We start from the raw sequence: 54807 nt of genomic DNA on the forward strand, positions 1-54807 counted from the left end.
CTGCTCTACCTGCCGCAGACGGTGCTGGACGACGAGCCGAAGGTCCGCGGCTACCTGAGCCGGCTCGCCGGGGTCGACGGCTACCTCGAGGCCATGATCACCCGGCAGCGGGCCGCGCTCGCCGAGGGCCTGACGCCGCCGGAGTTCCTGGTGCGCATCGGCATCGGCTACGTCGACCGGTACCTCGCCGCCCCGGAGAGCGACCCGCTGCGGGTGACACCGCCGTACGCGCTCGAAGGCTTCGAGGCCGAACGCGACCGGCTGCTCGCGGAGGTCGTCCACCCGGCGTACCGGCGGTACCGCGCGTTCCTGGCCGACGAGGTCGTGCCGGTCGCGCGGCCGGAGACGTCCCCGGGCATCGGTGACCTGCCGGGCGGCCCGGAGCGGTACGCGGCGCTGATCCGCGCCGAAACGACCACCGAGCGCACGGCGCAAGACCTGCACGAGACCGGGCTGGCGCTGATCGAGAAGCTGGGGGAGGAGTACCGCGAGCTGGGCGAGAAGATCTTCGGCACGACCGAACTCGCCGAGATCTTCGACCGGATCCGCACCGACCCGGCGCTGCGCTGGCGTGACGGCGAGGAGCTGCTGGCCGGGGCCCGCGCCGCCATCACGCGCGCGGAAGCCGTGGCCCCGCAGTGGTTCTCGCGGGTCCCGGCGGAAAAGTGCCAGGTCGCGGCGGTACCCGAAGCGGAGGCGGCGAGCGGCACGATCGCGTACTACCTCCAGCCCTCGCTCGACGGGACGCGCCCGGGCACCTACTACGCGAACACCCACGAGGCCGAGAAGCGGCCGCGGTTCACCAGCGAGGCCGTGGCGTTCCACGAAGCCGTGCCGGGGCACCACTTCCAGCTGTGCCTCGCGCAGAACCTCACCGGCCTGCCGCTGCTGCGCCGGATCGCGCACGTGAACGCCTACGGCGAGGGCTGGGGCCTGTACGCCGAGCGGCTGGCCGACGAAATGGGGCTGTACTCCGACGACGTCGCGCGGCTGGGCATGCTGACGCAGGACTCGATGCGCGCCGGTCGCCTGGTCGTCGACACCGGGCTGCACGCGCTCGGCTGGAGCCGGCAGCAGGCGGTCGACTACCTCGTCGAGCACACGCCGATGGCGCGGCTGGAGATCGAGGCGGAGATCGACCGGTACGCCGCCAACCCGGGCCAGGCGCTCGGGTACATGGTGGGGCGCCTGGAGATCCAGCGCCTGCGGGCCGAAGCCGAGCAGGCGCTGGGCGAGCGGTTCGACATCCGCGAGTTCCACGACGTCGTCCTCGGCAGCGGGACACTCCCGCTGCCAGTGCTGGCCGGCGTAGTCGCCGACTGGGTGGCCGGGTACCGCGACACGCCCGACCGGCTCGCGGACGAGTGCCTGGAGCTGATGTTCGAGGCGCAGCCGCTGCTCCCGTCGCTGTACGGCCTGCCGAGCACGCACGACAAGCTCGCCGACCAGACCGCCGAGGCGGCCGGGCGGTACCGCGCCGGGCTGGCCGGGATCATCGAGCGGGCCGAAGCGCTCGACGCGTCGGTGCTGGACCAGGCCGAGCGCGTGACGCGGGACGTGGTGATCTGGCAGGCGCGCACCGAGATCGACCTGCTCGACTCCGGCCGGGCGGACATCGCGGTGAGCGACGGCCTGGCCGCCCCGGCCCTGCTGCTGCTGGTGGAGCTGCCGCAGACGGTGCTCGACGACGAGCCCAAGGCCCGCGGCTACCTGAGCCGGCTCGCGGCCATCGGCACGTACCTCGACCAGCTGATCGAGCGGCAGCGGGCGGCGCTCACCGAGGGGCTGACGCCGCCGGAGTTCCTGGCGCGCATCGGCATCGGGTACGTCGAGCGCTACCTCGGCGCCCCGGACGAAGACCCGCTGAAGGTCCCGGTCCACGGGCACGAGGCCGAGCGCGACCGGCTGCTCACCGAAGTCGTGCGGCCCGCTTACGAGCGGTACCGGGACTTCCTGGCCGGCGAGGTCGTCCCGGTCGCGCGCCCGGAGACGTCCCCGGGCTTCGGCGACCTGCCGGGCGGCCCGCAGCGGTACGCGGCCCTGATCCGCGCGGAGACGACGACCGAGCGCACGGCCCAAGAGCTGCACGACACCGGGCTGGCGATCATCGAGAAGCTGGCGGAGGAGTACCGCGAGCTGGGCGAAAAGGTGTTCGGCACGACCGAACTCACCGCGACCTTCGAGCGCATCCGCACCGACCCGGCGTTGCGCTGGCGCGACGGCGAGGAGCTGCTGGAATCGGCCCGGCAGACGATCGCCCGGGCGGAAGCGGTGGCGCCGCAATGGTTCCTGCGCGTCCCGGAGCAGCGCTGCGAGGTCGCGCCGGTCCCGCCGGCCGAGGCCGAAAGCGGCTCGATCGCGTACTACATCGACCCGTCACTGGACGGTTCGCGGCCGGGCACCTACTACGCCAACACGAACGAGGCCGACCAGCGGCAGCGGACGCTGAGCGAGTCGGTCGCGTTCCACGAAGCCGTGCCGGGGCACCACTTCCAGCTGACGCTGGCCCAGCAGCTGACGGGGTTGCCGCTGCTGCGCCGGATCTGCATCTTCAACGCCTACGTCGAAGGCTGGGGCCTGTACGCCGAGCGGCTGGCGGACGAGATGGGCCTGTATTCCGACGACGTCTCGCGCTTCGGCCTGCTGACCCAGGATTCGATGCGCGCGGCCCGCCTGGTGGTGGACACGGGCATGCACGCACTGGGCTGGAGCCGCCGGCGCGCGGCGGACTTCCTCCGGGACAACACCCCGATGGCCCCGATCGAGATCGAGGCGGAGATCGACCGCTACGCGGGCCACCCCGCCCAGGCGCTCAGCTACATGGTGGGCCGCCTGGAGATCATGCGCTTGCGCAAGGAAGCGGAGCAGGCACTGGGGGAGCGCTTCGACATCCGGGAGTTCCACGACACGGTCCTGGGCAGCGGCTCGCTACCCCTCCCGGTCCTGGCCACGGTGGTAGCCGACTGGGTGGCCGCCCGCTCCGCGGCAGGCAGCGAGTGACGACTGCGCCCCACCGGAACCCGGCAAGCCTTACCGGGGCCCGGCCGGCGCCTGCTCACCCAGCGGCCCGGACAGCACCGGCGTTCGGTGCTCGCCTGGGTGGCGTGGTCCGGCCGGAATCACCAGCGGTCGGCCATCGGGCGGCCCGGACCGTGGTGGTGTTCGCGAGCCGCCCGTCCCGCCTCGAACGACCAGTGTGCGGCCGTCCCGTCGTGCGGACCGTGGCGGCGTTCGGTGCTGGCCCGGGTGGCGGGTTCCGGCCGCAACGACCAGCGGCCGGCCATCGGGCGGTGCCGACCGTGGCGGTGTTCGCAAGCCACCCGGCCCGCCCCGGCGGCCGCCCGCAACGACCCACGCGCGGCCGTCCCGTCGTGCGGACCGCCCGGAACGAGGAGCGATCGTGACCTGGCTCGAACTCGCCGAAGACACGCCGTTCGGCTTGGCCAACCTGCCCTACGGCGTGTTCTCGGTGGCCGGCGCGCCCGAGCGGCGCATCGGTGTCCCCATCGGCGAGTACGTCCTCGACCTGACCGCCGCGGCCGCCGAGACCGCGGCCGCCTTCGCGCCCCTGCTCACCGCCGGGGTGCTCAACCCGCTGCTGGCCGCCGGGCCGGGAACCTGGCGCGAGGTCCGCGAGAGCGTCCGGGAGTGGCTGACCGAACCCCGGTACGCCGATGCCCTGCGCCCGCACCTGGTGCCGCTGACCGAGGTGACCACCCACCTCGCCTTCGACGTCGCCGACTACGTCGACTTCTACTCCAGCGAGCACCACGCCCTCAACGCCAGCCGGATCTTCCAGCCCGACGTCACCGAGCTGGCGCCGAACTGGAAGCACCTGCCGATCGCCTACCACGGCCGGGCCGGCACCGTCGTCGCTTCCGGCACGCCGGTCGTCCGGCCGCACGGGCAACGCAAGCCGCGCAACGCCGATGCGCCTTCGTTCGGGCCGTCGCAGCGGCTGGACATCGAGGCGGAGGTGGGGTTCGTCGTCGGCGTTCCGTCCACTCCGGGCACGCCGGTGTCCACCGCGGACTTCGCCGGCCACGTCTTCGGCGTCTGCCTGGTCAACGACTGGTCGGCGCGCGACATCCAGGCGTGGGAGATGCAGCCGCTGGGCCCGTTCCTCGGCAAGTCGTTCGCGACGTCGGTGTCGCCGTGGATCGTCCCGCTGGCCGCGCTCGACCACGCGCGCGTCGACGGGCCGCCGCAGGACCCGGAGCCGTTCGAGTACTTGCGGACCGGCGAGAAGTGGGGCCTGGACCTGGCGCTGGAGATCCGGCTCAACGGCCACCTGGTCTCGAGCCCGCCGTTCGCGACGCAGTACTGGACGGCGCCGCAGCAGCTGGCGCACCTGACCGTCAACGGCGCGAGCCTGCGCACCGGCGACCTCTACGCGTCGGGCACGGTGACCGGCCCGGAGCGCGATCAGCGCGGTTCGCTGCTGGAGCTGTCCTGGGGCGGGCGGGAACCGTTCGAGCTGCCCGGCGGTCAGACCCGCGCGTTCCTGGAGGACGGCGACGAAGTGGTGATCAGCGCGACCGCGCCCGGTCCCGGCGGCACGCGGATCGGGTTCGGCGACGTGCGGGGCACGGTGGTGCCCGGCTAGCGCGTGACGATCCGGCGCCCGCCGTGTCCGGACTGCGGAGGACACGTGCGGATGAGAGGGTCGGTGCGGTGCGAGAAGCGGTGAAGAGGGGGTTCCGGCGAGCCGGGGCGACGCTGGCCCGGTACCGGGAGCGCGACGGCGACCACTACGCCGCCGCGGTGACGTTCTTCAGCCTGCTCGCGCTCGTCCCGCTGATCATGGTCGCCGTCTCGGTGGCCGGCTTCGTGCTGGCCGGTGACCGGATCCTGGCCGCCGAGCTCGACCGCGTGATCGGCAGCTCGCTGCCGCCCGAACTCTCGGGCCAGGCGACGAACGTCGTGCACACGGTCGTCGGCGAGCGCGGCCGGATCGGGCTGCTGGCGCTGGCCGTCGCGGTCTACTCGGGGTGGAGCTGGATCAGCAACGTCCGCGACGCGGTCACGGCGATGCTCGGCCAGGAACGCACCCCGCGCCCGCTGCTGCGCGGCATCGTCACCGACGTCCTGGTGCTCATCGGCATCGGGCTGGCGATGGCGGTCTCGTTCGGCCTGGCCTCACTGACCGGCGCGGCCGGCGCAGGCCTGCTCCGCCTGACCGGCCTGGACGGCGGCTTCGCACACTTCGTGCTGGTCGCGGGCTCGCTGCTGCTCGGTCTGGCGGCGAACTGGCTGGTCATCGCCTGGTGCCTGGCCCGCCTGCCCCGCCGACCGCTCCCGCTGCGCTCGACCCTGCGCCCGGCCGGCGCGGCCGCGGTCGGCCTCGGCGCGATCCAGCAGGCCGGCGGCCTCTACCTGCACCTGCTGGGCCGTTCCCCGGCGGTCGCGGCCTTCGGCACCCTGGTCGGCCTCCTGCTGTTCGGCTACCTGATCGTCCGCTGGCTCCTGATGGTCACGGTCTGGCTGACGGTCCGCGACGAGCCGACGGGCACCCTCGCGGCCGACGTCCGCTACGCGGGCACGACGTTGGGCGCGGGCGCCTCGGCGGAGCTGGTGGTCCGCACCCTCTCCGGCCGCTGAGCTGCCAGGATTCACCCGGATCGGTGCCGTTCTGGCCTTGGCGATGTTCGTGTCCTAGGCACCGGCCGCCGGGCCGGCCGCCGCCTGTCCGGGTAAGGGAACGCGGTTCGTACTCCTGCTTCAGCCTCTGGGGAACCTGGGACGGGATCATCACCCGGGCGCAGCCCTCGACTGCTGGGGTGGTGGGTACCTCGGCACCCCGGGGCCAACCGGACCTGAGCCGTGACCGCCGAGTGGCGGGGCGCACATCGTCCACGCGGGGAGCGGGCCCTCACCGTAGGATCCGACTAAGCGCTTGCTCAGCAACGGAGGTGGACATGCGGATCGGGACCGCGATCAACTACGCCGGAGGCTTCGCCGACAGCGTCGCGGACATCGTCGAACTGGAGAAGGTGGGGCTCGACGTCGCCTTCGTGCCGGAGGCGTATTCGTTCGACGCCGTCAGTCAGCTCGGCTACCTCGCGGCGAAGACCGAACGCGTCCAGCTGGCGTCCGGGATCTTCCAGATCTACACGCGCACGCCGACGCTCACCGCGATGACCGCCGCCGGGCTCGACTTCGTTTCCGATGGGCGGTTCATCCTCGGGCTCGGGGCGTCCGGGCCGCAGGTCATCGAGGGCTTTCACGGCGTGAAGTACGACGCTCCGCTGGGGCGCACGCGGGAGATCGTCGAGGTGTGCCGGCAGGTGTGGCGCCGTGAGCGCGTCGTGCACGAGGGCAAGCACTACACGATCCCGCTGCCGGCGGAGCAGGGCACCGGGCTCGGGAAGCCGCTGAAGCTGATCAACCACCCCGTGCGCGAGCGCATCCCCGTGCTGCTGGCTTCGCTCGGCCCGAAGAACGTCGCGCTCACCGCGGAAATCGCCGAAGGCTGGCAGCCGATCTTCTTCCACCCGGAGAAGGCGGCCGACGCCTGGGGCGCCGCGCTGGCCGAGGGCAAGGCGAAGCGCGCTCCGGAGCTGGGTGAGCTGGACACCTTCGTGTCGGTGGCCCTGGCCATCGGCGACGACGTCGAGCCGCTGCTGGACCACCTGCGCCCGATCCTCGCGCTGTACATCGGCGGGATGGGCGCGCGGGGCAAGAACTTCTACAACGACCTCGCCCGCCGCTACGGCTACGAGGCCGAGGCGAAGCTGATCCAGGACCTCTACCTCGACGGCAAGAAGGAAGAAGCGGCGGCGGCCGTCCCGCTCGAACTGCTGCGCGCGATCTCCCTGGTCGGCCCGGCCGGCTACGTGAAGGAGCGGCTGGCGGCCTTCGAGGAAGCCGGCGCGACGACGCTGGTCGTGAACCCGATGCTCCCGGGCCGCGACGCCCGCGTGGCGGCGGTTTCCCAGCTGCGCGAGCTGATCGGCTAGCCGGCGTCAGGCGGGGGTCGCGTAGACCGCGACCCTCGCCCCGCTGAAGCCCGCGCCGTCGTAGACGCCGTCGCTGGTGATCAAGCGCAGCTGGGGTCCCGCGCCTTCGGGGGCGACCAGCGTGCTGTCCGGCTCGTTCGACGGGAACAGTGCCGTGCGCCGGACCGTGAAGCGGGTCTCGCGGCCGGTGTCGTCGCGGATCGTGATCGACGCGCCCGGCCGCAGCGTCGACAGCCGGGCGAACGCGCCCGCCGAGTAGCCGAACCCCGCGTGGCCGGACAGCACCGCGACGCCGGCCGCGCCCGGGGCCGGGCCGTCGGCGAACCAGCCCACCCCGAGTGCCGTGCCCGGCTGCTCGCGGCGGCCGCCGACGTGGCCCAACGGGATCACGCGGTCCAGCGCCAGGCCGAGCTCGGGGATCCCGACCGACGCCGGCGGGGCGCCGGCGAGCGGGAGTGAGGCCGCGGCTCCGGTGGGGACCGTCGTGGCCGGGGCGAGCACCGCCGTCACGCCCAGGAGCACGCAGCCGAGCCCGGCCACGACCGCGAGCACAGCCGCGGCCGGCCGGGCGAGCTCGGATCGCCGCTCGGGCCGTTCGGTCACTTTTCCCGCTCCACACCGGTGCTGATGTCCGGTAGATCGCAGCGCCGCCCTCGACGTTACCGAATCGTGTCCAATTCACTCGTTCGGGTTATCTCGCTGTGACCTTCGCGTCAGAAAAGCACCGCCAGAGGGTGCAATCCCGTGAAACGCCCGGCAGAACGCGGTGAGATCCGACATCATTGCTGGTTTCAACCACCCCCAGGGGGGATATTCACCAGCGGAAGTGAGGTGCGCCGAGTCGTGCGAAAAATCGCAGAGCCCGCGGTGGGCGTGCTGGACGTCGGTTCGTTCAGTGCCCGGCTCGTGGTGGTGCCCGTCACCGGGTCCCCGCGGGAGCCGGTGCTGAACCACCAGACCCGGCTGCGCCTGGACCGCGAACTCGACGTCCGCGGCCGGCTCTCCGACCGGGGCATCGCCGCGGTCACCGCCGCCGTCGCCGCGGGGATGAGCACGGCCTACCGGCACGGCGTCCACGGCGTGTACCCGCTGGCGACCTCCTCGATCCGCGACGCGGCCAACTCCGCCGACGTCGTCCGGCACGTGGCCGGCGAAACCGGGGTCGAGCTGCGGTTCCTGACCGGCCCGGCCGAAGCCGGGCTCGCCTACCTGGCCACCCGTCGCTGGTACGGGGCCGACGCCGGGCCGCTGCTGGTGCTCGACATCGGCGGCGGCACCGTCGAACTGGCCGCCGGCCGCGGCGAGCGGGCCGAGTTCGCGCGGTCGCTGCCGCTGGGCGCCCGGTCGATGACGCGGGACTGGCTGCCGTCCGAGCGCGTGTCGAACAAGCAGGTCAAGGCGCTGCGCACGCACGCGCTCGACGTCGTGAGCACCACCCTCGGCGCCGCCGATGTCGACGACCCGCGGGTCGTCGGCTGCTCGAAGGTGCTGCAGCAGCTGGCCCGGCTGTCCGGCGCCCGCCCCGGGAAGTGCCGGGAGCTGCGGCTCGACGACCTGCGCGCCTGGATCCCGCGGCTCGCCGCGCTCCCGCCGGCCAAGCGGGCGGAACTGCCGGGCATCTCGCGCAGCCGCGCCCACCAGGCGCTGGCCGGCGCGATCGTGGCCGAGGCGCTGCTGACGGTCGCCGGCGGCAAGGTCGCGATCTGCCCGTGGTCGACCCGCGACGGCCTGCTCCTCACCCTGCAGGACAAGGCGAAAGCCGCCGCCGCGGCGAACCGGGCCGCCTGAACCCCTGGCCGGGACCGGGAAAACCGGGTATTCCGGAAACCATGAGCGAACTGCAGCGCAGCCACGGCCGCGACGAGGAAGACGAAGAGCTTCCGAAGCTCCCGACGCCGGGGCAGCTGACCCACGACGTGCCGACCGCGCCCGACCCGGACGTGAACCCGGGCGGGACCGAAGACGTACCGGCCCCGCCCGGACGGGACGTCGTCAGCGACCTTCCGCAGTGATCGGGTTGGCCGGTTCCGCGTATTGACGCACCTTTTCCGAGTCGCGCCGCATCGGGGCGCGGCCCGGGGGCTGCTTCGGCGGGTCGCCCGCGTCGATCTTCGGGATCGGGAACCGCTGCGGCTCCGGGGTGAGCGTGATGCGCTCGCCGTGGTGCAGCACTTCCAGCGGCTCGCCGTCGAGCACGTGGTAGGTCACCTGGTCGGGGTCGATCTCGACCTGGAACCGCGTGCCGCGGAACATCAGCCGGAAGGTGATCCGCCCCAGGTGCTCCGGCAGCCGGGGCGAGAACGCCAGCGTCCCGCCGTGGTCGCGCAGCCCGCCGAACCCGGCCACCGCGCCCTGCCACGCCCCGGCCAGCGACGCCATGTGCAGGCCGTTGCGCACGTTGTTGTGCACGTCGTGCAGGTCGGTCAGCGCGGCTTCGGCGAGGTAGTCGTAGGCCAGCTGCAGGTGCCCGACCTCGGCCGCGACGACGGCCTGCGTCCCCGCCGACAGCGAGGAATCCCGCACTGTCCTCGCCTCGTAGTAGGCGAAGTTGCGGGCCTTCTCCTCCGGGCTGAACGAGTCGCCGCACAGGTGCAGCGCCAGCACCAGGTCCGCCTGCTTCACGACCTGCTTGCGGTACAGGTCGAAGTACGGGTAGTGCAGCAGCAGCGGGTAGTGCGCCGGATCGGTGTTCTGGTAGTCCCACTCGTCGTGCTCGAGGAACCCCTCCGACTGGGGGTGCACGCCGAGTTCCGCGTCGTAGGGCAGGTACATCGCCGCGGCGGCCGCGCGCCACGAGTCCAGTTCGACGGTGTCGACGCCGAAGTGCGCCGCCACGTCCCGCTGCCGTTCGCAGGATTCCGCCGCCGCCAGCAGGTTCCGGCGCGCCATCAGGTTGGTGTAGACGTTGTTGTCCGCCACCGCCGAGTATTCGTCCGGCCCGGTGACGCCGTCGATGCGGAACGTCCCGTGCCGGTCGTGGTGGCCCAGCGACGCCCACAGCCGCGCGGTTTCCAGCAGCAGCTCGGTGCCGTAGTCGCGCTCGAACTCATCGTCGCCGGTCGCGTTGAGGTAGCGCAGCACGGCGTCGGCGATGTCCGCGCTGACGTGGAACGCCGCCGTGCCGGCCGGCCAGTACGCCGAGCACTCGGCGCCGTTGATCGAGCGCCACGGGAAGGCCGCGCCGCGCAACCCCAGCTGGTGCGCGCGTTCCCGCGCTTTGTCCATTGTGGAGTGCCGCCAGCGCAGCGCGTCGCGGGCCGCGTCCGGGATGGTGTAGGTGAGCACCGGCAGGACGAACGATTCGGTGTCCCAGAAGGCGTGCCCGTCGTAGCCCGGCCCGGTCAGCCCCTTGCCCGCGATCGCACGGCTTTCGCCGCGGGCCCCGGCCTGCAGGAGGTGGAAGAGGGCGAAGCGGACGGCTTGCTGCAGCTCGGGATCGCCCTCGATCTCGATGTCGGAGGTGGCCCAGTAGTCGTCGAGGAACTCGCGCTGCTCGGCGACCAGGCCCTTCCAGCCGGTCTGGCGCGCGCCCGCCAGCGCCGCCTCCACCTGCGACCGCAGCGCGGGCACCGAGCGCTGCGCCGACCAGCCGTAGGCGAGGAACTTGGTGATGCGCAGCTTGCCGCCCTTGGGGACGTCGACGGCGACGGTGAGCCGCGCGAGGTCCTCCTCGGAGTGGATGCGGGCGCGGATGCCGTCGTCCACCTCGATCTTGTGGTCCATCGCCGCGGCCATCCGCAGCCCGGACCGGCGGGTCCGGTGCACCAGCACGGCGTTGTACTCGTTCGCCCGGTGGAATTCGCCGACCAGCGGGGAGTTCAGCGCGGCGGCCACCCGCGGGTCGCTGGTGTCGGACTCGATCGGCTCGTTGGCCAGCAGGTCGGACTGCACGACGAGCTGCAGGTCCTCGTCGAGCGGCTCGACCTCGTAGCGGATCGCCGCGATCGCGCGCTGGGTGAACGACACCAGCCGTTCGGTGCGCACGCGCACCCGCCGCCCGGTCGGCGACGACCACTCGGTGCTGCGGCAGAGCGTGCCCTTGCGGAAGTCGAGCACGCGGTCGTGCTTGGTGGCCGTGCCGTAGCGCATGTCCAGCGGCTCGTCCTCGACGAGCAGCCGGATGATCTTGCCGTCGGTCACGTTGACGACGGTCTGGCCCTCTTCGGGGTAGCCGTAGCCCGCTTCGGCGTAGGGGAGTTCGTGCTGTTCGTAGAACCCGTTGAGGTAGGTGCCGGGCAGCCCGCGCGGCTCGGCCTCCTCGAGGGTGCCGCGCAGTCCGATGTGGCCGTTGGACACCGCGAACGCCGATTCGGTGCGCTGCAGGGCGTCGACGTCCATACCGCGCCAGCGCAGCTCCCACGGGGAGCATTCGTAGCCGCGGGGTTCGTCGGTCATCGGTCCTCCAGCAGGTCGGCGAGGTCGTCGACGACGATGTCGGCCCCGTGGGCCTTCAGTTCGGCGGCCTGGTCGGCCCGGTTCACGCCCACGACGTAGCCGAAGCCGCCGGCTTTCCCGGCCTGGACGCCGGATTGGGCGTCCTCGAAGACGGCCGCGTGCGCGGGTTCGACGCCGAGCGCCTCGGCGCCGGCCAGGAAGGAGTCGGGCGCGGGCTTGCCCTTGAGGTTGCGCTCGCGGATGACGAGGCCGTCGATGCGGGCCTCGATGTACTTGCTCAGGTCACCGGCGTCGAGGACCTTGGCGCCGTTGGCCGACGACGTCACGACGGCGATCCGCAGCCCGGCGGCCTTGACCGCTTCGAGGTAGCGGATCGAGCCGGGGTAGGGGCTGACGCCGCGTTCGTCGATGATCTTCAGGACCAGGTCGTTCTTGCGGTTGCCGACGCCGTTCACGGTGGGCGCGTCCGGCGGGTCGTCGGGAGTGCCCTCGGGCAGCTCGATGTCGCGTGACCGCAGGAATTCCCGCACGCCGTCGGCGCGGGGGCGGCCGTCCACGAAGGCCGCGTAGTCGTGGTCGGTGAACTCGGCGAACCCGGCACCGTCACGGGCCCGGAGAAACTCGTCGAATGTCCGTTTCCACGCTTCGCGGTGGAGAATCGCCGTCCCGGTCAGCACTCCGTCGAGGTCGAACAGGCAGGCGGTGATGGCTTCCGGCAGTCCCGTCATGCCCGCACGCTACCGGTCCGGCTCGTCGGGCGCGGGGTGTGGCCGCACGTGGTGGATGAGTTCGTGCACGGTCGCGTCGGCGAGCCGGTAGCGCACGACGCGGCCGGTGCGCTGCGGGGTGACCAGACCGTGGGCGCGCAGCAGCCGCAGGGCCTGCGACACGGCGGTGTCGGTCATGCCGGTGGCCGCGGCGAGGTCGGTGACGCTGATTTCGCGGGCGTAGTGGATGGAGACCAGCAGGGCCAGCCGCGACGGGTCGGCGACCACGGAGAAGCGCCGGGCCCATTCGTCGATGACGGCGCGGTCGCCGAGCCCGTCGACCGCCGCCGAGACGCGTTCCGGGTCGATCAGCTTGCGCTCGGTGCTCACCCCCGGATGATTCCACCCGCGCCGCGGGCGGACCACCGGTGGCCTGGGTCACGCCGAGCTTGACGCCGCCCCGGCGCCGGGCGAAGCTGCGGTTAAGACACCTGTCATAGTCGAGGAGCCCGAGATGACCGACGTGGCCGCCGAAGCGGAAACCCGCTCGAAGACCATCACCTGGCAGGACCCGCTGCCGACCGCCCGGCTCGGCGCCACGATGTCCGGCCTGGAGTACCTGACGGCCATCAAGGACGGCCGCATCCCGGGCCCGCCGATCGCCGCGCACTTCGGGCTCCGCTGGGAGCGCATCGAGCACGGCGAGGTCGAGGCGGTCGCCGAGCCGGACGAGTCGCTGTACAACCCGATCGGCATGGTCCACGGCGGCGTCGCGGCCACGATGCTGGACTCGGTGGTCGGCTGCGCGGTGCACACGACGCTGCCGGCGGGCGTCGGCTATTCGTCGGTGGAGCTGAAGGTGAGCTACCTGCGCGCGATCCACGCCGGCCGCGGCGAAATCCGGGCGGTCGGCCGGGTGGTCAAGGAGGGGTCGCGGATCGCGTTCGCCGAGGGGGAGATCCGCGACGCCGAGGGCAAACTGCTCGCGACGGCGTCGGGGACCTGCGTGCTCACCCGCTAGCCTCGAAGCGTCCGGTTCGGTGACGGCTGGGAATGCGCCCCAATGGGGCTGTTTCATCGTGGTTTGGTCCGGTCAGGCCGGGTTGACCAGCTGGGGTAACGGTCAGACGCATGCCACCCGGGCAGTGTCGCGGACGCTCTGCTCGTGCCGGGTCGGCACCAGCAGAGCCCGTAGCAACGTGGTGGCATGCCCCGGTCCAGGACCCCCCAGGCTTTGAGAGGCTCGGCTCTGTCGCGACAGGGGAAGGGTCACCTGGTAGGAAAGTGGACCGAAGCCCTCGGCGGGTGGTTGACAAGGCCACCCCGGTCCGGTCGGCACTTCCTGCCAGGCCACCGAAACACTGCGTGTTCACCACCGTGACCAGTCACAACCACGATGAAACAACCCCAATGTGGCGTTGGGTGCATCTGACGCACCGAACGCCACATCGGGGCGCTCGTTTCCTCGGCGCCTTCGCGGCGTCGAAGTCCTTGGGCGCGAACGGATTCTCGAACCGGCCGGCGATGGCGTCGCCGGTGGTCAGCGGGGTGGCCGGACGCGGCGGCCGCGGATCGCGTCGTCGCCGCCGAAGCGTCCGATCACCGACGCCAGCAGCGCGCGGGCGGCCTCGACGCGTCCGGCGCCGTACTCCGCCACCAGTTCCTCCTGGAGTTCCTGCCGCAGCACGCGGGTCGCCTCGACGGCGGCGACCGCGTGCTCGGTCAGGTGCAGCAGCTTGGTGCGCGCGTCGGCGGGATCGGGTTCGCGCCGGAGCAGGCCCCGGCGTTCGAGGTCCGCGACGGCCTTCGACGCCGCCTGCTGCGTGACGCCCATCCGCTCGGCCAGCGCGGTGATCGAGAGCGGGGCGGCAAGGACGTGCTGGATCACGACGCCGTCGTTGAACCGCAGGTCGCCGAAGCCCTGCCCGGCCAGGCGCCGCTGGACCTCGTCGGTCATCGCCCAGCCCGCGAAGAGCGCGGTCAGCGAGAGGTCGAGGGTGCTAGGATGCACAACCATGGTTGTGGAATCTAGCAGAGTGCCGGCCGAGCTGGCCGAAGCGTTCGTGCGCGTGGCGCACCGGGTCGTCTGGTGCACGCTGGTGACGGTCGACCGGCGGGGGCGGCCGCGGTCCCGGGTCGTGCACCCGATCTGGGAGCGGACGCCGGAGGGCCTGACGGGCCGGCTGTTCACCCGCCCGACGCCGCTGAAGCTCGCGCACCTGGCGGCGTCGCCGTACGTGTCGTGCTCGTACTGGGACCCGCAGCACGAAGTCGCGGTCGCGGAGTGCCGGGCGGAGTTCGCCGACGACGAAGCGTCGCGCAAGGACCTGTGGGACCTCTTCGCGTCGACGCCGGAGCCACTCGGCTACGACCCGAAGATCCTGGGCGGCGAAGACCACCTCGACCCGAAGATCACGGTGCTGCGCTTGACACCCTGGCGTCTTTCGGCCGCCGGCGAAGCCTGGCGGGCGGCCTGATACTGCAACGGCAGTGAGTGAGCGGATCGCGGGCCGGTTCGCGCGGTCGGAGCCGCGGACTCGGGCGCGAGAGTATGTGTCGGGGCTGGAGCGGAAGAACGGCTGGACGCTGGCCGAGGAGGCCGGTGAAGTCTCGCCGGACGGGATGCAGCGGCAGTACTCCGGTACGCGGGCCGGATCGGGAACTACCGGATCGGGACGTTCCTGGTCGATGCCTCGCCTCGCGGGCATGCGCTGATCGACCGCGAAAGCCACGGCAAGCACTGGCGATGCCCGGGTCACTGCTGACGAGGCCTACGGGCAGGTCAAACACCTGCGGTTATGGCTGGAAGCCCACCTGCCCATGGCCAGCTTCGCGGGGCGTGTCGACGCGCTCGTCGGTGTGATCGCACGCCGACCCGGCCGTGCACCCGCCATCGCGGCAGCGGTGCTGCATGCGCCGGATGAAGATGATGCCTTGCTTCGCGGCGCTCTGCTTCCTCACTGGCCTTGGCCGCGACGATCCGATCGAGGCGGTCAGGCCGATGCCGAGCTGCTGGGGATCTTGCCGAACAGGTGCGCCGCGGGGGCGTCCGGGTCTTCGCCGTAGAAGAACTCCGTCAGTGCCTGGTGGAATTCGGCTCGATCCAGGCCGCCCGAGCTGTCCAGGTCCAGTGCGGTGAAGACCGCGGCACAGTCCTCTGGGGACACATTGCCCGCCTGGCCGAAGATTTCCGCGAACTCGGTCCGGTCGACCCGGTCGTCACCGTCGAGGTCGATCAGGTCGAAGTAGCAGTCAGCCACCGGGCCGACCTGCTGCGGGTACAAGACGGGGTCGGCCAGCGCCTGCCGGAACCCCTCGGTCATCTCCCGCAGATCGACTTTGCCGTCGCCGTCCTGGTCCATCGGCGCGATCACGTTGGCCCAGAATGCGTCCAGGCCCTCGGTCAGCCGCCGGGCTGTCGCGGCCTCCGGCATGGCGCCACGGGCCGCGATGTAGCGCTCGCCCATCAACCGGACGTCCTGACGGGTGATCACCCCGTCGCCATCGACGTCTGCGCCCTTGAACCACTGGCGGTACTTGAGTTCCCTGACTTCGGTCATGGCCACGGAAGCTATTCACGCTGGCGAGCAATGTCCAGCGTTCTACCCGAAGGAGGAATCGGGTCACACGTTCGGGCGGTTTACCGCAGCGGTGGTGAGAAGCCGGCCGGATGCACGTCAACCGGGTGGCACGAGGCGTGGTGGTGCGAAGGCGAGCACATCGGGAAGGGGGCCGTCGTAGCGCTCGACGTCGACCAGTGCGCTGAGGGCACTCGGGCCTTGGGACAGGCGCGAGCACGGCCGGTCCGCGGTGAGAACGTTCGGGTTGCCGTGGCGGTCCAATGTTCCGCTCTGCCCCGGCTGGACCGGATCCCACCAGGCCCCCGTGGACAGTTGCACGACGCCGGGCATGACGTCGTCCGACAGGACCACGCCCGCGAGACAGCTTCCCCGGTCGTTGTAGACGCGCACGATCATGCCGCTTTCGATGCCGCGCGACGCGGCGTCCGAGGGATTGATCGTCATCGGCTCACGGCCATGGATCTTCGAACCGAGGCTGTGGCCACCGTTGTCGTACTGGCTGTGCAGGCGCGAAGCGGGCTGGTTCGAGATCAGGTGCAGCGGGAACCGGTCCGACAGATCGGCACGCAGCCACTCCGCCGGCTCGAACCACTTCGGGTGCCCGGCGCAGTCGTCGTACCCGAACGAGTCGATCTCCTCGGAGAAGATCTCGATCCGGCCCGACGGCGTCGTGAGGGGGAACTGGCGCGGATCCGAGCGCAGGGCTTCGAAACTGCCGGGATACGGCCCGGTCGACGCGGGCAGCTCAGCGGTGGAGCTTCGCCAGAAGTCGTCGAAACGCGGCAAGGCGGCATCGTCGCCGAGCTTGTCCCTCGTCTGTTCGTAAAGGTGCCTGACCCATTCGATTTCCGACCGCGACTCCGTGAATTCCCGCTCGAATCCGAGCCGGGCGGCCAAGGCCGCGAAGATCTCGTGATCGGTGCGCGACTCGCCCGCCGGCTCGCGGGCTTTCGGCATCGCGACGAGGTGGGGGTCGGAGAACCCGGCGGCGAAGTCGTCCCGCTCCAGGCTGGTGGCGACGGGCAGGACGATGTCGGCGAACTTGGCCGTCGTGTTCCACCAGGCTTCGTGCACCACCACCGTGTCCGGGAGCTGCCAGGCGCGGGTCAGCCGGTGGAGGTCCTGGTGGTGGTGGAACGGGTTCCCGCCGCACCAGTAGATCAGGCGGAGTTCGGGTAACGTGAGGCGCCGGCCGTCGTAGTCGATGACCTCGCCCGGACGCAGCAGGGTGTCCGCGATCCTCGCGACGGGGATGAAATCCGGGACCGGGTTGGCCACCTCCGGTACCGACGCCACGAAGGCGCGGTTTTCGGCCACGCCTGTCGCGTCCATCGTCGCGTAACCCGTGCCCCAGCCGCACCCGGGCCGCCCCATCGAACCGGCCATGGCGGCCAGCACGACCGACATCCAGACCGGTTGTTCGCCGTGGTCTCCACGCTGCACCGCGTAGTTGACCATGATGAGAGAACGTCGGGAGGTGAGGCGGCGAGCGAGGTCGACGAGCACGTCGCGATCGATGCCCGTGATCTTCTCCGCCCAGGCGGCGTCCTTCCGGACGCCGTCGAGTTCGCCGGTCAGGTAGGCGGCGAAGCGGTCGAACCCGGTGCAGCACCGGCGCAGGAAATCCTCGTCGTGCCACCCGTTGACCAGCATTGTGTGGGCGATGCCGAGCATCGCGGCGGTGTCGGTGCCGGGGATGACGGGCAGCCACTCGGCGTCGACGAAGCCGGCGACGTCGCTGCGGAGGGGACTGATGTTCACGAACCGCACTCCGGCCGCGCGGCACTGGCGCAGCAGGTCCCGCGTCCGGTGCTTGACCAGCCCGCCGGGGTTGATCTGGCTGTTTTTGAGGGCCAGGCCGCCGAACGCCACCACCAGCTCGCAATTCCCGGCTATGGCGTCCCACATCGGCATCCGGCTCTGGTAGCTCCACGGGTGACCGCCGATCACGTGGGGGAGGATGACCTCCAACGCCGCGGTGCTGTAGGTGTTGCGAGAATCGGTGTAGCCCCCGCCCAGCGCGAGGAACCGGTGGAGTTGCCCCTGCGCGTTGTGGAACCTGCCGGCGCTCGCCCAGCCGTAGGAGCCGCCGAACACCGCGCTGTCCCCGTGCCGGTCACGAACTCGACGGAGTTCCTCGCTCACCAGGGTGATCGCCTGGTCCCAGCTCACCTCCACGAAGGCGTCCGCGCCCCTGGCGGCACCGGGGGCGCGGGGCTCGCCGTTCAGCCAGCCCCGGCGCACGGCGGGGCGCAGCACGCGAGCGCTGTCGTCGGCGGCGGTCACCATTCCGGGGCCGATGGGCGATGGCGCCGGGTCGTCGGGCCTCGGCTCGATGCGCACCAATCGGCCGGAGTCGACGACGGCGACGAAACTGCCCCAGTGGGTCGCCACCGACACGCGTCGTTCCATCACGCATCAACCCCATCCTGAAGTGTGCTCGGCCTGGTGCCCACGTCGCCGGAGTGGTGTGTCACAACGGAAGATACCCGGGCCGGGAGAGGTTGACGACGTCCGTGCGGGTCCTGATCGAGGCCGGGTGCAGTACGCGGCAGCGCGACGTCGGTCCGGGGATCGACGGCGCTGGTCCTCGGGTTGCTCGCCGAGGCGATCCGGGAAGGATCGTGGGCAACGATCGCGGTCGGAGCCGCGGGGCCGAGCGCGGGAGTAGGTGTCCGGGCTGGTCGCAGGCCTGGAGCGGAAGTGCGGCTGGACGCTGGCCGAGCAGGCCGGTGAGGTCTCGCCGGACGGGATGCGGCGGTTGCTGCGCTGGGCGGACTGGGACATCGACGACGTCCCTGTCAGATCGGGACGTTCCTGACCTGTGCCCCGAGCGCGGGCACGCGGTGATCGACCGGGCGTCGTATCTGCCCGAGCCGTGGATCGCCGACCGGGAGCGGTGCCGGCGGGCGGGGATTGCGGACGGGACCGGGTTCGAGACGAAGCCGCGGCAGGCGATGGCGATACCGGCGCGGGCGTTCGCCGCGAGGGTGCCGTTCGCGTGGGTCACCGCCGATGAGGCTTGTGGGCAGGTCAAGTACCTGCGGGTGTGGCTGGAAGATCCGGACGCCGCGTAGGTGCTGGCCACCACCGACGGTGCCGAGGCGAGGTCGGACGAGCTGGTCGAGCGGGCGTGGCGGCGGTTGTCGGTCGGCGCTGGTGCACCCGGGCCCCGCGAGTACGACTGGGGCCCGGATCCCCATCGGAACCAGCCGGCGGGCCGGGCGCGGGCACTGGCTGCTCGCCCGCCGCAAGATCAGCGATCCGACTGGGATCGTTCACTACGTCTGGTACGGGCCCCGCCGCTCGAGCCTGCTGGACCTGTCCTGGATCGCCGGGACCCGCCGGCGGATCGAGGAATGCTTCCAGCAGGCCGAGGACGAAGCCGGATTCGACCACCACCAGGTCCGCTCCAGGCGAGCTGGTACGCCCACATCACCCTGTCCATGCTCGCCCACGCCTGGCTCGCCGTCTCCCGATCCCTGGCCGCAAACGGAGATCCGGCGCCTGCTCACCAAGCTGGTCCTGCGTGTCACCGACACCGCCGAGCACGTCCGGGCCTGGTCATACTTCCGCCGACGACGACAACACCAAGCCCGCCTCGGTCACCACAAACGCCGCGGCTACCCACTCACCTGACTGCCGTTGCAGTACTAAGCGCCGACGCGGTGGTCGAAGACCAGGCCTTCCGCCGCCCGCAGGCCGACGCTGATCGCGCCGGTCAGGACCGCGTCCTCGCCCAGTTCGCCCTGGACCACTTTCGGCACCAGCGGCGTGAACGCGCGCAGGGCGCGGTCGATCGGCTCCAGCAGCAGGTCGGCCGCCGTGCCCATGCCGCCGCCCAGGACGATCAGCTCCGGGTCGATCACCGCGGCCACCGAGGCCACCGTGTAGGCCAGGCGGTCGGCTTCGGTTTCCACCGCGCGCCGGGCGAGTTCGTCGCCTTCGCGGGCCAGGCGGAAGACCTCGCGGGCCGACTTCGCCGTGCCGAGGCCGAGTTCGCGGGCGCCGCGGACCACCGACTGCGCCGCCGTCGCCTCTTCGAGGTGGCCGCGCGCGGGCGGGCTCGTGGGTTCCTCCGCCGCTCGCGTGCGGCCGTAGGGCAGGTAGCCGATCTCGCCCGCCGCGCCGGTCGCGCCGCGGAACACCCGGCCGTCGACCATCATGCCCATGCCGACGCCGGTGCCGATCGTGATGCAGCCGAACACCGACGCACCGCGTGCGGCACCGCTTTCCCACTCGCCGACCGCGGTCAGGTTCGCGTCGTTCTCGACCATCAGGTCCGGGCCCAGCGCGGCTTCGAGGTCGTCGATCAGCCCGGCCCGGCCCCAGCCCGGCAGGTTCGGCGCGTGCCGGAAACAGCGCTTCTCCGGATCGGCGACGCCGGGGGAGCCGACCACGCGGACAACGATGTCGGCAGCCGTCAGGCCCGCTTCGGCGACGGCGTCGGCGGCGATCTTCCCGACCGCGGTCACCAGCGCCGCCCCGGACCGCGCCGTGTTGCGCTCGTCGCGGCGCGCCACCAGCACGCGCCCGAGGTCGGACACCGCGACGCGCAGGTGCTCGCGGCCGATGTCGATCCCGAGCACGTACCCCGCCGTCGGATCGGCCTCGTACAGCACGGCCGACCGGCCGGTGCCGGTGGACGTCTGCCCCGTCGGGCGCGCCAGCCCCGCGGCCTCGAGCGCCAGCAGCGCCTGGCTGACCGTCGGCTTCGACAGCCCGGTGTCCTTCGCGACCTGCGGCCGCGTCGCCGGCCCGCTGCGGCGCAGCAGGTCCAGCACCGCCCGCTGGTTGATCTTGCGCATCCCGGCGGGGGTCCCGACCGTTGGAGCTCCTACGCCGGTCACCCGTGCCCGCCTCTCGTTTTCGTTCTCCCCGCCACGCTAGCCGCCCGGAACCCGGTTTTTCCGGAATACGTCCGATCCGGAACCCGTTGACCGGGGCATGAGCACTCCGGTACGCGGCCGGGTCCGCGTGGCACAAGGCGCGAAGCGGGTACGCGTGTTCCTCGGCGGGGAACTCGTCGCGGACACGGTGCACCCCCTTCTGGTGTGGGAAGTCCCGTACTACCCCACGTACTACTTCCCGCGCGCGGACGTCGTGAGCGGCGTGCTCACCCCCTCCGGCCGGACGACGCATTCGCCCAGCCGGGGAGAAGGTGTTCTGTCGACGATAAAGGTCGGCCGGGCCGAGGCGGTGGACGGCGCGCTGGAACACCCGGATTCGCCCATCGGGGAGCTCCGGGACCACGTCCGCTTCGACTTCGCCGCGTTCGACTGGTTCGAAGAGGACGAGCAGATCTTCACGCACCCGCGCGACCCCGGCGTGCGCGTGGACGTCCTGCCGAGCTCGCGCCACGTCCGGATCGAGGTGGACGGCGTCACGGTCGCCGACTCGGTCCGCCCGCACCTGCTCTTCGAGACCGGCCTGCCGGTCCGCTACTACCTGCCCCGCGTCGACGTCCGGATGGACCTGCTCGAGAAGACCGACGTCGTCACGCACTGCCCGTACAAGGGTGCGGCCGACCACTTCGACGTGGCCGGGCACGGCGACCTCGCGTGGAGCTACCCGACGCCGCTGCCGGAGAGCATCCGGGCGGCCGGGCTGGTGGCGTTCCTCGACGAGAAGGTGGACGTCTACGTCGACGGAGTGCGGCAGGAGCGCCCGAAGACCAAGTTCGCCTGACCGTTCCCCCGAGCCGTCGCCGGGTCCCCGGTTACTGCTACGTTCCGGATCATGACCCGCGGTGAGGACGACGAACGCGTCACGGCTCTCGCACTGGCCGCCGGCCGGGGCGACCGGCGCGCGCTGGAGGAGTGGGTCCGCGCGACCCAGGCCGACGTCTGGCGCTTCCTCGCGCACCTCACCGACGCGGCCGCCGCCGACGACCTGGCGCAGGAGACCTACCTGCGCGCCTTCGGCAGTCTCCGCCGCTTCGCCGGCCGTTCGTCGTCCCGCACCTGGTTGCTGGCCATCGCGCGCCGGGTGGTCGTCGACCAGATCCGGGCCGCCTCCGCCCGGCCGAAGATCGACTGGGACGCCCCCGTCGACCAGGGCCGCGCCGCCGCCGGGTTCGAAGACCTCGTCGAGCTCGGCTTGCTGCTCGACGGCCTCGACCCGGACCGGCGCGAGGTGCTCGTGCTGACCCAGGTGCTCGGGCTGTCCTACGCCGAGGCCGCGGACGTCTGCGGCGTGCCCGTCGGCACCGTCCGCTCACGCGTCGCGCGCGCCCGCGACGACCTGCTCGAAGCCCGCCGGGAACGCGGCTCGGACGCCGGCTGAACCAGCCGGTTGGGCCGTCCGGCACTGTGGCGGCGCACACATTCGGCGGCTTCGACTGTCACCCCGTCACAGGAATGGGCGAACACGACTACGCCGCGTTGACGGCCTGACAACGCCTGCTTAGCGTGGCGCGCACCCCGCCACCACGCCTGCAAGGGATTCCCGATGGCCAGTCCCACCACCGAACCCGCCGACCCCGCCGAAGCCGGGCAGGTCGGCCGCCGCCGCTTCCTGACCTACCTGGTCGCCGCCCCCACGCTCACCGTCGCCACGAGGCTCACCGCGGACGCGGTGGCGCCGGCGACCGCGGACGCCGTCGTCCCGACCCTGCCGCAGCCCGCGGAGATCCTCGACCTCGGCGACGTGCTGACGCTGTCGTGCGCACCGACCGCCGGGATGCTCGTGCTGGAGCTGACGGCCGACGGGCGGGCGCGGCTGCAGCTGCCGCGCGCCGAAGTCGGGCAGGGCATCTCGACGGCGACCGCGATGCTCGTCGCCGAGGAGCTGGACCTGCCGCTCGACCGCGTCGACGTCGTGCTGTCCGACGCCCGCACCGAGCTGTTGTTCAACCAGCTCACCGGCGGCTCCAACACGATGCGCTCGCTCTACGACCCGGTCCGCGCCACGGCGGCGACCGCGCGCGCCCGGATGGTCGCCGCGGCCGGGGCGAAGTGGGGGACCGACGCGTCCCGGCTGTCCACTCGCGACGGTGCGGTGTGGGCGCCCGACGGCCGCAGCGCCGGCTACGGCGTGCTCGCCGGACCCGCGTCGCGCACGGACCTGAGCACCGGAGCCATCGCGCCGAAAGCCGAGTCGGCGCACACGCTCGTGGGGACGCCGACCTCGCGCAAGGACGCCCGCGCGATGGTCACCGGCAAGCAGGTCTACACGCTCGACCTCGACGTGCCCGGCGCGAACCCGGTGATGGTGCGGCGGCCGCCGTCGATCAACGGCACGGTGCGGAAGGTCGACAACGAAGCCGCGGTCCGGGCGATGCCCGGGATCATCGACATCGCCGTCGTGCCCACCGGCGTCGCGGTGATGGCGGAGACGTTCGGGCAGGCCCTCGACGGCAAGAACGCCCTCGACGTCACCTGGGGACCGGGCACAGTGGACGGTGAGGACAACGAGAGCGTCAAGAAGAAGCTGCGCGGGGCCGCGCTGCCGTTCGTGGTGCCGCCGCTGCTGACGCAGTACGTCGACGGTGAGTTCGACTTCGCCTTCGCCAGCCACGCGCCGATGGAGTCGAACTCCGCGGTCGCCGACGTCCGCGAGGACAGCGCGACCATCTGGGCCGGGCTGAAGTCGCCGATCGTGGCGAAGCAGACCATCGCCCAGGAGCTGGGGCTGCCCGAGAACAAGGTCACCGTGCACGTCCAGCAGGGCGGCGGGTCGTTCGGGCGGCGGCTGTTCTTCGACGCCGCCCTCGAAGCCGCGCACATCTCGAAGGCGATGAAGAAGCCCGTCCGGCTGATGTGGAGCCGGATCGACGACATGCGCCACGGCCGGGCGCGCGCGGCGAGCTACCACCGGATCCGCGCCACCTTCGCACTCGGGCAGGTGCTGACGTTCGAGCACCGCGTCGCCAGCGTCGAAACCGACTGGAGCCACGGGCTCGGCGAGATCCTGACCGCGTTCGCGGCGAAGCTGCCCGTCGGCGGCAACCTGAGCTTCGCGCAGACGGTGTTCCTGCTGACGGTGAAGTCGCCGTACAACTTCGGCGTCACCACGCAGCTGCTCAACGAGGTCCCGCTGAAGTTCCACACCTCGGCGTGGCGGTCGGTCTACTCGGCGAACACCCGCGGTGCCGAAGAGATCATGGTCGACGAGATCGCGAAGAAGCTCGGCAAGGACCCGGTGGCCTTCCGCCGCGAGTTCATCAAGGACGAGCGCCAGCGCGCGGTGCTGGACAAGGTCGCGGAACTCGGCGAGTGGGGCAAGAAGATGCCGGCGGGCTTCGCCCAGGGCGTCGCGGTGCACGGCGAGTACAAGTCGTTCACCGCCTGCCTGGTCGAACTCGACGCGCGCGACCCGAAGCACCCGCGCGTCACGAAGGCGACCATCGCGGTCGACGTCGGCAAGCCGGTGAACCCGCGCGGGATCCAGGCGCAGATGCTCGGCGGCCTGACCGACGCGATTTCGACGACGCTCACCGCCGGCCTGCACATCGACCACGGCCTGCCGCTCGAAGGCAGCTACTCGCAGTTCCACTACGCGCGGCAGAAGAACTCGCCCACGGACGTCCAGGTGCACGTCATGCCGGCGGCCGGCGAGGACATCGGCGGCGCGGGCGAACTCGGCGTGCCCGCCCCGGTCGGCGCGATCGCCAACGCCTACGCCCGGGCGACCGGGATCAAGCCCCGCAGCTTCCCGATCACCTTCCCGGTCGACTTCGACCCGTTCCCGCGCTGAGGAGAGTCCCCATGCCCAACTACACCTTCGTGGTGAACGGGAAGACCGTCACCGTCGACGCGCCCGCCGACCTGCCGATGCTGTGGGCGCTGCGCGACAAGCTCAAGATCCGCGGGCCGAAGTACGGCTGCGGCATCAACGTCTGCAAGGCCTGCACCAGCCACCTCGACGGCGAGGCGTTCAACCCCTGCGTCACCCCGGTTTCGGAGTGCTCCGGGCGTGAAGTCACCACGATCGAAGGCCTGTCGGACGGCGAAGAGCTGCACCCGGTCCAGGAAGCCTGGCTGGAACAGGACGTCGCGCAGTGCGGCTACTGCCAGCCGGGGCAGATCATGGCGGCCGTGGCGCTGCTGAAGAAGACGAAGAACCCGACGGACGCGGACATCGACGCCATCCAGAACGTGTGCCGGTGCGGCACCTACTTCCGGATCCGCGAAGCGATCAAGAGCGCGGCCGCCAAGATGGCCTGACGCGGATGCGGAGGTTCTCCGGAAGAACCTCCGCATCCGCGGTGCCTGAGGAAAGTTCACCCGGTCGTGGTTGATGCTTTCGGGTTAGATGCGGATCTCGGGTCTCGACGAGGAGGTCCGGGGACCGGAGGGCACGATGCACCACCCAGCGCTGCTGTCCGGCGGGCTCGCCCCGCGGGTCGCCGTCCTCGCCGCCGACGTCGAGCGGAAGCTGCCCGAGCTGATCGACAGCACCGTGCGGCAGATCCGCGCCGAAATGCCGGTCTACGCCGACGCCCGGTTCGTCACGCACGCCGAGCTGCGGAACTCGGTGCGCGCCAACCTCGAACACGTGATGCGCACGCTGCGCGGCTCGGACGGCCCCGACCTGGCGCAGGCCCACGCGACCGCCCGGGCCCGGGCGCTGCAGGGCGCGCCGCTGCCGGAACTGCTGCGGGCGTACCGGATCGGGCTGACCGAGGTGTGGCACCGGTTCGTCGAGCTGACCGCCCGCGAGCAGGACCTGGCCGGGCTGGTCGCCGCCACGACGGCGATCTGGGCGCTCGTCGACGACCTCGCCGAAGCCCTCACGACGTCCTATAGGGACACGACGGCGGAAGTCGTGGTGGCGCACCAGAACCGGCGCTCGGCGCTGGTCGAGGCGCTGTTCGCGGGCGGCACGGCGACCGAGGGCACGCTGTGGGACATCGCCCGCGTGCTCGAGCTGTCGCTGGACGGCACGTTCGTCGTCGTCGCGGCGGAAACCCCGCGCCTGGGCCAGGAACCGCTGCCCCAGATCGAGGCCCGGCTGCGGGCGGTGCACCACGCGTCGGCCTGGCGGCTGACGCCGGACCTGCAGGTGGGCGTGGTGTCCCTGCGCGACCCGGCGGCGTCGAAGGCGATCGTGGAGCTGGTCCGCGAGCACCCGGTGGGCCGCGTCGGCATCAGCCCGGTGTTCACCGGCCTGGGCAACACGGCCCGCGCGCTGCACCTGGCCCGGGTGGCGCTGTCCAGCATGACGCCGGGCACGCCGGGCCTGGTCCAGTTCACCGAGTCGCCGCTGGCCGGGCTGGTCGCGAGCGCCCCGGAGGCGTCGGTGCAGCTGGCCCACCACGTCCTCCAGCCGGTGCTCGACCTCCCGGGCGACGACCGGAACGTGCTGCTGCTGACGCTGCGCGCGTGGTTCGACTGCCAGGGCTCGACGAAGCTGACGTCGGAGCGGATGTTCTGCCACCCCAACACGATCCGCCACCGCCTCAAGCGCATCACGGAGGAGCTGGGCCGCTCCCTGACGAACCCGGCGGACATCGCGGAGCTGGGCGCGGCACTGCGAGCGTTGAACCTCTTCCCGGAGGCGACCCACCTGCCGGCCCCGCGCTGAGGAATCAGGCGGCGAACCCGGCGAGCGCGCGCACTTCGACCGGCACGTGGACGGCGGCGGTGACCCGGGCGGCCCACCCCAGCGCGGCGGCGAGGCCGGCGGCTTCGATCAGGGAGAACCCGCCGAGGTGCTCTTTGCCTTCGGCGAAGGGCCCGGGCCATGACGCTCATCCTCGCGGACGGACGGGTACCGCCGCCCAGTGTCCGCACGAACGGGCCGGGCCCGGGTCGACGGTGGGCGAGTGGTCCGATCGGGTCACGCGCCGCCGGGCCCGTAGCGCCGGGCCATCCGCACTCGGGTGGCCGGTGTTCGTGCTCGTACAGCGCCGCTGGCCGAGTGGTGCGCCGCCGAGGTCATGGTCGAAAAAGATCGCCGCGAACTCGCCTCCGACGAGACCGCGACCCTAGCCAACCCGGCGGGTCCGTGACCGGGGTCACCGGCGGGTGCTGTCACGGGGTTCCGGGCGCCGGTGTCCTGGTGGCGATCGCCCGGACGGGGCGAAGAACGGGGAAACGTCGTGAGCAAGGTTTGGTTCGTCACCGGTTCGTCGCGCGGCCTCGGCCGGTGTTTCGTCGAGGCCGCGCTCGCCCGCGGCGACCGGGTGGCCGCGACCGCCCGGTCCACCGAGGGTTTCGGCGCGCTGGTCGCCGCCTACGGCGATGCCGTGCTGCCGCTGGAGCTGGACGTGACCGGCAAAGCCGCCGTCTTCGAAGCGGTGAAGCGGGCCGTCGGGCACTTCGGCCGCCTGGACGTCGTCGTGAACAACGCCGGGTACGCGCAGATCGGCGCGATCGAGGAGCTGACCGAGCGGGAGCTGCGCGATCAGCTGGAGACCAACGTCTTCGGGGCGGTGTGGGTCGTCCAGGCCGCGCTGCCGTACCTGCGCGAGCAGGGCGCCGGGCACTTCGTCCAGCTGTCGTCGGCCGCGGGGCTCGTCGCGATGCCGCTCGGCGGCGCGTACCAGGCGTCGAAGTGGGCGCTCGAAGCGCTGAACGAAACCCTGGCCAAGGAGGTCGCCGGCTTCGGCATCAAGGTCACGGTGGTCGAGCCCGGCGGCTTCGCCACCCGCGACGGCCGGAACCCGGACCCCCTCGCCAACGGTCACGTCGCCGCGACGAGCCCGGCCTACGACGGTCTCCGCCGCCGGATCGCCGAGGTCGCGGGCGGGCAGCCCGCCGGTGACCCGGCCGCCGCCGCGCAGGCGCTGCTCAAGGTCGTCGACGCCGCGAACCCGCCCCTGCGGGTGCTCTTCGGGCAGGGCTTCTACCCGATGATCAAGCAGGCCTACGCCGACCGGCTCGAGACGTGGGCCGCGTGGCAGGACCTCTCGGCGCAAGCCCAGGGCACCCGGTGATCCCGGGCGGTGGGGCGCGCACGGCGCCCCACCGCCCGGGACCGATCAGGCGTCCGAGGACCGCTTCCAGAGGTTGATGTCCGCGTCGGTCGCGTGGCCGTCGATCTCGGTCAGCTCCTCGGAGGAGAAGTCGAGGTTGCCGAGCGCGCCGACGTTGTCCTCGAGCTGCTTGACGCTGCTCGCGCCGACGAGCACCGACGTCACCCGGTGGTCGCGCAGCGCCCACGCCAGCGCCAGCTGGGCCAGGGACTGGCCGCGCCGGCCCGCGATGTCGTTGAGCGCGCGGACGCGGTTCAGGCGGTTCTCGTCCAGGGTGTCCGGGTTCAGCGACTTGCCCTGCGCGGCCCGCGAGTCCGCCGGGACGCCGTCGAGGTACTTGTCCGTCAGCAGGCCCTGGGCGAGCGGCGAGAACGCGATGCAGCCCGCACCCGCCTCGTCCAGGGTGTCGAGGAGGCCGTCCTCCTCGATCCAGCGGTTGAGCATCGAGTACGACGGCTGGTGGATCAGCAGCGGCGTGCCGAGCTCCCGCAGCATCCGCGCCGCCTCGGCGGTCCGCTCCGAGCTGTAGGACGAGATGCCGACGTAGAGCGCTTTCCCGGCGCGGACCGCGCGGTCGAGCGCCCCGACGGTCTCCTCCAGCGGCGTCTCGGGGTCGAAGCGGTGGGAGTAGAAGATGTCGACGTAGTCCAGGCCCAGCCGGCCGAGCGACTGGTCCAGAGAGGACAGCAGGTACTTGCGCGAGCCCCACTCGCCGTACGGGCCGGGCCACATGTCGTAGCCCGCCTTGGTCGAGATCACCAGCTCGTCGCGGTAGGGCTTGAAGTCGGTGGCCAGCAGCCGCCCGAAGTTCTCCTCCGCGGAGCCGTAGGGCGGGCCGTAGTTGTTCGCCAGGTCGAAGTGGGTGATGCCGAGGTCGAAGGCGCGGCGGGTGATGTCCCGCTGCGTCTGCAGGGGCTTGTCGTGGCCGAAGTTGTGCCACAGCCCGAGCGAGATCGCCGGCAGCTTCAGCCCGGAACGCCCGCAGCGCCGGTAGGGAATCGAGTCGTATCGGCCGGATGCCGCAAGGTAGGTCACACGGCCGATGCTAGCCCGGTAGTCGGGTACGCTCCGGGTGAGCGACCGCTTAGGAGGCACGTGGTGGGCACCGGATTCTTCACGTCCGTCGACGACGTGTCGGCGAAGCTGGCCGAGGCGGGCTACCTGGCCTCCACCGCGGTCGCGACCACGGTGTTCCTCGCCGACCGGCTGGGCAAGCCGTTGCTGGTCGAGGGCCCGGCCGGCGTCGGCAAGACCGAGCTCGCCAAAGCGGTCGCCCAGGTCAGCGGCTCGCGCCTGGTGCGCCTGCAGTGCTACGAGGGCATCGACGAGGCCCGCGCGCTCTACGAGTGGAACCACGCCAAGCAGCTGCTGCGGATCACCGCCGGCCGCGACGAGACGTGGGAGGACGCCCGCACCGACATCTTCGGCGAGGAGTTCCTGCTCCGCCGGCCGCTGCTCACCGCGATCTCCTCCGATGAGCCGACCGTGCTGCTCATCGACGAGACCGACAAGGCCGACATGGAGGTCGAGGGCCTGCTGCTGGAGGTGCTCGGCGACTTCCAGGTCACCGTCCCGGAGCTCGGCACGATCACCGCCACGCGCCCGCCGTTCGCCGTCCTGACCTCGAACGCCACGCGCGAGCTGTCCGAAGCGCTGCGCCGCCGGTGCCTGTTCCTGCACATCGACTTCCCGGACGAGGACCTCGAGCGCGAGATCGTCCGGCTCAAGGTCCCGGGGATCGACGCCGCACTCGCGGATTCCGTCGTCCGGGTGATCGCCGCCCTGCGCGCGATGGACCTGCGGAAGCTGCCCTCGGTCGCGGAGACCATCGACTGGGCGCGCACGCTGCTCGCGCTCGGCGCGTCCACGCTGGACGAGCGGGTGGTGCGGGAGAGCCTCGGCGTCGTCCTCAAGCACCAGGACGACATCGCCAAGGCGGGCGCCGGGCTGCAGCTCGAACAGGTCCTGGACGCGTCGTGACCGGCGGCGTGCCGGAGCGGCTCGCGTCGTTCGTCAAGGCACTCCGGGCCCAGGGCATCCCGGCCGGTCCGGCCGAGACGGTCGACGCCGCGGCCGCGTTGGAGGTGCTCGGCTTCGACGACCGCGAACTGGTCCGCGAGGGGCTGGCCGCGGCGCTGGTCCGGCGCGGCGGGCAGCGCGCGGTCTTCGACGCCGCTTTCGACCTGTACTTCCCGGCCGGGATCGGGACGCCCGAGCGCGCCCGCGAAGACGAGCCGTCGACGCTGGAGGAGCTGCGGGAAGAGCTGGCCGCCGCGCTCGCCGGCGGCGACCAGCAGGCGCTCGCCCAGCTGGCCGGGCTCGCGGTCGACATGCTCGGCCAGTACGGCTCGTCCACCGGACCCGGTGGCGGGTTTTCGGCGCACCAGGCCCTGGAGCGGCTCCAGCCGCAGACGCTGATCGCGCGGGTGCTGGCCGCGGTGCGCGGCGGGGGCGCGCGCGGCGAGTTCACCGACCGGCTCGACCGGGACGAGATCCGGCGTCGCGTCGAAGGGTTCCGCGGGCGGATCCGGACCGAAGCGCGCCGACGCGCGGCCGAGGTCCGCGGCCGCGAACGCGTCGCCAAGCACGCCATCGCCCCGGCGCCCGACCGCGTCGACTTCCTCATCGCCAGCCGCAACCAGCTAGCCGAACTGCGTCGCACGATCCAGCCGCTGTCCCGCAAGCTGGCCACGCGCCTGGCCGCCCGCCGCAAACGCACCACGCGCGGCCAGATCGACCTGCGCCGCACGCTGCGGCGGTCGCTGTCCACCGGCGGCGTCCCGCTGCGCCCGGCCTACCGCCACCGGCGGCCCGGCCGGCCGGAAATCGTGCTGCTGTGCGACCTGTCCGGCTCGGTGGCGGGGTTCGCGAACTTCACCATGCTGCTGGTCCAGGCGCTGCGCGACCAGTTCAGCAAGATCCGCGTGTTCGCCTTCGTCGACAGCGCCGACGAGGTCACCCACCTGGTCACCACCGGCACCGCCGACCCCGAGCACCTCACCGCGCGCATGCTCTCCGAAGCGGCGCTGGTCCGCTGGGACGGCCACAGCGACTACGGCGGCTCCCTGCGCCAGTTCACGGAGAACTGGCCGGCGGCGGTCGGCCCCCGGACGTCGGTCCTGATCCTCGGCGACGCCCGCACCAACGGCGGCGACCCCAACCTCGACGCGGTCCGCGAGATCAAGTCCCGCGCCCGCCACGTCTACTGGCTGAACCCCGAGCGGCGGTCGCTGTGGTCGACCGGCGACTCGGCGGCGCTGGAGTACGCCGACGTCGTCGAGATGCACGAGTGCCGCACGGTGCAGCAGCTTTCCACGCTGGTCACGCGCCTGCTGCCGGTGTGAGCCATGCGTCGATGCCGTCGAGGATCTTCCGCTTCGTCGGTTCGGGGGCGAAGGACGCCGTGACGCTCGCGCGGGCGAAGTCCGCCATCGTGGCGTCGTCGTAGCCGAAGGCGTCCCGGACGCGGGCGTACTCCTCGGCGAGCTGCGCGCCGGTCACCGAAGGGACATCGGTGTTGAGCGTGACCGTCAGGCCGGCGTCGCGCAGGCGGGGGAGCGGGTGCTCGGGCAGCGAGGGCACCAGCCCCAGCGTCACGTTCGACGACGGGCAGACTTCCAGCGCCAGGCCGCGGTCGCGCACCTCGGCGACGAGCGCCGGGTCGTCGAGGACGCGGATGCCGTGCCCGAGCCGTTCGGTCCGGCCGACTTCGAGCGCTTCGCGGATGCTCTCCGGCCCCGCGTCCTCGCCGGTGTGGTGCAGCAGGCGGATCCCGGCCGCCCGGGCCTTCTCGAAGAGTGTCGCGAACGGACGCAGGGAGTGGTTTTCTTCGCCCGCCATGCCGATCGCGAACACCTCGTCGTACTTCAGCGCGAGGTCGAGGGTGCGCTCGGCGCGTTCGACCGAGCGCCGCCGGGAGTGGTCGAGCACGAGCCGGGTTTCGAGCCCGGACAGTCCTTTGAGGACGGATGCCAGGGGCATTTCCGGGTCGCCCAGCCGTTCCCCGTGCGCGGCCGCGGTGAACGTGACTTCGGCGTAGCGCGTGCCTTGGGCGAGCTCGTCTTCGCAGTACTCGCGTGCGATGCGCTCGAAGTCCTCGGGCTGCCGGAGGCAGGCCCGGATGAGCGCGTTGTAGTCGGCGAACGCGCGAAAGCCGTCGAACTCCGGCGGTTCGGCCGGGACGGCGACGCCGTTCGCCTCGCCGAGTTCGCGGAGCGTGCCCGGCCGGATCGTGCTCTCGAGGTGGACGTGCAGGTGGGCCTTGGGCAGGGTCGCCAGGTCGCGCATGAGCCCGACCCTAGAGGCCGCCGGGCACCACTCGCGTGGCATTTTTGTTTGGCCCTCGTCACACGGGGAACCTCCGGGTGGTTCGTCCGCGTTGTCAGGATGACCGCACACCGACGAGGGAGACGACGATGGCTTTCCTGCGCAAGCTCACCGTGCTGGCCGGCGCGGCCGGCGCCGCCCGCGCGTACGCCAAGAAAAACCCCGAAAAGGTGAACGGGGCCGTCGGCAAGGCGGCCAAGTTCGTCGACGACAAGACCAAGGGCAAGTACCACGAGCAGATCGCCGGCGCGGTGCGCAAGGTCAACTCCGTGACCGGGGAGCCGGGACAGCCCGGCCGGCCGGGGCCGGCCGCCCGCTAGTCACTCGGCGGTCAGGACTTCGAGGACCCCCTCGCCGTACTTGGCGAGCTTGTTCTCGCCGACGCCGCTGACCGTGCCCAGATCCGCCAGCGAAGACGGCTTTCGCGTGGCGATCTGGCGCAGGGTCGCGTCGTGGAAGATGACGTACGCGGGCACGCCCTGCTCCTTCGCCACGCCGGCCCGCCAGGCACGCAGACGTTCGAACAGCGGAGCCGCCTCCGCGGGCATGTCCACCGCGGCGGCGGCTTTGCGCGTGCCGCGGACCTTCGCGGCCGCCGCGCGCTCGGGCTCGCGGCGCAGCATCACCTGGCGGTCGCCGCCGAGCACCTCGGCACTGGCTTCGGTGAGCACGAGCGAGCCGTAGTCGCCCTCGACCGCGAGCAGGCCCTGAGCGAGCAGCTGGCGCACGACCGCCCGCCAATCCTGCTCGCGCAGCTCGGTGCCGATGCCGAACGTCTTGAGCGTGTCGTGCTGGAACTGCGTGACCTTCGGGGTGGTCTTGCCCAGCAGGATGTCGATGACCTGCCCGGCGCCGAACTTCTGCCGCCGCTCGTTGCGCAGCCGCACGATCGTCGACAGCAGCTTCTGCGCCGCGATCGTCCCGTCCCACTTTTCGGGCGGGTTCAGGCAGGTGTCGCAGTTGCCGCACGGCTCGGCCTGCTGGCCGAAGTAGTTGAGGACCTGCACCCGGCGGCATTCGACCGTCTCGCACAGCGCGAGCATCGCGTTCAGGTGCGCGCCCAGCCGGCGGCGGTGCGCCTCGTCGCCCTCGGACGTGTCGATCATCTTGCGCTGCTGCACGACGTCCTGCAGCCCGTACGCGAGCCAGGCCGTCGACGGCAGGCCGTCCCGGCCCGCGCGGCCGGTCTCCTGGTAGTAGCCCTCGACCGACTTCGGCAGGTCGAGGTGGGCGACGAACCGGACGTCCGGTTTGTCGATGCCCATGCCGAACGCGATCGTCGCGACCACGATCAGCCCGTCCTCGCGCAGGAACCGCGACTGGTGCTTCGCCCGCGTGCGCGCGTCGAGCCCCGCGTGGTACGGGACCGCCGGAATCCCGTTCTGCACCAGGAATTCCGCGGTCTTCTCGACCGAGTTCCGGGACAGGCAGTAGACGATCCCGGCGTCACCCGGGTGTTCGGTGCGCAGCAGCTCGAGCAGCTGCCGCTGCGGCGAGTTCTTCCCGACGATCCGGTACTGGATGTTGGGCCGGTCGAAGCTCGCGACGAAGTGCCGCGCTTCCTCGAGCCCCAGCCGCGTGGAGATCTCTTGGTGCGTGGCCTCGGTCGCGGTCGCCGTCAGCGCGATCCGCGGTACGTCCGGCCAGCGCTGGTGCAGCGCGGAGAGCTGGAGGTAGTCGGGCCGGAAGTCGTGGCCCCACTGGGCGACGCAGTGCGCTTCGTCGATCGCGAACAGCGAAATCTTGCCGCGGTCGAGCAGCCGCACGGTGGACTCGACCGAAAGCCGTTCCGGCGCCAGGTAGAGCAGGTCGAGCTCGCCGCTCACGAACGCCGACTCGACCTCTTGCCGGGCCGCGTAGTCCTGGGTGGAGTTGAGGAACCCGGCGCGGACGCCGGCGTTGCGCAGCGCGTCGACCTGGTCCTGCATCAGCGCGATCAGGGGCGAGATCACCACGCCGACGCCGGGCCGCACGAGCGCGGGAATCTGGTAGCACAAGGATTTTCCGCCGCCGGTGGGCATCAGCACGAGCGCGTCGCCGCCGGCGATCACGTGCTCGACGATCGCCGCCTGGTCGCCGCGGAAGCTGTCGTAGCCGAACACGCGCCGGAGGGTCTCCAGCGCGTCGGACGCGGGTGCGAGGTCGGTCTCTGCCACGCGGCCGACTATAGAGCGGGGGTCCGACAGTTCCGGCCCGGCCCGCCGCGGGGTGGCAGACTGGGCGCGTGGAGTACTGGCCGGTTCCCGATCTCACCGCGCATTTCGCCGGCCCGTGGCGGCTGGACCGCGAAATCCTCACCTCCGCAGGAGAGCCGGCGGGGGAGGTGACCGGGACCGCCACGTTCACCGAGGAGGACGGCGACCTCGTCTACCGCGAGGTGGGCGAGCTGCGCCTCGGGACCTACACCGGTCCGGTCACCCGCACCCTGCACTACCGGCCCACCGCGCCCGGCCGGGCCGACGTCCACTTCGACCACGGCGGGTTTTTCCACGAGCTCGACCTGCGTGCGGGGCATTGGGTGACCGACCACCCCTGCCGCGCCGACCTGTACCGCGGGAGTTACGAGGTGCTCGACGAGCGGCGCTGGCGGCAGGAGTGGGCGGTCCGCGGGCCGGCGAAGGACCACGTGATCGTCACCCGCTTCACTCGGCCGGCCTGAGCGGGTCGGCGAGGTCGGTTCGCACCCTGGGTTCGGGCGGGCGTGCTGGTGAGGTCGGTCCGGACCCGGTTCGGGCAGCGAGGTTGCTCCGCACCCTGGGGCGGGCTGGTGGGGTCGCTTTGCGCCCCGGTTCAGGCGGCCGGGCTGGTGCGGTCGCTCCGGGCCCGGTTCGGGCGAGCGGGCGGCGGGGTTGCTCCGCACCCCCGGAGTTCGGGCGAGCCGGCTGGTGAGGTCCGGACCCGGTTCAGGCGGCCGGGCTGGTGAGGTCGGTTCGCGCCCCGGTTCGGGCGAGCGGGCGGCGAGGTTGCTCCGCGCCCCGGTGTGGCAAGCGGGCGGCGAGGTTGCTTCGCGGGGTCGGGCGGGTGGGCTGTGGGCGGCCGAGGTCCGATCCGGGCGAGCTGCCGAGGTCGCGCCGCATCCGGTGCACGCGGGCGATGGGCTGACCGGGGCGGTGAAGTCGGCCGCGCCCGGTCCGGGCGAGCGGGCCGCCGATGGCGCCGCCTGCCCGGCTCAGGCGAGCGGGCCGCCGAGGTCGAGCCGCGGCCGGGTCACGCGGGGGATGGGCTGAGCAGGTCGGCGAGGTCGATCCGCCGCAGGAACTCCTGGCGGATGCGGTCGCCGACCTCCGCGACCAGCCAACCGCCGTCGTCGGCCGGGTCGATGTGGACCCGGAACGGCCGCTTCCCCTTCGGCAGGTCCACCACGCGCGCCAGCTCCTCGGCCACCTTCGCCACGTCCGCGTCGGCCGGGGTGATCTCGGCCAGCTTGCGGCCGACGTGCTCGCTCAGGCCGGCGTAGCGCTCTTCGTAGGCCGTTTCGACGGCCGCGTCGGCCGGGTGGCCCGCGTGCGGGAAGTGGTTGGTGCCCGCGGTGAACGCGCCCGGCACCACGATCGTGGTGTCGATGCCGAAGCGGGCGAGCTCGCCCGCGTAGCTGACCGCGAGGCTGTCCATCGCCGCCTTCGCCGCGAAGTACGGCGCGAGGTAGGGCGGGGTGCCGCCGCGGACGCTGCTGCTCGACACCCACACCAGGAGCCCGTCCCGCTGCGCGCGCAGGTGGGGCAGGGCCGCGCGGTTGACGCGCTGGGTGCCGATCGCGTTGGTGTCGTAGAGCTCGGCGAGCTGCTCCGGCGTGAACGCCTCGGCCGGGCCGAGCGCCATGTGCCCGGCGTTGTGGACGACCACGTCCAGCCGGCCGTGCTCGGCGACGATCGACGCGATGGCCGCGTCCGCCGACTCCTGACTGGAGACGTCGAGCTCAACGGCGCGCAGGTCGACGCCGTACTCCCGGGAGTACACGGCGGCGGCTTCGGCCTGGGGCGCGTTGCGGCCGCCGGTGTCGCGCATGCCCGCGTGGACGGTGTGCCCGGCGCGGGCCAGCGCCCGGGCGGAGAGGGCGCCGATCCCGCTGGAGGCGCCGGTGACGACGATGATCATGGGCTTTCCTTCGCGTTCGGAGGGGGAGGGGGCGTCAGACGATGCCGCCGTTGGCGCGCAGCACCTGGCCGTTGACCCAGCGGGCCGGGCCGGCGAGGAACGCGACGACCTCGGCGATGTCTTCGGGCTGGCCGAGCCGCTCCAGCGGCGGCTGCTTGGCCATCCGCTCGACCGTCTCCTCGTCCTTGCCGTCGAGGAACAGCGCGGTCGCGGTCGGGCCCGGCGCCACGGTGTTGACGGTGATGTCGCGCCCGCGCAGCTCGCGGGCCAGGATCAAGGTGATCGCCTCGACCGCGCCCTTGGTCGCGTTGTAGATGCCGTAGCCGGGCAGGTTCAGGCCGAGCACGGACGTCGAGGTGGTGATCACGGCGCCGCCGTCGCGCACCCGCTTCGCGGCCTGCTGGGCCACCGCGAACGTGCCGCGGATGTTGGTGCGGTGCACCCGGTCGAGGACCTCGAAGTCGGTGTCCGCGATCGGCGTCGGCGCGGTCATCACCCCGGCCAGGTGCGCGACGACGTCGACGCCGCCGTAGGTGCGTTCCGCGGTGTCGAACAGCTCCGCGACCTGGGCGGGCTCGGCTACGTCGGCCCGGACGGCGATGGCCTGCCCGCCGCGCCCGGTGATGGCGTCGACGGCGGCCTGCGCCTCCTTCTCGTTGCCGGCGTAGTTGACGACGACGGCCATGCCGTCGGCGGCCAGCCGCTCGGCGACCTGGCGGCCGATGCCGCGGGAGCCGCCGGTGACGATCGCGACGCGGGGTTCGGTGGTGCTCATCGCTGCCTTCTTCCTGGTTGGTAACGCTGGTTCCGTCTTGCTGTTATCGACGATACCACGAGGTAGGTAGCGTCGCTAGTGGCCGGTTGTTATCGGCGTTATCGCGGCATCCGGCGGCATCGGCGCCGCCGGTCGGCCGAATCGCGCGTGACAATGGTTTTCGGCAGCCGGGTTCCGGGCACACGGGTCCCATCGGGGGCGACATTCGCGAAGGAGTTGTTCGATGCCCACCTGGCTGATCGTCGTGATCGTCGTCGTGGCCCTTGCCGTGCTCGGCGCCGTGATCTGGCTTGTGTCACAAGAGATGCAGCGAAAACGGCTGCAGCAGCGGTTCGGTCCGGAGTACGACCGCGCCGTGGAGGAGAGCGACAACCCGCGTGCCGCACAACGCGAACTCGCCGAGCGGGAACGCCGGCACAAGGAGCTCGACATCCGCCCGCTGTCGGCCACGGCACGGGAGCGCTACGCCCGGGAATGGGCGCAGGTGCAGGAAAAGTTCGTCGACCAGCCGTCCGCGGCGGTCACCGAGGCGGACCGGCTCCTGGTCGCGCTGATGGCCGAGCGCGGCTACCCGACCGAGGGGTACGAGCAGCAGGTTTCCGACCTTTCCGTGCGCCACGCCAAGACCCTGGAGCACTACCGGGCCGCGCACACCACGCAGCAGAAGCGTGACGGAGCGTCCACAGAGGACCTGCGTGACGCGATGGTCCGCTACCGGACCGTCTTCGAAGACCTGCTGACCGACGGCGCCGACGACGAGCGCCACGACCACGATCACGGCCGTGACCACGACCGTGACCACCACGACCGCCGCAACGGTCACCAGCACGACCGCGACGACGACGCCGATCGCGACCGCGACGGCCGTCGTGACACCGACCAGCACGAGCACCAAGCGTCCGCGCAGCCGCGGACCGAGTGGAACGGAGGACGCTGACCATGACCGAGCACCTGACGCGGCACAGCACCGACCGGGACGACGACCTCGGCCGCGAGGACCTCGCGCACGACGGCACGTCCCACGACGAGCTGTCCGGTGACGAGCTGTCCCGCGACGACTTGTCCCGCGACGACGCCTCCGACCGGGAGCACGCCGAGTTCCGCGAGCCGGGCACCGGCCAGGACCACAGCCTGAGCACCGCCGACCTGGCTTCGGCGTCGGCCGGCTCCGACACAGCTGGTCCGGCTTCGGACCCGAAGCCCGCCGAATCGGGTGGGGACGTCGAGACGCCGCCGTTGATCGACGAGGAGAAGGTCACCGGCTTCCGCGACCGCTGGCAGAACGTCCAGACCGGCTTCGTCGACGACCCGAAGCAGGCCGTCCACCAGGCCGACGAACTCGTCGCCGCCGTGATCAGCGCGCTGGCCACCACGTTCGCCGAGCACAAGAGCGAGCTGGAAAGCCAGTGGCAGCAGGGCGAGCCGGCCACCGAGGAGCTGCGGATCGCGCTGCGGCGCTACCGCTCGTTCTTCGACCAGTTGCTGCCGCGCTAGCGGGAACCGTTTGCCGGCGGGCATGATCGGGTAGCCGCCGGCAAACGGCGTCAGCAACGGGAGGCAGCCGAATGAACGTGGCCGATCTGCTCGTCGACGGGTTCAGCCGGGTCCAGGGCACGGTGCACGCGGCGGTCGAGGGACTCGCCGCCGACCGGCTCGGGGCCCGGCTGGACGACGAGGCCAACTCGATCGCCTGGCTGGTCTGGCACCTGACTCGGGTCCAGGACGACCACGTCGCCGACGTGGCGGGCACGGAGCAGGTGTGGATCGGCCAGGACTGGCTGTCGCGCTTCGGCCTCCCGTTCCCGGCGGGCGACACCGGCTACGGCCACCGCCCCGCCGACGTCGAGGCGGTTCGCGTCGACAAGCCGGACCTGCTCACCGGTTACTACGACGCCGTGCACGAGCAGACCATCCGGTACGTGACCGGCCTCGACGCCGAGGCGCTCGACCGGGTCGTCGACGAGGCGTGGGACCCGCCGGTCACGCTGGGCGTGCGCCTGATCAGCGTCCTCGACGACGACATCCAGCACGCCGGCCAGGCGATGTTCCTGCGAGGCGTGCTCGAACGTCAGTCTTCGTAGCCGTCCCCGCGGTGATCGGCGAGGCGCCGCGGCCCCGGGCCGTCGGCGCCGAGCCGGTCGCCCGGGTTCGCCAGCCGGCACTTGGCCAGTGACATGCAGCCGCAGCCGATGCAGTCGCTCAGGTCGTCGCGCAGCTGTTCCATCTGGCGAATCCGCGCGTTCAGGTCTTCCTTCCAGCACTGGGAGATTCGCGCCCAGTCGGCGCGCGTGGGCGTGCGGTCGTCGGGCAGCAGCGCCAGCACTTCCCGGATGGCGGACAGCGGCATGCCCACCCGCTGCGACATCCGGATGAACGTCACCCGCCGCAAGGCATCCCGGCAGTACCGCCGCTGGTTCCCGGCGGTCCGGCGGCTGCGGATCAGCCCTTCGTCTTCGTAGAACCGCAAGGCCGACGCGGGTACCCCGCTGCGCCGGGAAAGTTCGCCGACCGTCAATTCGGGCAGCGTCGCGTTCACCATGCCGGTCATGCAACCACAGCCGCGCGCTTGACTTCAAGCGAGCTTGAAGTCCCATCCTGGCCCGGACGGCGACAACGCCGCAGTGGCAAGGAGGAAAGCGTGTCCGAAGCACCCGTGCGGGTCGCGGTGATCGTGGGAAGTGTCCGGGAAGGACGGTTCGGCCCGGTGGTGGCGGACTGGCTGGCCGCCGTCGCGGGGGCCAGCGGCGGCTTCGAAGTCGACGTCGTCGACCTGGCCGAGCCCGACCTGCCGCTGGCGATGCCCGCGTTCGGGTCGGCGCCGGCACCGTCGGTGGTGGCGGAGCTCGGGAAGGTGACCTCGCGCCTCGCCGCGGCGGACGCGTTCGTGGTGGTGACCCCGGAGTACAACCACAGCTACCCGGCCTCGCTCAAGAACGCGATCGACTGGCACCGCGACGAATGGCGCGCCAAGCCGGTCGCGTTCGTGTCCTACGGCGGGATTTCGGGCGGGCTGCGCGCGGTCGAGCACCTGCGCGCGGTCTTCGCCGAGCTCCACGCCGTGACGATCCGCGAGACGGTCAGCTTCCACGGCGCCCACGCCCGCTTCGGCCCGGACGGGGTACCGACGGACGAAGCGGCGGGGGTCGCGGCGAAGGCGATGCTGGACCAGCTGGCGTGGTGGGCCCGGTCGCTGACCGAAGCGAGGGCGGCGCGGCCCTACCCCGGATGAGGAAACCGAGGCCGGGTCAGAACGCCTGGCAGCTCTGCGGTGGCAGCTTCGTGTCGGTCCCGGCGAGGACGACGGTGCTCGCCAGGACGAATCGCCCCTCGGCGGCCAGCGCCGCGAACGTCGTGCAGACCAGCTGGCTGACCGCGGTCGGGTTGAGCTGCTCCACCGCGAAGGGCACCGTGATCGTCGCGGGTGCTTCGAGGGACAGGCTGACCTGCCCGCCGCCCCGCGGCAGCATCGTCACGTAGCCGTCGGCCGATTCGGCGTAGGACGGGCCGCCCAGCAGCAGCGACAGCGTCGTGGTGGGGCCCACCGTGCTGGTGATCGGGCGCGTCACCGGGGTGAGCCGTCCGTCGAGGACGAAGTAGAGGATCACCTCGGTGCCGCGCCCGCTGCCCACCGGGTTGCGCAACGTCGGCGCCGGGCCGGCGCCGATCACCGGGGTCGGCTTGACCCCGCACGCGCTCACCAGCAGCAGCACCGCCAGGACGAGGAGCTTCTTCACCACGCCTCCCGGGGCAGCCGCAGCTCGAACCGGGCGCCGGAACCGGTGTTGGCCGCGGTGATGTCACCGCCGTGCAGCCGCGCGTTCTCCCGCGCGATGGACAGCCCGAGCCCGCTGCCCTCGGACCGCGCGCGGGCGGTGTCGGCCTTGGTGAACCGGTCGAACACCGCGGGCAGGACCGCGTCCGGGATGCCCGGCCCGTGGTCGGTCACGGTCAGCACGACGTCCCCGCGCTCGGCCCGCAGGGCCACCTCCACCGGCGGCGCGCCGTGGCGCACCGCGTTGCCGACCAGGTTCGCCACGACGATGTCGAGCCGCCGCCGGTCGAGCGAAGCCGTGACGCCGACCGGGAGGTCGACCACGAGGTCTTCGCCGGCTTCCCAGCCGCGCGCGTCGAGGCTGTCGGCGACCGCCGAGGCGACGTCCAGCTGTTCGCGCCGCAGTTCGGCGCGCCCGGCGTCGAACCGCGAGATCTCGATCAGGTCCTGCACCAGCCGCGTCAGCCGCTTGGTCTCCGCCGACACCAGCCGCGCCGCGACCGCGGTGTCCGCCGGCAGCTGGCCGGCGTCCTCGTCGAGGACGTCGGTGACCGCGTTCATCGCGGCCAGCGGCGTGCGCAGCTCGTGCGAGACGTCGGCGACGAACCGGCGCGCGTCCGCTTCCATCGCCTGCAGCGTGCCCACCGTGCGCTGGAGCTCCGCCGCCGTGTTGTTGAACGTGGTGACCAGCTGGGCCAGCTCGTCGGACCCCGTGGTGCGCAACCGCACGTCCAGCCGTCCCCGGCCCAGCTGGCTGGCCGCGGTGTTCAGCGCGCGCACCGGCCGCAGCACCTGCCTCGCCGCCAGCAAGGCCACCGCCACCGCGACCGGCAGCGCCAGCACGGAGTACGTCCACGCCTTGGTGGCCAGGTCGTCGATCGCCTCCTGCTGCTGGCCGAGCGAAACCATCGCGTAGACCTCCAGCCCGCTCGGCTCACCGCCGTTCTGCCCGGTCTGCACCGGGATCCCGACGAAGAAGAACGGGAAGCCGTGCAGGTCGACGCGCTGGAACTGGATGTACGTGCTGTGCGCGACCGCCTCGCGCAGCTCGCCGGGCACGCTCTCGTAGTCGATGCTCGAGGTCGAGTGCAGGTCGTGGTAGACGACGAGGGCGCCGCTCGACTTCAGCGCCGTCGCGAAGGCGTCGAGCGTGCCCTGCGTCGGCGGCAGCGACACGGTCGGCAGGTACGCGGTGATCTGGTCGCGCAGCTTCAGCATCGTCTGGTCCTGGATGCCGCCGAGGATGGCGGTGCGCGCGGAGACGTAGCTGGCGCCGGCCGCGGCGGTGGCGCCGAGGATCATGATCACCGCGAAGGCGGCGACCAGCCGGAAGCGCAGCCCGGTGAGCCACGAGCGGACCCGGCTCACGACCGGCCGAACCGGTAGCCGAACCCGCGGACGGTCTGCACGTACTCCGGCTTGGCCGGCACGTCCTCGATCTTGGCGCGCAGCCGCTGCACGCACGCGTCGACCAGCCGCGAGTCGCCGAGGTAGTCGTGGTCCCACACCGCGGAGAGGATCTGACGGCGGCTGTAGACCTGACCCGGCGTGCGCGAAAGCTCCAGCAGCAGCTTCAGCTCGGTCGGGGTCAGCGACACCGCCGCGCCGCGCTTGGTCACCTCGAGCGAGGCCCGGTCGATCACGAGGTCGCCGTGGCGTTCCTCGGGCTCGGACGGCTCGCTCGGCCGCTCGGCGACCGCCCGCCGCAGCACCGCCCGGATCCGCGCGTCCAGCACCCGCGGCTCGACCGGCTTGGCCACGTAGTCGTCCGCGCCGGCTTCGAGCCCGGCCACGATGTCGAAGTCGTCACTGCGCGCGGTGAGCATGATGATCGGGACCGGCCCGGAGGCCCGCATCCGGCGGCACGTTTCGAAGCCGTCCATGCCCGGCAGCATCAGGTCGAGCACCACGATGTCGGGCCGGTGGTGCACGAGCAGCTCGATCCCGAGCTCGCCCGATTCCGCGGTGCGCACCACGTGTCCCTGCCGGCGCAGGGCGAGTTGCAGTCCTTCCCGCACCGCCGCGTCGTCTTCCACCACCAGTACCTCGGCCACGGCGCCATTATTCGGAAAACCGCACGTCGTGGCGACCCGGGCCGATCTTGTAGCAAAACCATGACATCACGCTGACGGGATCTCGAAACGCCGGAAGCAGACTCGGGGACATGGCAGTGATCAGTTCCGAGGTCCGTCCCGTCACCCCGCCCGCCGGAGGCCACGCGCTCGTGACGCGGGCCGCGTCCCGCACGACCGTGCTCGCGGCGAGCGCGGCCGGGTTCACCCTCGCCTTCGTCGCGGCCTACCTGCTCTTCGTCCGCACCGAAGCCGGGCGCGGCGTCGAGAACGGCGTCGTCCGCAGCGCCCAGTCCGCGGGCCACGCCGTGGAGTGGGCCGACCCGCTCCGGCAGACGGACCAGGTGGTGGTGCTCGGCGGCATCGCGCTGCTGATCGTGGTGCTCTCCCTGCTGCGACGGCGGCTCGCGCTGGGCGTCACGGCGCTGGCCCTGCTGGCGGCGCCGCTGGTGGTGGCGCAGCTGCTCAAGCTGTACGTCCTGGACCGCCCGAGCACCGGCGACCGCTTCGGCGTCGCGAGCCACAACAGCTTCCCGAGCGGGCACGTCAGCGCGGCGATGGCCATGCTGGTGGCGCTCGCGATCGTCCTGCCCCGCCGTTTCCGCCTGCCCGCCCTGGTGGCCGGCGGCGTGGGGGTCGCCTGGGTCTCGGCTGCGGCCGTGGCACTGGGCTGGCACCGGTTGAGCGACACCGTCGGCGGCTGCCTCCTGGTCGCCGCGGTCACCTGCGCCGGGGCGGCGGTGGTCTCCGCCCGCCGCCCCGACGGTGACCGGGTCCCGCTGGTGCCGGTGCTGTCCGGACTGTTCGCACCGCTGGCACTGGTGCTGGTCGGGTACGCCGTGCTCGGGACGGCGACGTCCGGCGCGGCGCAGTTCGTGGCCGCGATGGTGCTGGCGGCGCTGTCGGCGATGGCGGTGGTGCTACTGCTCGCGGGCCCGTTGAGGAGGGTGACGTTCGACCCGGCCGAGGCCCGCGTCCGCCGGCTCCGGGGTCATCGGGCGGCGTAGAACGCCTCGAGTTGTTTCGCGAGGTCCACGGCGTCGCGGTTGTTCCGCCGGCGAGCTGCTTCGTCGAGGAGCGGGCGCATGCGGTCGGCAGGTTCGAAAACGTAGGCGCCGGTGAAGCGGCCGCCGGACACCCGGGTGGTCGTCAGCCGTGCGTCCGGCCAGCTGCCGGATTCGGGGCCGAAGACGGCGGCTCCCATGGTGCCTTCGGCGGCGTGGGCGAGGAAGCTCGCCGTGGCCGGTCCGGCGCTCTCCGGTGGATCGGGCTCGGCGGCCGGCCGGTTTCGGGAACGCAGGTCGCCGATGCGAGCCGGCACCCCGTCGAACAAGACCGTGGCGCACTGCCCGAACACCCAGGTCAGCCGCTCCCGAACGGGCACCGCGTCCAGCTCGGCCGGGAGTTCGCGGCGGCGAGGGTGGTCTCGCGGGTACACCAGCACGATCAGGTTCACGACGAATTTGGGGAAGAAGCCGAAGAGCGTCGCGACGGTGAGCATCGTGCCGACGCCCCATTCTGTGACGAGCGCGAGCAGGTCGTCGGTCACGCGTACCCCAGGTTCATCCCGCGGAACCGCTGGTCCCGGTCAGCCGAGCTCAGCAGGGCGCCCAGCTCGGTTTTCCCCTTCTCGGTGAGGGTGTAGTAGCGGCGAGGAGGCCGGCCGCCGGCCTCCTGCCGGTCTTCCCAGCCGTCCTCGAGCCAGCCTTCCGCCAGCATCGAACTGAGCCGGGGGTACATGGCACCGGACCGGACGCCGGAAGCCTTCGACAACTGGTAACCCCAGTGCCGGTCTTCGGGCGCCGCCATCAGCGCAGCGGCGAGCTGCACCAAGGCGTGAGTGGTTCGCATGGGGCAAGTTTGACCTATGTCGCGGAAGCAGCCTTCGAAGCGGCGATACCGGGCGTGTCGCGGCGGGTCGGAGCCGGGCGTGGGCGGGCCAGTTTCGCGGGATTGGCCCGCGACAGCCGCGGTCGAGGGCGCTTAGCGTCGGGGGATGTACGCGAGGCTTGCCGAAGACCTGGATGCGCTGCCCGATCTGCTTGACGCCGCGAGCAAGCTCGCTGCCGGTGCGCTGGCCGGGGTGGGGGAGCGGGCGGTGGTCGTTCCGCCTGGGGTTGTCACGCCGGCGGCGCTGCCGGGTGGTGGGGTGGGGGCGCGGGGTGCGCTCGAGGAGTTTTCGCGGCGGTGGGAAGGCGGGTTCGCCGCCAGTGCGGGGCCTCGGTACCTCGGGTTCGTCACCGGTGGGGCGACGCCCGCCGCGCTGGCCGGGGACTGGCTGACCTCGGCGCACGACCAGAACCCCGCCAGTGGGATGGACTCCTCGGCCCAGGACCTCGAGCGCGAGACCGTCGGCTGGCTGGCCGAGCTCTTCGGGCTGGGGCCCGATTTCTCCGGGGCGTTCGTCACCGGGGCCACCATGTCGACGGTGACCGGGCTGGCCATCGCCCGCGAGTGGCTCGGGGAGCGGGCCGGGGTGACGGTTTCCGACGACGGTGCCGCCGCGCTCGGGCCGGTGACCGTGCTGTCCGGGGCGCCGCATTCGAGTGTGCTGAAGGCGTTGTCGTTCCTCGGGATGGGGCGCTCGGCGCTGCGGGAGGTGCCGGTGCTCCCGGGACGTGAGGCCGTCGACGTCGGGAAGCTCGCCGAAGTGCTCGAGACGCTTGACGGGCCGGCCATCGTCGTCGCCAACGCGGGGACCGTCAACACCGTCGACTTCGACGACCTGCGTGCGATCGCCGAGCTCAAGCGGCGCCACGACTTCTGGCTGCACGTCGACGCCGCGTTCGGCGGGTTCGCCGCGCTGGTACCGGAACACGCCGAGCTGACCGCGGGGCTCGAGCTGGCCGACTCGGTCGTCGTCGACCTGCACAAGTGGCTCAACGTGCCCTACGACTCGGCCGTCCAGTTCACCCGGCGGCGCGACCTGCAGCTGCGGGTGTTCGCCAACAACGCCGCCTACCTCGGCGAAATCGGCGAGACGCCGGACTTCCTGCACCTCACCCCGGAGAATTCCCGGCGGCTGCGCGCCCTTCCGGCGTGGTTCTCGTTGACGGCCTACGGTCGCGACGGGCACCGCGAGATCGTCGAGCGCTGCGTCGCGCTGGCACGCGACCTCGGCGCGCGGGTCGACGACTCGCCGCACTGGCACCTGCTCGCGCCGGTGCGGCTCAACGTCGTCTGCTTCGCCCCCGCCGGGGACGCCACCCAGGACCGCGTCGACGCCCTCGTCCGCGCCATCGCCGAGGACGGGACCACCTTCCTCACCCCGACGGTGTACGACGGCCGCCCGGCGCTGCGTGCCGCGTTCAGCAACTGGCGGACCACGCCGGCCGACGTCGAACGGGTCTTCGCCGCGCTGGAGCGCGTCGCCGCCGGCTAGAGCCTGTTTTGATGTGCTGACCTGCGGAGCTTCTGGTCGGCGTTGTCGGTGCGGCGTGACTTGGATCAAATAGATGAGGTTCTCCGGTAGACCGATCAACCACCAAGCTGATCAAGAACACCGGAGACCTCGTGCCCAGCCTGGCGGCGACAGGGCGAGCCGACCTGACCGACGCGCAGTGGGCGATCCTGGAACCGCTGCTGCCCGTCGGCAAAAAGCTCGCCGCCCACCGGCATGGACAAAGCGCCAGCTTCTGGACGGCATCCGCTGGCAGACCGTCTATGGCTTGTTCCGGCGCTGGCAGCGTGCCGGGGTGTGGGCGATGATCCTGGCCGGGTTGCAGACCCGAGCCGACGCCGCCGGGCTGATTACCTGGCAGGTGAGCGTGGATTCCACGATCAACCGGCCCACCAGCTCGCCGCAGGCGCCCGCATCGAGGGTGACCTGCAGAAAGAACCGCGGGTGGTTGCTGGTGACCGCCGGGCAGCGTGGTGATTCGAGGCGGTGCTGGCCAGGGTCCGGGTCGCGCGGATCGGTGGTGGGTGAGCCCGGAGCAGGCCGGATCGTGTTCTGGCGGACAAAGACCCACAGTGCCCGCGCCAACCGGGCTTATCTGCGGCGGCGGGGGATCGCGTGCACGATTCCCCAGCCTGCTGATCAGGTCTGGCATCGCCGTGACCGCGGCCGGGCCGGTGGCCGGCCACCGGCGTTCGACCGGAGGTCTGCAAGCAGCGGCACGCGGTCGAGTGCGGCATCAACCGGCTCAAACGCAACCGAGGCGTCGCCACGCGGTTCGACAAACTCGCGGTTCGCAACGAGGCGACCGTGCACGTCGCGGCGATCAACGAGTGGCTACGCCATTGAAACAGGCTCTAGCTGCGGTCGGACTTCGGCATCAGGTACTTCCACGGCGAGGCGCCGGCGCCCAGTTCGCACGGGACGTGCACCAGGGCCGGGCGGCCCGACGCGAACGCCTTTTCCAGTGCGCCGCGCAGGTCGTCCGGGGTGCGGGCGGTCAGGCCGAGCGCGCCGAACGTCTCGGCGAGGCGGGCGAAGTCCGGGTTTCGCAGCTGCCCGCCCAGTGCGCGGCCCTCGAACAGGCGCTCCTGGTCGAGGTGGACGTTGCCGTAGTAGCCGTTGTCGAACACCACCGCGACCACGTTGAGTCCGTATTGGACGGCGGTCGAGAGCTCCTGCGCCGCGAACATGAAGCCGCCGTCGCCGGCCACCGAAACCACCGGGCGGCCGGGGAAGGCCGCCTGCACGCCCAGTGCCGTCGGGTAGCCGAAGCCGAGCGTGCCCTGGTGGCCGCACGTGATGAAGGTGCGCGGCGCGTAGACCTCGAACCCGAAGTAGGACGCGAAGCCGACCTGGCAGATCTCTTCGACGAAGAAACCGTCGCGGGGCAGCACGTCGCGGATCGCCCGCAGGTACTCCAGCTCCGGCCCGACGTCGGTGAAGCGCCGCGCCACCGCGGCCTTCAGCGCGGTGAACTCCGCCGTCCGGTCCGTCCGTTGTGGACCGACGGCCACGGTGAGGGCGGCCGTCGCGTCGGCCGCGTCGGCGATGACCGGGACGTCCGCTTCGAGCCGGGTCGCCTGCCGCGGGTCGATGTCGAGCAGGATCGTCTTCAGGCCGGCGGGCTTGCCCGGCCAGCGGAACCAGGACAGCTCCATCCGCGACCCGATGCCGACCACGACGTCCGTCTCGGCCCACCGCTCGAAGCCGGCGGCGCAGGTGAAGCCGAGCGGGTGGTCGTCGCCCACGATGCCGCGCCCGCCGCGGAACGCGACCACCGGTGCCTGCAGCCGCTCGGCCAGCGCCCGGACTTCGGCGGCCGCGTGCCGGGCGCCGCCGCCCACCATGATCATCGGGTGCTTCGCGCCGGCCAGCAGCTCCGCTGCCTGCTCCACCGCGGCCGGGTCGACGACCGGGCGGGGAAGCGGCAGCGGGCCGGCGGCTTCCGCCGGGGCGCGCATCCCCAGCACGTCCCACGGCACCGCCAGCGAAACCGGCCGAGGCCGGCCGCCCGCCGCCTCCCGGAACGCGGTCGCCAGCGCGTCCGGGACCGCGGAGGGGTGCTCGGCCAGCGCCGACCACTTCGTCATCGTGCGCAGCGTCGCCAGCTGGTCGGGCATCTCGTGCAGGTGCCCCAGCCCGCGGCCGAGGTACGCGCGCGGGATCTCGCTCGTCAGGCACAGCACCGGCGCGCTCGCCCCGAACGCCGAGAGCAGCGCGGCCGACGCGTTGAGGACACCCGGTCCCGGCACGACGGTGCAGACGCCGGTCCGGCCGGTCGCCTGCGCGTACCCGAACGCCATGTAGGCCACGGTCTGCTCGTGCCGGGCGCCGATCACCCGGATCTCGCCGCCGGCGCGGGCGAGGCTGTCGAACAGGTCGTAGGTCTGCACGCCGGGCAGCCCGAAGACGGTGTCCACGCCGTGGGCCCGCAGCCCGTCGACGATCAGGTCGGCCGCGGTCGGGGCCGGAGGCGCAGGGGGGACCATATATTGTTTCCTACATGATCAGCGCGTCCTCGGGAAGACCGGTCACGAAGTCCCAGCTGGCCTACGAGACGATCAAAGCCAGGATCCTGGACGGCAGCTACGGCCCGGGGTACCGGTTGGTGCTGGACCAGATCGGCCGCGAACTCGAGGTCAGCGCCGTGCCCGTGCGCGAGGCGCTGCGCCGGCTGGAGGCCGAGGAGCTGATCGAGTTCGAACGGAACGTCGGCGCCCGGGTGACCGCCATCGACCCCGTCGCCTACCAGTACGCGATGCAGACCGTCGCGATCGTCGAGGGCGCCGCCACCGGACTGGCCGCGCCACTGCTCACGCCGGACGCGCTGGCGCGGGCCCGCGCGCTCAACGACCGGATGCGCCGCAGCCTCGCCGAGTTCGACCCGCTGGCGTTCACCGCGCTGAACGCCGAGTTCCACGAGGTGCTGTTCGGCGCCTGCCCGAACCCGAACCTGGTCGACCTGGTGCAGCGCTGCTGGACGCGGCTTGCCGCCGTCCGCGACAGCACCTTCGCCTCCGCGCCGGGGCGGGCGCCGGAGTCCGTCGAGGAGCACGATCGCCTGCTCGCGCTGATCGAGAGCGGTGCCGGGCCGGACGAGGTCGAGCGGTTCGCCCGCGAGCACCGGCTCGCGACGCTGGAGGCCTACCTCGCCCGGACCCGGTGACGCTTGTCCCGGCCGGCGCCGGGTGCCAGGGTCGGGCCATGCCGATCTTCTCCGCGCCGGACGGGACCGGGCTCGCCGTCCACCTCGCCGGCTCCGGCGCCGAGCCGCCGGCGGTCTGCCTGCCCGGCGGCCCGATGCGGGCCGGGGCCTACCTGGGGGACCTTGGCGGGCTCGGCGCGCACCGGCGGATGGCGGTGCTGGACCTGCGGGGCACCGGGGACTCCGCGGAGCCGGTGGACCCGGGCACCTACCGGTGCGACCGCCAGGTCGAGGACGTCGAGGCGCTGCGCAAGCACCTCGGCCTCGACCGGTTCGACCTGCTCGGGCACTCGGCGGGCGCGAGCCTGGCCGTCCGGTACACCGAGCGGTACCCGGAACGCCTGCGCCGGCTCGCGCTGATCACCCCGAGCCCGCGGGCCGTCGGTCTCGAGCTGCCGGTGACCGAACGGCGGCGGATCATGGCGCGGCGGGCCGGCGCGCCGTGGTTCGAGGCCGCGGCCGCCGCCTACGAGGCCATCGCCGCCCGGACGGCGACCCGTGCCGACTGGGCCGCCTTCGCGCCGATGTACTACGGCCGCTGGGACGACGCGGCCCGGCGGCACCAGGCCACCGAACCCGGCCAGCGCAACGGTCCGGCCGCGCGGGCGTACAACGCCCCCGGCGCCTTCGAGCCCCCGGTGACCCGGGCCGCGCTCGGCGGTGTCACCGCCGAAGTGCTGGTGCTGGCCGGCGAACTGGACTGGATCGTCAGCCCCGCCGTCGCCGCCGAGTTCGCCGCGCTCTTCCCGCACGGCCGGGCGGTGGTGGTGCCCGGTGCCGCCCACTACCCGTGGCTGGACGACGCGGCCGCGTTCGGCTCAGCCGTGGGCGGTTTCCTGGCCTGACGCCGGGTTGCGACGCGGCTTGATGCGGACCGCGGGCAGCGCCGGGGCGGGCAGCCGCTCGCCCGGGTAGCCGGTGACGCTGCCGAACTGGTCGGACTCCGCCTCCCAGGCTTCGCGGAAGGCCGCGATCTCCTCGTGGGTGCGGCCGACGAAGTTCCACCACATGAGGATTTCCTCCTCGAACGGTGTGCCGCCGAGCAGGAGGAACCGGGCCGGGCCCGGCCCGCGGTTGCTGAGCGTCAAGGTGCGGACGCCGGTACCCACGTAACCCAGCTCCGCCGCCCGGACGCGGGTGCCGGCGACCTCGACGTCGCCGGCGTCGACGAGGACGCCGTGCTCGAAGCGGGGATCGACGCCCAGGGACATGTGGGCGTCGGGGCCGAGGACGATCTCCGCACCGAGCAGCGGGGTGAACGTCGGGATCGGGGACGTGCGCCCGGCCAGCGACCCGAGGAACACGCGGATCTCGGCGCCTTCGATCCGGTTCACCGACGGCACGTAGTGGTCGAACGCGCGGGCCGTGTGCCGGTGCCGCTCCGGCAGCGCCACCCAGAGCTGGACACCGTGCAGGGTTTTCGTGGCCGCTGTCGAGACCTCCGAGTGGCAGATTCCGTTGCCGCCCGTCATCAGGTTGAGCTCGCCGGGGCGGACCATCGCGTGCGTGCCGAGGCTGTCGCGGTGCTCGATCTCGCCGTCGAAGAGCCAGCTCACCGTCTGGAGGCCGGTGTGCGGGTGCGGGGCGACGTCCATCGCGCCGGGGGCGGCGACTTCGTCGGGACCGTAGTGGTCGGCGAAGCACCAGGCTCCGATGAGCGAGCGGGAGCGCTGGGGGAGGGTCCGCCGGACACGCATCGCGCGCGGGCCGCCGAGGGGGACTTCGCGCGGGGTGAGGATCTCGACGGCGGGGCGGTCGGGATCGGTGGCCGTCGGGCGGTCGGCGCACGCGAGCTCGGCCGGGGTGGCCTCGGTGTTGCTCATGGCCGCCACGGTAGTCGGGGTGGGCGCGCCGGGCCGAGGCGCTGCCCGCCGGGACGGGGTGCGCGAGGCGGCTGCCGGTGGCCGGTTGCTCGCCGGGGCGTCCCCCGGCGAACGCCCGGGACTTTGCTTTGTGGAGTTGTCAAACAGCTACCCGATCGCCCTCAAGCGGCCGGGCGGTGCTTCTCGGTCAGGACGGCGTGGCCCGCCGTCGTCAGGATCGCCGGGACCAGCTCGCCGGGCCGGCCGGGGCGGGAGGGGCGGACCAGTCCTTGGTGGGCCAGTGCGTGGGCGGAGAACTGGTCGCCGCACGAGAGGCCGTCGATGAAGAGGTCCGGTTCGCTGCTGCAGGAGACCAGGCCCCGGCCCGCGGCGACGGCTCTCAGCATCGCGCGCATCCGGTGGTTGAGCTCGGGGCGTGCTCCCGGTGATCCGGCGTTCTCGTTCCCGTTCATCTCGGTCCCTCCCGCTCTGGTTCGGCCTCGTCCTACCCGTGCGTCGAACCGGCTGAGCGGATTTCGACAGCACACCCGGGTTCGGTCCGGCCTGAGCGCTCCTCCATCGTCACCGCCGTTGATCCAGTACGGCTCGAAACCCCGTCGACGGGTGTTCGGGTGCCGGGCGCGAACGGATGGGGTCAGAACGGAGGCGCGGCCGCCGCCACCGGTTCCGGGGTCCAGGTGCTGCTCCCTTCGACACCGGTCGGGCGGCTGGTCTTGGTGACCTTGGCGGTGGCGTAGCGCAGGCAGGGGCCGAGTTCGTCGACGTCGAGTTCCGTCACCGTGCGCTTCTCGCCCTCTGCGGTGTCGTACGACCGCTGTCTCAGCCGGCCGTGCGCGATCACGCGGGACCCGCGCAGGAGGGACTCCGCCGCGTTTTCCGCGTACTGCCGCCACACGCTGCAGCGCAGGAACATCGGGTCGCCGTCGCGCCATTCGCCGGACTCGCGATCGAGCTGACGGGGCGTGGACGCGATTGTGAAGTTCGCGACCGCCGCGCCGGCCGGGGTGAACCGCAGTTCCGGGTCCGCCGTCAGATTGCCGATCACCGTGACCATCGTTTCGCCCGCCATGGGACTCTCCTTCCGCTCCGGTGCGGGGTGCACCGCTCTCGCCGTCGAGGAGAGCACGGGGGACCGACAATTCCGGGCCGGGCGACGAGGTGCCGGAACCCGGCCGGGCTGGTTTCCTGCCGCCATGCCGACGGCGTTTCAGAAGGAACTGGTCACGCTCGCCCACCGGCTGGCGGACCTGTGCGCGCTCGTCGCGAGCGCGCTCGAAGAGGCCACGCGCGCGGCCCTCGAAAGTGACCACACGCTGGGCGGACGTGCCCGCGAACAGGCCGCGGCGGTGGCCGCGCTCGGGGCCGCTTGCGAGGACCAGGCGGGGGCGCTGCTGGCCCTGCACGCGCCGCGGGAGGAGGAGGTGAAGGCGGTTCTCGCCGCCGTGCACGTCGCTGCCGAAGTCACTCGGATGGGTGGACTTGCGCGGGAGATCGCGGAGGCGCGGGGAGTCGTGCCGGCGCCGGTGCGGCCCGTGGTGGCCCGGTTGGGGGCGCAGGCGGCCGAGGCTGCCCGGGTTCTGGGGGAGCTGCTCGGGGGTGGGGACGGGGGCGGGCTCGGTGACGTCGTCGCGTCGGCTGCCGCGGGTGAGGGGGAGTTGCGGGAGCTGGCTGGTGGGCCGGAGTGGGTTTACGGGCGGCGGGCGGCGGTGGAAGTGGTGCTGCTCGGTGCCGTGTTCGCGCGGTTTGCCGGAATGGCGGGGCGGGTTGCTCGGCGGGCTGCCGGATTTGCACCGGTTGGGGCTTGACGGGAATTGGTGAGGCGCCGGGTTGCCTGCGCTGGGGATCGGCGAGGAGGCGGCGCCTGGCACCGCAACGGTGGATGGGGCCGGGTCGGTTCGAGGGCCGGGCGGTGTGGTGGCGTGCGGGCGGCCGGTGCGCGGGTCGGCTCGGCTGGGATCGGCGAGAGATACGGCACCGCGATGGTGGGTGGCGCCCGGCTCGGTTCGGGGGTGGGGCGGCCGGTGCGCGGGTCGGCTCGGCTGGGATCGGCGAGAGATACGGCACCGCGATGGTGGGCGGCGCCGGGCCCGGCGAGCTGCCCGGCGTCACGAAGTCGAGCGGGTGAGCCGGATGCCGAAGCCGGACCGGGGCCGGGTTCGAGGGTTGGGCGGCCGGTGCGCGGGTCGGCTCGGGTGGGATCGGCGAGACAAACAGAGCCCGGCACCCCGAGAACGGGTGCCGGGCTCTGCTCGAACGAGTAAGGGCTTACTGGCCCTGCTGGGGGAACTGACCCGGCCGGCCCGGCTGTGGGAAGCCCTGCGGCTGGGACGGGTGCGGGGGCTGGAAGCCCTGCGGGGCCGGGAAACCCTGGGGCTGGGACGGGTGCGGGGACTGGAAGCCCTGCTGGCCCGAGTCCTGCGTCGGGAAGCCCTGCGACGGGTGCTGCGGCTGGGACGGGTGGGGCGGGTAGCCGGCCGCCGCCTGGGGCTGGGGCTGCTGCTCCTCCTGGGCCTGCAAGCGGACCGCGTCCTCCTTGGGGATGCGGTTCTCGATGCCGCAGAAGGTGCACTGCGCGCTGTACTTGACGCCGATCGGGAAGAGCGGGATGAAGAACAGCGTGAACTTCGTGACCGCCTTGCGGACCGCGTGGGAGGCGGGGTTGCCGCAGCGGCCGCAGAGGAACGTCGTCATCGCCAGCACGTAGATCCGTGTCCGCCAGCCCCAGATCAGCATCGGTCTTCTCTCTTTCGGTCCGTGTTCGCCGCAGCCTCGCACACCGGTGTGCCGCGGCGTGGCGGTTTGGGGGAACTGGCTAGATTGGGCTCATGCCGAGCGACCGCGTCCTGAAGACGATGAATGCCGTGCACCGCGGACTGATCAAGCTCACCGGCGGGCGGGTGGGCTGGCAGGCGGGCATGCCCGTCCTCGAGCTCACCACGGTCGGGCGCAAGAGCGGGCAGCCGCGGACCGTGCTGCTCACCTCGCCGCACCAGGAGGGGGACGCGCTCGTCGTCGTGGCCTCGCGCGGCGGGGACGACACGCACCCCGCGTGGTTCCTCAACCTGCGGGACCGGCCGGACGTCGAGGTGTCGCTCAAGGGCGCGCCGAAGCGGCCGATGCGGGCGCGGATCGCCGACGCCGAAGAGCGCGCGAAGCTCTGGCCGAAGATCGCCGGTGACTTCAAGAACTACGCGCAGTACCAGACGAAGACCGAGCGGGAGATCCCGCTCGTCTTCCTCGAACCGCGCTAGTTCCGCGCCTGCAGGTACGCCGGGTCCGGGCCGGGGATCGGCTGGTCCGGCACCCCGGCCAGCAGCTGGCTCATGGCGTGGAAGTACGGCGGCGCGGCGACCGTGCCGCCGAACGCGCCGTGGCCGCAGTCGCCCAGGTGCACCGGGGTGCCCGGGCAGATCTCGCGCGGGTGCGAGCCGTCGGCGAAGACCATGGACGACACCGCGTAGCCGTCGACGCCGCCGACGAACGCGACCGATTCGCTCTGCTGGGTCGTGCCCGTCTTGCCGATGTCGGGGCGGGTCCAGCCGGCCGCGTGGGCGGCCTGGGCCGACGTGCCCTCGGTCGTGTCCTTGCTCAGGCCCGCTTCGAGGGTGTTCGCGACGCCCGTCGGGATGACCTGTTCGCACGCCTGCCGCGGCACCGGCACGGCGTTGCCGTTCCGGTCGGTCACCGACAGGATCGGGTCCGGCGGGCACCAGACGCCGCCGCTCATCAGCGTCGCCGAGACGTTCGCCATCTCCAGCGGGCTCACCGGGCTGTTGC

53 protein-coding genes and 4 pseudogenes (2 of these 57 cut by a window edge) are annotated in these 54807 nt (G+C 72.2%); 31 read left to right on the forward strand and 26 right to left on the reverse strand.

The features are described 5' to 3' along the window. From AB0B33_RS37945 to AB0B33_RS37960, 4 genes are all read left to right on the forward strand, one after another. Nucleotides 1-3000: the end of a DUF885 domain-containing protein gene (locus AB0B33_RS37945; RefSeq protein WP_360781146.1), read on the forward strand. 3624 nt of this gene lie to the left of the window's left edge; 3000 of the gene's 6624 nt are visible here — the last part of the coding sequence; the start codon falls outside the window, past its left edge; its stop codon occupies nucleotides 2998-3000. A 400-nt stretch (nucleotides 3001-3400) separates the two neighbouring features. After that, nucleotides 3401-4606, forward strand: a complete 1206-nt coding sequence (gene fahA / locus AB0B33_RS37950) for a fumarylacetoacetase (protein WP_360781149.1) — start codon at nucleotides 3401-3403, stop codon at nucleotides 4604-4606. A gap of 80 nt (nucleotides 4607-4686) precedes the next feature. After that, on the forward strand, nucleotides 4687-5601 hold the full coding sequence (locus AB0B33_RS37955; protein ID WP_360781152.1) for a YhjD/YihY/BrkB family envelope integrity protein: 915 nt from the start codon (nucleotides 4687-4689) through the stop codon (nucleotides 5599-5601). Nucleotides 5602-5918: 317 nt separating this feature from the next. Further along, complete coding sequence (locus AB0B33_RS37960) at nucleotides 5919-6959, forward strand: LLM class F420-dependent oxidoreductase (RefSeq protein ID WP_360781155.1); 1041 nt, start codon at nucleotides 5919-5921, stop codon at nucleotides 6957-6959. 6 nt (nucleotides 6960-6965) lie between these two features. On the opposite strand, the gene AB0B33_RS37965 is transcribed toward AB0B33_RS37960, so the two are convergent. After that, on the reverse strand, nucleotides 6966-7562 hold the full coding sequence (locus tag AB0B33_RS37965; protein WP_360781159.1) for a class F sortase: 597 nt from the start codon (nucleotides 7560-7562) through the stop codon (nucleotides 6966-6968). Nucleotides 7563-7802: 240 nt separating this feature from the next. Between AB0B33_RS37965 and AB0B33_RS37970 the strand changes: the two genes are divergently transcribed. Together AB0B33_RS37970 and AB0B33_RS37975 are read left to right on the forward strand one after the other, a co-directional pair. Continuing rightward, nucleotides 7803-8747 (forward strand): exopolyphosphatase, encoded by a 945-nt coding sequence (locus tag AB0B33_RS37970; RefSeq protein ID WP_247024690.1) that lies wholly within the window; start codon nucleotides 7803-7805, stop codon nucleotides 8745-8747. A gap of 41 nt (nucleotides 8748-8788) precedes the next feature. After that, nucleotides 8789-8971, forward strand: a complete 183-nt coding sequence (locus AB0B33_RS37975) for a hypothetical protein (RefSeq protein WP_360781163.1) — start codon at nucleotides 8789-8791, stop codon at nucleotides 8969-8971. Here the strand turns inward: AB0B33_RS37975 and AB0B33_RS37980 are convergent. From AB0B33_RS37980 to AB0B33_RS37990, 3 genes are read right to left on the reverse strand one after another with little or no spacing between them, the layout of a single operon-like run. Then, a complete protein-coding gene (locus AB0B33_RS37980; RefSeq protein WP_360781166.1) occupies nucleotides 8952-11354 on the reverse strand; it encodes a glycosyl hydrolase family 65 protein in 2403 nt (800 codons plus the stop codon). The genes AB0B33_RS37975 and AB0B33_RS37980 overlap by 20 nt on opposite strands. Continuing rightward, a complete protein-coding gene (locus tag AB0B33_RS37985; protein ID WP_360781169.1) occupies nucleotides 11351-12082 on the reverse strand; it encodes a beta-phosphoglucomutase family hydrolase in 732 nt (243 codons plus the stop codon). Before AB0B33_RS37985 ends, AB0B33_RS37980 begins: the two co-directional genes overlap by 4 nt. A gap of 9 nt (nucleotides 12083-12091) precedes the next feature. Further along, nucleotides 12092-12451: a metalloregulator ArsR/SmtB family transcription factor gene (locus AB0B33_RS37990; protein ID WP_247024682.1), complete on the reverse strand. Its 360-nt coding sequence runs from the start codon at nucleotides 12449-12451 to the stop codon at nucleotides 12092-12094. A 124-nt stretch (nucleotides 12452-12575) separates the two neighbouring features. On the opposite strand from AB0B33_RS37990, the gene AB0B33_RS37995 reads away from it, so the two are divergent. Next, nucleotides 12576-13082: a PaaI family thioesterase gene (locus tag AB0B33_RS37995; RefSeq protein WP_247024680.1), complete on the forward strand. Its 507-nt coding sequence runs from the start codon at nucleotides 12576-12578 to the stop codon at nucleotides 13080-13082. Between the two features lie 519 nt (nucleotides 13083-13601). Here AB0B33_RS37995 and AB0B33_RS38000 read toward each other — a convergent pair. Next, a complete protein-coding gene (locus tag AB0B33_RS38000) occupies nucleotides 13602-14078 on the reverse strand; it encodes a MarR family transcriptional regulator (protein WP_360781173.1) in 477 nt (158 codons plus the stop codon). On the opposite strand from AB0B33_RS38000, the gene AB0B33_RS38005 reads away from it, so the two are divergent. Both AB0B33_RS38005 and AB0B33_RS38010 read left to right on the forward strand, forming a co-directional pair. Beyond that, complete coding sequence (locus AB0B33_RS38005) at nucleotides 14077-14538, forward strand: pyridoxamine 5'-phosphate oxidase family protein (RefSeq protein ID WP_247024677.1); 462 nt, start codon at nucleotides 14077-14079, stop codon at nucleotides 14536-14538. The genes AB0B33_RS38000 and AB0B33_RS38005 overlap by 2 nt on opposite strands. Nucleotides 14539-14551: 13 nt before the next feature. Beyond that, nucleotides 14552-14787 (forward strand): annotated as a pseudogene (locus AB0B33_RS38010) (IS701 family transposase); the annotation flags it as partial. Nucleotides 14788-15054: 267 nt separating this feature from the next. Here AB0B33_RS38010 and AB0B33_RS38015 read toward each other — a convergent pair. After that, nucleotides 15055-15621 carry an EF-hand domain-containing protein gene (locus AB0B33_RS38015; RefSeq protein ID WP_360781301.1) on the reverse strand — a complete coding sequence of 189 codons (567 nt, stop codon included), beginning with the start codon at nucleotides 15619-15621 and terminating at the stop codon, nucleotides 15055-15057. A 117-nt stretch (nucleotides 15622-15738) separates the two neighbouring features. Then, complete coding sequence (locus AB0B33_RS38020; protein WP_360781176.1) at nucleotides 15739-18054, reverse strand: molybdopterin-dependent oxidoreductase; 2316 nt, start codon at nucleotides 18052-18054, stop codon at nucleotides 15739-15741. Between the two features lie 171 nt (nucleotides 18055-18225). Here AB0B33_RS38020 and AB0B33_RS38025 point away from each other — a divergent pair. Next, nucleotides 18226-19142 (forward strand): annotated as a pseudogene (locus tag AB0B33_RS38025) (transposase); the annotation flags it as partial. A gap of 153 nt (nucleotides 19143-19295) precedes the next feature. Here the strand turns inward: AB0B33_RS38025 and AB0B33_RS38030 are convergent. After that, complete coding sequence (locus tag AB0B33_RS38030; protein WP_247024673.1) at nucleotides 19296-20492, reverse strand: ROK family protein; 1197 nt, start codon at nucleotides 20490-20492, stop codon at nucleotides 19296-19298. Between the two features lie 97 nt (nucleotides 20493-20589). Between AB0B33_RS38030 and AB0B33_RS38035 the strand changes: the two genes are divergently transcribed. The 5 genes from AB0B33_RS38035 to AB0B33_RS38055 all read left to right on the forward strand — a co-directional run bounded on the left by AB0B33_RS38035 (nucleotide 20590) and on the right by AB0B33_RS38055 (nucleotide 26169). Continuing rightward, nucleotides 20590-21330, forward strand: a complete 741-nt coding sequence (locus AB0B33_RS38035; RefSeq protein WP_360781180.1) for a DUF427 domain-containing protein — start codon at nucleotides 20590-20592, stop codon at nucleotides 21328-21330. 51 nt (nucleotides 21331-21381) lie between these two features. Beyond that, nucleotides 21382-21927 carry an RNA polymerase sigma factor SigC gene (gene sigC, locus AB0B33_RS38040; RefSeq protein ID WP_360781183.1) on the forward strand — a complete coding sequence of 182 codons (546 nt, stop codon included), beginning with the start codon at nucleotides 21382-21384 and terminating at the stop codon, nucleotides 21925-21927. 165 nt (nucleotides 21928-22092) lie between these two features. Further along, nucleotides 22093-24339: a molybdopterin cofactor-binding domain-containing protein gene (locus AB0B33_RS38045; protein ID WP_360781186.1), complete on the forward strand. Its 2247-nt coding sequence runs from the start codon at nucleotides 22093-22095 to the stop codon at nucleotides 24337-24339. An 11-nt stretch (nucleotides 24340-24350) separates the two neighbouring features. After that, nucleotides 24351-24809 (forward strand): (2Fe-2S)-binding protein, encoded by a 459-nt coding sequence (locus AB0B33_RS38050; RefSeq protein WP_360781189.1) that lies wholly within the window; start codon nucleotides 24351-24353, stop codon nucleotides 24807-24809. A 136-nt stretch (nucleotides 24810-24945) separates the two neighbouring features. Then, nucleotides 24946-26169: a helix-turn-helix domain-containing protein gene (locus tag AB0B33_RS38055; RefSeq protein ID WP_247025184.1), complete on the forward strand. Its 1224-nt coding sequence runs from the start codon at nucleotides 24946-24948 to the stop codon at nucleotides 26167-26169. 4 nt (nucleotides 26170-26173) lie between these two features. On the opposite strand, the pseudogene AB0B33_RS38060 reads toward AB0B33_RS38055, so the two are convergent. Beyond that, a pseudogene (locus tag AB0B33_RS38060) lies at nucleotides 26174-26311 on the reverse strand (hypothetical protein); the annotation flags it as partial. A gap of 375 nt (nucleotides 26312-26686) precedes the next feature. Here AB0B33_RS38060 and AB0B33_RS38065 point away from each other — a divergent pair. After that, nucleotides 26687-27523, forward strand: a complete 837-nt coding sequence (locus AB0B33_RS38065) for an SDR family NAD(P)-dependent oxidoreductase (RefSeq protein ID WP_360781190.1) — start codon at nucleotides 26687-26689, stop codon at nucleotides 27521-27523. Between the two features lie 45 nt (nucleotides 27524-27568). On the opposite strand, the gene mgrA is transcribed toward AB0B33_RS38065, so the two are convergent. Further along, nucleotides 27569-28597 carry an L-glyceraldehyde 3-phosphate reductase gene (mgrA, locus tag AB0B33_RS38070; RefSeq protein ID WP_247024658.1) on the reverse strand — a complete coding sequence of 343 codons (1029 nt, stop codon included), beginning with the start codon at nucleotides 28595-28597 and terminating at the stop codon, nucleotides 27569-27571. Nucleotides 28598-28660: 63 nt separating this feature from the next. Here mgrA and AB0B33_RS38075 point away from each other — a divergent pair, with 63 nt between their 5' ends. Beyond that, complete coding sequence (locus AB0B33_RS38075; protein ID WP_360781194.1) at nucleotides 28661-29542, forward strand: MoxR family ATPase; 882 nt, start codon at nucleotides 28661-28663, stop codon at nucleotides 29540-29542. Further along, entirely contained in the window at nucleotides 29539-30906 is a 1368-nt protein-coding gene (locus AB0B33_RS38080) for a VWA domain-containing protein (protein ID WP_360781197.1), read from the forward strand. Before AB0B33_RS38075 ends, AB0B33_RS38080 begins: the two co-directional genes overlap by 4 nt. Here the strand turns inward: AB0B33_RS38080 and add are convergent. Beyond that, the gene (add, locus tag AB0B33_RS38085; protein ID WP_360781199.1) at nucleotides 30884-31849 is read right to left on the reverse strand and encodes an adenosine deaminase; all 966 of its coding nucleotides are present in this window, start codon (nucleotides 31847-31849) and stop codon (nucleotides 30884-30886) included. The two genes, AB0B33_RS38080 and add, sit on opposite strands and share 23 nt — an antisense overlap. Before the next feature lie 128 nt (nucleotides 31850-31977). On the opposite strand from add, the gene AB0B33_RS38090 reads away from it, so the two are divergent. Continuing rightward, entirely contained in the window at nucleotides 31978-32208 is a 231-nt protein-coding gene (locus AB0B33_RS38090) for an antitoxin (protein WP_360781201.1), read from the forward strand. On the opposite strand, the gene recQ is transcribed toward AB0B33_RS38090, so the two are convergent. Next, nucleotides 32209-34044: a DNA helicase RecQ gene (gene recQ / locus AB0B33_RS38095; RefSeq protein ID WP_360781203.1), complete on the reverse strand. Its 1836-nt coding sequence runs from the start codon at nucleotides 34042-34044 to the stop codon at nucleotides 32209-32211. It lies immediately after the preceding gene. 68 nt (nucleotides 34045-34112) lie between these two features. Here recQ and AB0B33_RS38100 point away from each other — a divergent pair, with 68 nt between their 5' ends. Next, on the forward strand, nucleotides 34113-34547 hold the full coding sequence (locus AB0B33_RS38100) for a DUF6314 family protein (protein WP_360781205.1): 435 nt from the start codon (nucleotides 34113-34115) through the stop codon (nucleotides 34545-34547). A 548-nt stretch (nucleotides 34548-35095) separates the two neighbouring features. Here the strand turns inward: AB0B33_RS38100 and AB0B33_RS38105 are convergent. After that, on the reverse strand, nucleotides 35096-35983 hold the full coding sequence (locus AB0B33_RS38105) for an SDR family oxidoreductase (RefSeq protein ID WP_360781206.1): 888 nt from the start codon (nucleotides 35981-35983) through the stop codon (nucleotides 35096-35098). A gap of 34 nt (nucleotides 35984-36017) precedes the next feature. Next, nucleotides 36018-36758, reverse strand: coding sequence for an SDR family oxidoreductase (locus AB0B33_RS38110; protein ID WP_360781208.1), 741 nt, complete (start codon nucleotides 36756-36758; stop codon nucleotides 36018-36020). 223 nt (nucleotides 36759-36981) lie between these two features. On the opposite strand from AB0B33_RS38110, the gene AB0B33_RS38115 reads away from it, so the two are divergent. The 3 genes from AB0B33_RS38115 (at nucleotide 36982) to AB0B33_RS38125 (ending at nucleotide 38839) form a co-directional block, all read left to right on the forward strand. After that, nucleotides 36982-37695 carry a hypothetical protein gene (locus tag AB0B33_RS38115; protein WP_360781210.1) on the forward strand — a complete coding sequence of 238 codons (714 nt, stop codon included), beginning with the start codon at nucleotides 36982-36984 and terminating at the stop codon, nucleotides 37693-37695. A 2-nt stretch (nucleotides 37696-37697) separates the two neighbouring features. Further along, complete coding sequence (locus tag AB0B33_RS38120; protein WP_360781212.1) at nucleotides 37698-38252, forward strand: hypothetical protein; 555 nt, start codon at nucleotides 37698-37700, stop codon at nucleotides 38250-38252. A 71-nt stretch (nucleotides 38253-38323) separates the two neighbouring features. Then, entirely contained in the window at nucleotides 38324-38839 is a 516-nt protein-coding gene (locus AB0B33_RS38125) for a DUF664 domain-containing protein (protein WP_360781214.1), read from the forward strand. Here AB0B33_RS38125 and soxR read toward each other — a convergent pair. Next, on the reverse strand, nucleotides 38827-39306 hold the full coding sequence (soxR, locus tag AB0B33_RS38130) for a redox-sensitive transcriptional activator SoxR (RefSeq protein WP_360781216.1): 480 nt from the start codon (nucleotides 39304-39306) through the stop codon (nucleotides 38827-38829). The two genes, AB0B33_RS38125 and soxR, sit on opposite strands and share 13 nt — an antisense overlap. Nucleotides 39307-39396: 90 nt before the next feature. Here soxR and AB0B33_RS38135 point away from each other — a divergent pair, with 90 nt between their 5' ends. Next, nucleotides 39397-39987 carry an NAD(P)H-dependent oxidoreductase gene (locus tag AB0B33_RS38135; protein WP_360781217.1) on the forward strand — a complete coding sequence of 197 codons (591 nt, stop codon included), beginning with the start codon at nucleotides 39397-39399 and terminating at the stop codon, nucleotides 39985-39987. A 16-nt stretch (nucleotides 39988-40003) separates the two neighbouring features. On the opposite strand, the gene AB0B33_RS38140 is transcribed toward AB0B33_RS38135, so the two are convergent. From AB0B33_RS38140 to AB0B33_RS38150, 3 genes are all read right to left on the reverse strand, one after another. Next, nucleotides 40004-40492, reverse strand: coding sequence for a hypothetical protein (locus AB0B33_RS38140; RefSeq protein WP_360781219.1), 489 nt, complete (start codon nucleotides 40490-40492; stop codon nucleotides 40004-40006). Continuing rightward, entirely contained in the window at nucleotides 40489-41832 is a 1344-nt protein-coding gene (locus AB0B33_RS38145; protein WP_247025183.1) for a HAMP domain-containing sensor histidine kinase, read from the reverse strand. The genes AB0B33_RS38140 and AB0B33_RS38145 overlap by 4 nt, the downstream gene beginning before the upstream one ends. A gap of 62 nt (nucleotides 41833-41894) precedes the next feature. Next, complete coding sequence (locus tag AB0B33_RS38150) at nucleotides 41895-42584, reverse strand: response regulator transcription factor (protein ID WP_360781221.1); 690 nt, start codon at nucleotides 42582-42584, stop codon at nucleotides 41895-41897. Nucleotides 42585-42694: 110 nt separating this feature from the next. Between AB0B33_RS38150 and AB0B33_RS38155 the strand changes: the two genes are divergently transcribed. After that, nucleotides 42695-43609, forward strand: coding sequence for a phosphatase PAP2 family protein (locus AB0B33_RS38155; protein ID WP_360781223.1), 915 nt, complete (start codon nucleotides 42695-42697; stop codon nucleotides 43607-43609). On the opposite strand, the gene AB0B33_RS38160 is transcribed toward AB0B33_RS38155, so the two are convergent. After that, complete coding sequence (locus tag AB0B33_RS38160) at nucleotides 43594-44151, reverse strand: hypothetical protein (protein ID WP_360781225.1); 558 nt, start codon at nucleotides 44149-44151, stop codon at nucleotides 43594-43596. The two genes, AB0B33_RS38155 and AB0B33_RS38160, sit on opposite strands and share 16 nt — an antisense overlap. Next, the gene (locus AB0B33_RS38165) at nucleotides 44148-44453 is read right to left on the reverse strand and encodes a PadR family transcriptional regulator (protein ID WP_247024624.1); all 306 of its coding nucleotides are present in this window, start codon (nucleotides 44451-44453) and stop codon (nucleotides 44148-44150) included. The genes AB0B33_RS38160 and AB0B33_RS38165 overlap by 4 nt, the downstream gene beginning before the upstream one ends. Before the next feature lie 145 nt (nucleotides 44454-44598). Here AB0B33_RS38165 and AB0B33_RS38170 point away from each other — a divergent pair, with 145 nt between their 5' ends. Together AB0B33_RS38170 and AB0B33_RS38175 are read left to right on the forward strand one after the other, a co-directional pair. Then, nucleotides 44599-45984 carry a pyridoxal-dependent decarboxylase gene (locus AB0B33_RS38170; protein ID WP_360781227.1) on the forward strand — a complete coding sequence of 462 codons (1386 nt, stop codon included), beginning with the start codon at nucleotides 44599-44601 and terminating at the stop codon, nucleotides 45982-45984. Between the two features lie 140 nt (nucleotides 45985-46124). Beyond that, a pseudogene (locus AB0B33_RS38175) lies at nucleotides 46125-46848 on the forward strand (transposase). Nucleotides 46849-46856: 8 nt separating this feature from the next. Here the strand turns inward: AB0B33_RS38175 and AB0B33_RS38180 are convergent. Continuing rightward, nucleotides 46857-48491 (reverse strand): thiamine pyrophosphate-dependent enzyme, encoded by a 1635-nt coding sequence (locus AB0B33_RS38180; protein WP_360781229.1) that lies wholly within the window; start codon nucleotides 48489-48491, stop codon nucleotides 46857-46859. A gap of 14 nt (nucleotides 48492-48505) precedes the next feature. On the opposite strand from AB0B33_RS38180, the gene AB0B33_RS38185 reads away from it, so the two are divergent. Together AB0B33_RS38185 and AB0B33_RS38190 are read left to right on the forward strand one after the other, a co-directional pair. Then, nucleotides 48506-49168: a GntR family transcriptional regulator gene (locus AB0B33_RS38185; protein WP_360781230.1), complete on the forward strand. Its 663-nt coding sequence runs from the start codon at nucleotides 48506-48508 to the stop codon at nucleotides 49166-49168. 38 nt (nucleotides 49169-49206) lie between these two features. Further along, complete coding sequence (locus AB0B33_RS38190; protein ID WP_360781232.1) at nucleotides 49207-50052, forward strand: alpha/beta hydrolase; 846 nt, start codon at nucleotides 49207-49209, stop codon at nucleotides 50050-50052. Here AB0B33_RS38190 and AB0B33_RS38195 read toward each other — a convergent pair. The 3 genes from AB0B33_RS38195 to AB0B33_RS38205 all read right to left on the reverse strand — a co-directional run bounded on the left by AB0B33_RS38195 (nucleotide 50026) and on the right by AB0B33_RS38205 (nucleotide 52099). Continuing rightward, nucleotides 50026-51030 (reverse strand): pirin family protein, encoded by a 1005-nt coding sequence (locus AB0B33_RS38195; RefSeq protein WP_360781233.1) that lies wholly within the window; start codon nucleotides 51028-51030, stop codon nucleotides 50026-50028. The two genes, AB0B33_RS38190 and AB0B33_RS38195, sit on opposite strands and share 27 nt — an antisense overlap. Before the next feature lie 161 nt (nucleotides 51031-51191). Further along, nucleotides 51192-51482 (reverse strand): hypothetical protein, encoded by a 291-nt coding sequence (locus tag AB0B33_RS38200; RefSeq protein ID WP_247024615.1) that lies wholly within the window; start codon nucleotides 51480-51482, stop codon nucleotides 51192-51194. A gap of 182 nt (nucleotides 51483-51664) precedes the next feature. Further along, nucleotides 51665-52099, reverse strand: coding sequence for a single-stranded DNA-binding protein (locus tag AB0B33_RS38205; protein ID WP_360781235.1), 435 nt, complete (start codon nucleotides 52097-52099; stop codon nucleotides 51665-51667). A 124-nt stretch (nucleotides 52100-52223) separates the two neighbouring features. Between AB0B33_RS38205 and AB0B33_RS38210 the strand changes: the two genes are divergently transcribed. Beyond that, complete coding sequence (locus AB0B33_RS38210) at nucleotides 52224-52835, forward strand: PhoU domain-containing protein (protein WP_360781237.1); 612 nt, start codon at nucleotides 52224-52226, stop codon at nucleotides 52833-52835. A 460-nt stretch (nucleotides 52836-53295) separates the two neighbouring features. Here AB0B33_RS38210 and AB0B33_RS38215 read toward each other — a convergent pair whose 3' ends face one another. Then, nucleotides 53296-53763, reverse strand: a complete 468-nt coding sequence (locus tag AB0B33_RS38215; RefSeq protein ID WP_360781239.1) for a zinc-ribbon domain-containing protein — start codon at nucleotides 53761-53763, stop codon at nucleotides 53296-53298. A 92-nt stretch (nucleotides 53764-53855) separates the two neighbouring features. Here AB0B33_RS38215 and AB0B33_RS38220 point away from each other — a divergent pair, with 92 nt between their 5' ends. Then, a complete protein-coding gene (locus AB0B33_RS38220; protein WP_360781241.1) occupies nucleotides 53856-54281 on the forward strand; it encodes a nitroreductase/quinone reductase family protein in 426 nt (141 codons plus the stop codon). On the opposite strand, the gene AB0B33_RS38225 is transcribed toward AB0B33_RS38220, so the two are convergent. Further along, nucleotides 54278-54807, reverse strand: partial view of a transglycosylase domain-containing protein gene (locus AB0B33_RS38225; RefSeq protein WP_360781242.1) — the 3' portion only. It continues 1585 nt past the right edge of the window; the window shows 530 of its 2115 coding nt (coding positions 1586-2115); its start codon lies off the right edge, out of view; it ends in the stop codon at nucleotides 54278-54280. The two genes, AB0B33_RS38220 and AB0B33_RS38225, sit on opposite strands and share 4 nt — an antisense overlap.

Source organism: Amycolatopsis sp. NPDC049159 (assembly GCF_040648295.1).
Lineage (GTDB): Bacteria > Actinomycetota > Actinomycetes > Mycobacteriales > Pseudonocardiaceae > Amycolatopsis > Amycolatopsis pretoriensis_A.

Coding starts and splice junctions, on each gene's coding strand:
- AB0B33_RS38125 (WP_360781214.1), top strand. CDS start 38,324: ATGAACGTGGCCGATCTGCTCGTCGACGGGTTCAGCCGGGTCCAGGGC.
- AB0B33_RS38200 (WP_247024615.1), bottom strand. CDS start 51,482: ATGAACGGGAACGAGAACGCCGGATCACCGGGAGCACGCCCCGAGCTC.
- AB0B33_RS38195 (WP_360781233.1), bottom strand. CDS start 51,030: ATGAGCAACACCGAGGCCACCCCGGCCGAGCTCGCGTGCGCCGACCGC.
- add (WP_360781199.1), bottom strand. CDS start 31,849: ATGCGCGACCTGGCGACCCTGCCCAAGGCCCACCTGCACGTCCACCTC.
- AB0B33_RS37985 (WP_360781169.1), bottom strand. CDS start 12,082: ATGACGGGACTGCCGGAAGCCATCACCGCCTGCCTGTTCGACCTCGAC.
- AB0B33_RS38050 (WP_360781189.1), top strand. CDS start 24,351: ATGCCCAACTACACCTTCGTGGTGAACGGGAAGACCGTCACCGTCGAC.
- AB0B33_RS38005 (WP_247024677.1), top strand. CDS start 14,077: ATGGTTGTGGAATCTAGCAGAGTGCCGGCCGAGCTGGCCGAAGCGTTC.
- AB0B33_RS37975 (WP_360781163.1), top strand. CDS start 8,789: ATGAGCGAACTGCAGCGCAGCCACGGCCGCGACGAGGAAGACGAAGAG.
- AB0B33_RS38110 (WP_360781208.1), bottom strand. CDS start 36,758: ATGAGCACCACCGAACCCCGCGTCGCGATCGTCACCGGCGGCTCCCGC.
- AB0B33_RS38020 (WP_360781176.1), bottom strand. CDS start 18,054: ATGGAACGACGCGTGTCGGTGGCGACCCACTGGGGCAGTTTCGTCGCC.
- AB0B33_RS38015 (WP_360781301.1), bottom strand. CDS start 15,621: ATGACCGAAGTCAGGGAACTCAAGTACCGCCAGTGGTTCAAGGGCGCA.
- AB0B33_RS38165 (WP_247024624.1), bottom strand. CDS start 44,453: ATGCGAACCACTCACGCCTTGGTGCAGCTCGCCGCTGCGCTGATGGCG.
- AB0B33_RS37995 (WP_247024680.1), top strand. CDS start 12,576: ATGACCGACGTGGCCGCCGAAGCGGAAACCCGCTCGAAGACCATCACC.
- AB0B33_RS38185 (WP_360781230.1), top strand. CDS start 48,506: ATGATCAGCGCGTCCTCGGGAAGACCGGTCACGAAGTCCCAGCTGGCC.
- sigC (WP_360781183.1), top strand. CDS start 21,382: ATGACCCGCGGTGAGGACGACGAACGCGTCACGGCTCTCGCACTGGCC.
- AB0B33_RS38035 (WP_360781180.1), top strand. CDS start 20,590: ATGAGCACTCCGGTACGCGGCCGGGTCCGCGTGGCACAAGGCGCGAAG.
- AB0B33_RS38190 (WP_360781232.1), top strand. CDS start 49,207: ATGCCGATCTTCTCCGCGCCGGACGGGACCGGGCTCGCCGTCCACCTC.
- AB0B33_RS38055 (WP_247025184.1), top strand. CDS start 24,946: ATGCACCACCCAGCGCTGCTGTCCGGCGGGCTCGCCCCGCGGGTCGCC.
- AB0B33_RS38205 (WP_360781235.1), bottom strand. CDS start 52,099: ATGGCGGGCGAAACGATGGTCACGGTGATCGGCAATCTGACGGCGGAC.
- AB0B33_RS38180 (WP_360781229.1), bottom strand. CDS start 48,491: ATGGTCCCCCCTGCGCCTCCGGCCCCGACCGCGGCCGACCTGATCGTC.
- AB0B33_RS38220 (WP_360781241.1), top strand. CDS start 53,856: ATGCCGAGCGACCGCGTCCTGAAGACGATGAATGCCGTGCACCGCGGA.
- AB0B33_RS37960 (WP_360781155.1), top strand. CDS start 5,919: ATGCGGATCGGGACCGCGATCAACTACGCCGGAGGCTTCGCCGACAGC.
- AB0B33_RS38115 (WP_360781210.1), top strand. CDS start 36,982: ATGCCCACCTGGCTGATCGTCGTGATCGTCGTCGTGGCCCTTGCCGTG.
- AB0B33_RS38215 (WP_360781239.1), bottom strand. CDS start 53,763: ATGCTGATCTGGGGCTGGCGGACACGGATCTACGTGCTGGCGATGACG.
- AB0B33_RS38120 (WP_360781212.1), top strand. CDS start 37,698: ATGACCGAGCACCTGACGCGGCACAGCACCGACCGGGACGACGACCTC.
- AB0B33_RS38145 (WP_247025183.1), bottom strand. CDS start 41,832: ATGATCCTCGGCGCCACCGCCGCGGCCGGCGCCAGCTACGTCTCCGCG.
- AB0B33_RS38105 (WP_360781206.1), bottom strand. CDS start 35,983: ATGATCATCGTCGTCACCGGCGCCTCCAGCGGGATCGGCGCCCTCTCC.
- AB0B33_RS38090 (WP_360781201.1), top strand. CDS start 31,978: ATGGCTTTCCTGCGCAAGCTCACCGTGCTGGCCGGCGCGGCCGGCGCC.
- AB0B33_RS38045 (WP_360781186.1), top strand. CDS start 22,093: ATGGCCAGTCCCACCACCGAACCCGCCGACCCCGCCGAAGCCGGGCAG.
- AB0B33_RS38155 (WP_360781223.1), top strand. CDS start 42,695: ATGGCAGTGATCAGTTCCGAGGTCCGTCCCGTCACCCCGCCCGCCGGA.
- AB0B33_RS38000 (WP_360781173.1), bottom strand. CDS start 14,078: ATGGTTGTGCATCCTAGCACCCTCGACCTCTCGCTGACCGCGCTCTTC.
- AB0B33_RS37980 (WP_360781166.1), bottom strand. CDS start 11,354: ATGACCGACGAACCCCGCGGCTACGAATGCTCCCCGTGGGAGCTGCGC.
- AB0B33_RS38210 (WP_360781237.1), top strand. CDS start 52,224: ATGCCGACGGCGTTTCAGAAGGAACTGGTCACGCTCGCCCACCGGCTG.
- soxR (WP_360781216.1), bottom strand. CDS start 39,306: ATGACCGGCATGGTGAACGCGACGCTGCCCGAATTGACGGTCGGCGAA.
- AB0B33_RS38170 (WP_360781227.1), top strand. CDS start 44,599: ATGTACGCGAGGCTTGCCGAAGACCTGGATGCGCTGCCCGATCTGCTT.